Consider the following 43,679-nt stretch of genomic DNA (forward strand, 5'->3'; position numbering starts at 1 on the left):
CTCATTATATTCTGCAGCCTCAGCTTCATTCTGAAGAATGCCTCCCACTTTGTATCCATAAAAGTATGGGAAAACTTCACCGTTTTTACCTTTTACAAAGTCTCCAACTCCGGTAGCACCAGCACTCTGGTAGATTTGCTCACCCGACTCATTACCCATATCAATGAGTTCGTTTTGCAGATATGAGGCGTTTCCGCTGACAGTATATTTAAAATCACCAACACGTCCGTTGTATGTCAACTCAAATTCGAGACCACTGTTTTCCATTTCTCCGGCATTGGCAATGGGTGCACCTTTCCCCACATAAGCAGGAATAGGCTGATCCATCAACATTCCGTCGGTGGTCTTTTTGAAATAATCGAACCCAAAAATCAGAGCACTATCGAAAAAACGTGAATCAAATCCAATGTCAATTTGTTCGGACTCTTCCCACTTAAGATCCGGATTGGCAATACGGGCAGGGCTGGCACCATATTGCATGGCTGAATAATCACCTGAACCGAAATAGTAGTTTTGGTTTCCGTTCATCAAAGAGGTATAGGCAAAGTTACCAATCCTCTCATTCCCGTTTTTACCCCAGCTAGCACGTAATTTCAGGTAGGTAAACCAACCGGGACGGCCATCCAAGAACGACTCGTTGGTAACATTCCAGCCAACAGAAAATGAAGGAAAAACAGCCCACTTATTGTCAGAACCAAAATGAGAGGAACCATCACGACGAACCGTTGCCTGGAACATATATTTCTCATTGAAGTTATAATCGACACGACCAAAATAGGATGCCAGTGTTTCAGAAGAGAAACCGCCAGTTCCACCTGCTACACGCTCATCATCGCGATCGGCTATGGCGTAATCGATAACTGCCTTATCAGGGTTGTTCTCCAACAGGTCATAATCGTCACCATACAATTCCCTGAGTTTATATTCTTGTGCCGACTGGCCAAGCAATACGGTAAGGTTATGAATTCCGTTAAAGCTTTTCGAATAGGTAAGTGTATTTTCTAACTGCCATTTGAAGCCACGGTGCATATTGGAATATACATGACTTCGGGTAAAGTCTTTTCCCTGGGTAGCCAGAAAATGTTCAAAAGTGTACCCGTCATTGCCCCAGAAAGCAAGATCAACGCCATAACTTGATTTAAACTTCAGGCCTTCAACAACGTCGAGTTCGCCCCAAAAAGATGAAACAAACTTGTCGGAATTGCCCTGGCTTCCCGTAGGCGCGTCAAGCATGGCCACCGGGTTGGCAATCTCTTGAAATCCTGAAGGAGGGATGGAATATACCCTTCCCTGATCATCTGTGACGGCAGTAGGATGGTCTGCCAATACCTGTTCCGGATTCGTTGAATAAACAGGAATTGTCGGGTTAAATGCCAATGCACTTCCCAACACAGAACCATATTCCGAGTTGGTCTCGATACCCGATGACTTTATCCTTGAGTAACCGGCATTTACACCCACTTTCAGATTGTTCAGGAACCAGCGATCGGCTTCAAAAACATTATACGTGTTATTGGTCCGTATACTATAACGCTTATAATTAGAGCGATCGTAGTTACCCCCAACAATACCTTCCTGATTAAAATACCCGAAAGAAACAAAATAAGTTGCCCTGTCGTTACCACCACTCACACTAATTTGATGATTCTGAACAGGTGCATCGTAATTGAAGGTTTCATCCTGCCAGTCGGTTCCTTCTCCGACATTGGCTATTTCCTCCTGTGTATAACGAGGTGCATTGCCATCATTCAGCAATGACTCATTCATTATCACCATATATTCACGGGCATTCAGGACAGAACGCTTTTTCCATGGATTCTGCCAGCCATAAGAAAAGTCATAATTAATACGGGCGTCTCCGCTTTTCCCCGACTTTGTAGTAATCAGGATAACACCATTAGCTGCACGTGTTCCGTATACTGCAGCTGAAGCAGCATCTTTCAGGACTTCTACCGATTCAATATCGGTCGGATTCAGAAAATCGATACCACCATCAACGGCCATCCCGTCAACAATATAAAGAGGTTCGCTGTTATTAATTGTGCCAACACCTCTGATGCGCACTTTAGAATCAGAACCGGGTTGTCCCGAACTCTGAGTGATCTGAACTCCCGAAACTTTTCCTTTCAGGACATCTTCAATCCGCGATGGAGTTGTCTTCTCAAGGTCTTCAGAAGAAACACTACTAATAGCAGCGGTTACAACACTCTTCTTCTGAACACCGTAACCTACTACCACAACTTCATCCAGACCGGTTACTTCTTCTTCCATCCGTACATTGATGGTCGATTGGTCTGCGACAACTTCAACGGTCCTCATACCTATAAAAGAGAAAACCATCGTTGCTCCTTCCTGAAGCGTCAACGAATAGTTCCCGTCTACATTGGTAATCGTACCGTTGGTTGTACCTTTCTCTACGACGCTCACTCCCGGAATGGGGGAGCCGTCTGATGCGGAGGTTACCTTTCCTGTAACGGTAATCTCCTGTGCGAACAATACTGTTGTCCACATCAATAAAAACAAAATTCCTAATGTTTTTCTCATAACAAAACTGATTTGGAAATTTTAGTAAAACATGTTGCAAACTTATACCCGAATGTTAACTACTCATAAATTTTTACCTCATAAAAAACTCATCGTTATACATTTTTTAACTCATAAAAAACTCACCTATTTTATTTCTTTTAATTGTATATCAACTTTTTATATTTTACACTTAGTATTCACTTATTTTGTGAATAAAACTCACATTTCTTTTATCAATAATAATTAGATGAATAATGTTTGTTAACATTTCGAAGGAAATTACCAATTATAAATGCACAATAACAGGAAGAGATTAATGCTCAAAGCAAGTTAAGGTTGAGGTTAAGGTTGAGGTTAAGGTTAAGGTTAAGGTTGAGGTTGAGGTTGAGGTTGAGGTTAAGAATTCATCACAGAGGACACAGATAACACAGATTTGATTTGGATCATTGTTGAATTATCAATTACCTGCATATCAAACGACAGACAAGCCATTGCATCTGTAGCCTTACAAAAGAAATAAGTATGCATCGAGGTTTAACGAAATATTGCATTTGATTTGACAGACAGAATTGCTATTTTCAGCCCAAAAAAGAATATGGCTTTAAGATTAATGGAGGTCGTTGTTCCGAACCAAAGAAAGCAGGAACTATATGGTTTAATCAGGGGAGAATCACTGATTGAAAGCTGGTACCAGATAATAGATGAAAAACGATATAAGTTATCTTTGTTATTACCGGTTGAAGAGAGCGAAAAACTGATTACCAAACTTGAACGACATTTCTCGGATACCGGAACATTCAGGATTGTTCTTTATCCGGTAGAAGCAACCATTCCCCGACCAAAAGAACCGGAGCCGGCAGAAGGCCGCGGCTCAACCTCCACGAAGGCAGAAAAGACAAAACAGGGACGGATCAGCAGAGAAGAGCTGTATCACGATCTGGTAGATTCCACCAGACTTACCTGGGTATTTGTTGTTTTGATGCTCGCGTCAACCATTGTTGCTGCAACCGGAATACTTCGTAATAGCGAAGCCATCATAATTGGCTCCATGGTAATTGCACCATTCCTGGGACCCAATGTAGCATTATCGCTTGCCACCACCCTGGCCGATTTTCGGTTGGCAAAAAACGCATTGCGTGTTACGGCAACCGGCATTGTTATCTCTTTGATATTTTCTGTTTTTTTGGGCATGATCATTAAAATAGATCCTGGCATTCAGCAGATTGCCTCCAGAACCCAACCCAATCTTGGAGATATAGGCCTTTCTCTGGCTTCGGGCGTTGCAGGAGCACTGGCATTTACGACAGGCGTTGCTACTGCCTTGGTAGGTGTAATGGTCGCAGTAGCCATATTGCCTCCCCTTGTTGTATTTGGATTGCTTATCGGAGCCGGCCTCTGGGGAAATGCTACAGGCGCTCTCCTGCTTCTTCTTATCAATATTATTTGTATCAATCTGGCAGGTGTAATAACATTTGTTGTACAAGGCATTAAGCCGGCAAACTGGCATGAAGAGGGAAAAGCCAGAAACACTTCAAAAATTGCTATAACAATATGGGCTGTTTTATTGCTGCTTCTTACCTTCTTTTTGTATTACAGCCACATAAATTTCGACTTTTTGTAAATGATTTACTATTGAGTGCGGTATAAAAAGCATATTTTTGTCAAAATCAAGGCGTTTTAAATTTTTGTACCGGAGTTAACTTGTTGTTAATGAGGATGCAAAAATTTAAAACAACAACGAGTTTGGCAACAAAGATGCTTTTTAGACCGGCCTCAATATTGAGTGCTTTATGAATAGCATATTTTGTCAAAATCAAGACATTTTAAATGCTTGTAACGAGTTTAAAATGTTGTTAATGAGGATTTAATAATTTAAAAACAACAATAAATTCAGCAACAAAGATGCTTTTTAGACCAGACTCACTATTAAAAATAAAAACTCAAAGAAATGGAAAATGTTAAGAACTGGTTCAGTAATCCTGAACTGATTATGACATTTGTCATAAAATATGGAGGACAACTTTTGTTTGCCATCATAACACTTATTATCGGACTGTGGATAATAAGTCTGCTAATGAAAGGAATGAAAAAAATGTTTATTGCCAGAGACGTTGAACCCGGCCTTCAATCATTCCTATTAAGTGTTAGTAGGATCGCACTTAAAATAATGCTGTTCATCAGCGTTATATCCATGCTGGGCATCCGGATGACTTCGTTTATCGCCGTTTTAGGTGCTGCCGGCCTGGCCATTGGTATGGCTCTGAGCGGTTCACTTCAAAACTTTGCGGGTGGCGTTATGATTCTTATTTTCAAACCCTTTAAAGTGGGTGATTACATCACCGCACAGGGAGAGTCGGGAACTGTCAAAGAAATTCAGATTTTTCACACCATTTTAAATTCGCCTGACAAAAAGACCATTATCTTGCCCAACGGAGCACTCTCGACCGGTTCTCTTACCAATTATTCCACCGAACCCCGGCGACGGGTTGACTTTACTTTCAGTATCGGTTACGGCGATGATATCGACAAAGCTAAAGAGGTAATAATGGGGATTATTAACCGGGATGAACGGATACTTAAAGAACCAGAACCATTTATCGGCGTAATCAATCTTGGCAACAGTTCGGTTGACCTTGTCGTAAGGGTATGGGCTAATGCCACCGATTACTGGGGAATATTTTTCGATATGCAGGAAACTGTGAAAAAAGAATTTGACAAACAAGGCATTTCAATTCCATTCCCCCAACAGGATGTGCATCTTTATCAGACCAGGCAGTAAGCCTACAATTGTTTGACAGGCAGACACGAATTAATTTCAAATTCTGATATCATAAATTTTTGCCATTTTTGAAGCCAGGATACATAAAACCGGATTTTTTTATGGACAGACAAAACCGGAAAAACAGAATTTTACCCGCTGAATGGGAATCTCAGGATGCCGTATTACTGGCCTGGCCGCATGAGGAAACCGACTGGGAACCGATGCTGCAGGAAACCCGCGATTGCTTCCGGAAAATCATTGATACAATAACCCGGTTTGAAGATGTTGTATTATTAGTTGATGATAACGACCAAAATCCATCATCCCGGTTCAGATTCCCGGAGCGGTTGCAAATTGTCAAAGTTCCGGTAAATGATACCTGGGCAAGGGATTTCGGTCCTCTTTTGGTTAAAGAAAACAGAAAATACATCGCCGTTGATTTTAAATTCAACGGATGGGGACTTAAATTCGCAGCCGATAAGGACAATCTCATCACACAGCGTCTTTTTGAAAATCGCATCTTTTCGCAAGATGTTGTCAGAGAAAACCGGTTGAATTTCGTGCTGGAAGGCGGCAGCATAGAATCAGACGGGAAAGGAACGGTACTTACAACCAGCCGGTGCCTTTTGTCACCCAACCGCAACGGCAGATACTCAAAAAATGAAATTGAAGACAGGCTCAAACAATTCCTTGGCGCAAATAACATTTTATGGCTTGAGAACGGGTATCTGGCAGGCGACGATACCGACAGCCACATAGATACCCTTGCCCGGTTTTGTGATCCCGGAACAATTGTTTATATTAAAACGGACAACCCGGAGGATGAACATTTCGAAGCACTGAACAAAATGGAAAATCAACTCCGAAAATTCAAAACCACCGAAGGAAAATCTTACAACCTTATCCCGCTGCCAATGGCCGACCCGGTTTATCACAACAACCAGTGTCTGCCGGCTACCTATGCAAATTTCCTCATCATTAACCATGCTGTCCTGGTCCCATTTTACAACAGCCCTAAAGACATAGAGGCCAAAAAAATATTTGAAAAAATTTTCCCAAATCGTGAAGTAATCGGAATTGATTGCCGTCCGTTAATAAAACAGAACGGATCGTTGCACTGCGTGACCATGCAATTGCCACAGGGGAGTTTAAGAAAGCAGGTCTGAAGGTTGATTCGTTAATTGACAGGTTGTCAAACAGTTTAGTAAATTAGTAAATCGACAGATTGTCAGGTCATTCGTTGAATAGAATAAAAATACCATTCATGCTTAGAACAGGAATCATACAACAAAGCAATACAGCCAATATTCAGGACAACATAGAACGTCTGGAAAAGAGCATCCGGCAGCTTGCCAAAAAGGGTGCTCAGTTGGTTGTGTTACAGGAGTTACACAACAGTCTCTATTTTTGTCAGACTGAAGAGACCGGTTTATTTGATTTGGCTGAACCTATTCCCGGGCCTTCAACCGACCGATTCGGGCAGCTGGCCGATGAATTGAATATAGTCATTGTCACCTCTCTTTTCGAAAAACGGGCGCCCGGCATTTATCATAACACCGCCGTTGTACTGGAAAAAAATGGGAGCATAGCCGGCAAATACAGGAAAATGCACATTCCTGATGACCCGGCCTATTACGAAAAGTTTTATTTTACGCCCGGCGACACAGGGTTTGAGCCGGTGAATACCAGTGTCGGGCGACTGGGCGTGCTGGTCTGCTGGGACCAGTGGTATCCCGAGGCAGCCAGACTGATGGCCCTGAAAGGTGCTGAATTACTCATCTATCCCACTGCTATCGGTTGGGAATCGTCCGACAGCAATGAAGAAAAAAGACGACAAAAAGAGGCTTGGACAATTTCTCAACGCGGACATGCAGTTGCCAACGGACTATCCGTTGTTTCGGTAAACCGTGTGGGATACGAACCCGATCCGTCCAATGTAACCGGAGGAATACAGTTCTGGGGCAACAGTTTTGCTGCGGGGCCACAGGGAGAAATTCTGATTGAAGCTCCGACAGATGCCGAAAGTAATCTCATTATTGACATCGATTTAAAACGTTCGGAAGAAGTAAGAAGAATATGGCCGTTTTTCCGCGACCGCCGCATCGATGCTTATCAGGGAATAACGAAACGGTTTCTGGACGAAGTTTGAGCGTATGGGCTTCTTATTGCGGAAAATCCTACCATGCTCGTCTCATATCAACAAAAAACAAATTAACAACTATGGCTATGAAACAAAATTTATTACAATTCATCACCAGGAGTCATCATGCTCTGACTCGCTCATTACCGGCTTTAATAATCTGGAGTGTCCTCTTTTCATTCATCAACCATGGGTGTAAGACGGCCGATGCCGGAACTTCAGAAAAATGGGTAGGTACCTGGAGCACAGCGCCACAACTTGTAGAACCGCACAACATGCCTCCCGAACCCGGTCTGACAAATAACACGCTAAGACAGAAGGTTCGGGTATCGATCGGTGGCGATAGCCTGAGGCTCAGATTCTCGAATAAGTTCAGTAACAGTCCTGTTACCATGAAAAAAGTGCAAATTGCTGCCGCAAATGACAGCAGTGCCATCGATGTTAACACCATTAAGAATTTATCGTTCAGTGGTGCCTCCCAAATAACCATGCAACCGGGTTCAACCGTCACATCTGATGCCCTTGCCTTTAACTTAAAACCCAGGATGGACCTTGCCATCACAATCTATTTTGGACAAACTTCCCCCGATGTCACGGGACACCCGGGCTCACGAACTACCTCCTACCTCATGGAAGGTGACCACGTTTCGGATGCTGTTTTTAATGGCACACAAACCGACCATTGGTACGTCATCAACGGGATAGATGTAAAAGCTCCGGAATCAGCTGCTGCGGTTGTAACACTGGGTAATTCAATAACAGATGGCCGCGGCTCAGGCACAAACAAACAAAACAGATGGCCCGACATTCTCTCTGAACGATTACTGGAAAACCCCAAAACTCAAAACATTGGAGTCCTGAACCAGGGAATCGGGGGAAACTGTGTATTGAGAACATGTCTGGGCCCATCGGCACTCGATCGCTTCGAACGTGATGTTCTGAATCAGCACGGGGTCAAATGGCTGATTATTCTTGAAGGCGTCAATGATATTGGTCAGACCACCGACAGTGCTGCTGCAGGTCAAGTTGCTCAAAACCTGATATCAGCCTATAAAAAAATGATCGATAAAGCCCACAAGAACAACATTAAAGTCTATGGAGGAACCATCACACCCATCAAAAAATCATTCTACTACAAAGATTTCCGTGAAACAGCAAGAAAAACTGTAAACGAATGGATTCGAAACAGCGGCGAATTCGATGCCGTCATAGATTTCGATAAAGCAATGCGAAATCCGGATCAACCGGAGGTTATGAAAGAAACAGTGCACGACGGAGATTATCTTCACCCCAACGAAAAAGGACATCGGGTGATGGGAGAAACTGTTAATCCTGAATTGTTCTATTAAAAACAAATCATTATGGAATGCAGAACCGGTTGTGGAGCTTGTTGTATTGCGCCATCCATATCATCTCCCATTCCAGGAATGCCTGATGGCAAGCCGGCAGGAGTACCATGCATACATCTGACCGATGATTACAGATGTGCCATTTTTGATTCTCCTGATCGTCCGGCTGTATGTGCCGGTTTTAAACCCGAAAAAATGATTTGCGGAAACACCCGCCAGGAAGCATTGAAAATTCTTTCGGAATTGGAAGAAACCACTCGATAATACCTAAGTTGAGCGATACGGATTTTGCGAAGTATCGCTTTACTTAAAGTTAGCCCCGATATAAAAAGTGTAGGCTTTCACTCAAAATATTGGTGAAAACCTTACACTTTCTATATCGTTGAGCGGAATCGTTTCGCCCGGTTCTACCGCTTGCCTGCAAAAATATGGGTAATATGTCTTTCCACAGAGCACCTTTTCCAAGGCAAGCGTAACGCAGCAAAGTGATACTTTATGGACAGACACGAAAAGGGCCGTTTTCAAACTACATTTTAACAACCGACCCTCCAAATGATTCTTTTACTTCAATTTTTTTCGGTTCACCTAAATACTCGACCGTTCCTCCGGTAGCCGCCTTTGCATCCAGTAATTCCGAAACATTGACCGTCACTATTCCGCCGGTATTGGACGTAACATAGGCTTTTTTACACTCCAGACTTTGTCCCTGAAACTTACCTCCGGTTGAAGCTTTAACCTCCACCGTTTCGGCATATCCCTCAAGTGTGATCCGGGCAGCGGATACTGTAGCTTCCAGTGCATCCACATCCAATTTAAGTTGGATTACTCCGTCAAGACCGGCATCCAGTTGCAATACCTTTCCCGTCAGTACATCATTACCCTCAATGTTTCCGCCGGAACCAACTGAAATAGCACGAAGATCGGTATATGTCAGGTAAACCTGTACGGACATGTCCTGATATATACGTGTTCGCATTTTAACAGTCAACTCATTCTGATCATTTTCAATGATCACATCAGAGGTAGGTGCATTGACGATGTTAATTTCAGCCTTTGGTTTTTTCCCCTTTATAAGGGTAACATTAATACCCTTGGAAACTTTTAATTTATTGAATTCTTTTAAATTCCTGATCTCTTTATTCATTTTCTCCTGCTCTTCCTGTGCAGCAAGAGAAAAACCGAACGAAATGGCCAATAAAAAAACAAGTACTCTTTTCATGTTCAAAAATATTTAGTTAGTGCCTGTCCGGAAAGTACCATTTGATGCGTTACGCTTGCCACCAAACTACTCATTTACTAAGGTAAACTCCGTTTTTGGCGGCTTCGCAAGCCTAGCAACCGGCACTTTCTGTGCAGACATATAATTTGTTACAACTTTTTCCGACTTTATAGACGGACATTAGTTAAAGCGTTGAAGCCAATTATTGAGCCCGGCATAAAAAGCATCTTCGTTGCCAAACTCATTGTTGCTATCAAAAATAATACCCAAATAACATTTTAGCTGAATAATTCCCTGATTTCATCGGCACTCATCCGGCTCAACGGGTTGGTTGTGTTAACGAAAGCATCAGCCAGTTTATTTTTCTTCTCCTGCAAACGTGCAATTTTTTCTTCAATGGTTTCGGCTGAAATGAAACGATACACAAAAACATTTCGTGTCTGCCCGATACGGTGTGCCCTGTTTATGGCCTGAGCCTCAGCCTTGGGATTCCACCACGGATTGAGCATGAAAACATAATCAGCCTTGGTCAGATTGAGCCCAACACCTCCGGCTTTCAGCGATATCAGAAAAATTTTTATTTTATCATCATTATTGAATTTTTCAATCACTTTTTGCCGGTTTGTAGTAGCACCAATTAACTTGGCATAATCAATTTTCCGTTGATTAAGCGCTACCTCTATTAACTCCAGGTCTTTAACAAATGAGCTGAATATAAGCACATGGTGATTCTCAGAAATAATGCTTTCGAGGGATTCCATCATCTGATCGAATTTGCCGGAATTTCCACGATAGCCTGGATAAAGCATAGCCGGGTGATTAGCCACCTGTCGCAGTCGTGTCAACGCCTGAAGTGCAATAATGCCCTGCTCACTATGCGGACGGTTTTGCATCGATTCCAGCACCTGATTGCGAACACCCGATTTCTCCCGTTCGTAGATATTTTTTTGTTCGGGCGACATATCACAAAACACCATCTGTTCCATTACAGGCGGAAGATCTTTGGCAACCTTTTCTTTAGTCCTGCGCAAAAGAAAGGGATTGATCATCTTTTGAAGGTGCTCTGATTTGGCCTCATCTTCCTTTTTGGAAATGGGCGTTTCGTAATATCGTTTGAAAAAGTTCAGCGATTTCAACAACCCTTCATTCACAATATTCATCTGAGCCCAAAGATCGGTCAACGAATTTTCGATGGGTGTCCCTGTCAGGGCAAGATGATGACGGGCATTGATACGACTTACCGCATGGTATCCTTTTGATGAAGGATTTTTAATATTCTGACTCTCATCAAGTATCAGATATTCCCAGCTTGTATTCCGCAGAATGTCCACATCGTTACGCAAAATGCCGTAAGTCGTGATCACCACATGATAGTGCCGCAGTATTTTCCATAATTCTTTCGACCGTATTCTGTTTGTGCCTGTAAAAATATACGTTTTCAAGCCCGGTGCAAACCGCTTAATTTCATAATCCCAGTTGTGTACCAACGAAGTTGGCATCACTATCAACGAGGGTGCAAGGCCAGACTTATTGAACCCATCCAGTTGGGAAGAAAACAAAGACAACTGCCCTTCGGCATTTTCAGGTTCCAGTTCTCCGTTTGGCGAATATATTTTCAATAACAAAGCGATGGCCTGTAAAGTTTTTCCCAGGCCCATGTCGTCGGCCAGAATACCTCCAAACTTGTTTTGCCGCAAAAAAAGTAGCCATTGGTATCCTTCAACCTGATAAGGCCGGAGAGTAGCATTCAGACCTTGGGGCAAAGGAGCTGTTGAAAAATCTTTGAGTTTTGGCAGTTCGGGGGTAGCAATACCTTCGGAATCGTCGTTCTCCTCATTCTGAAGTTCATCCAGCAAATGGTAATAATTCTTTGGTAAAAGAATGCTTTCATTTTCGATTTTACCGAAATTAAACAAGTCATAAAATCTGGTAAACCATACCCTTGGAATGATAAAAATGCTTCCATCCGGCAGCTCAAAACGCCGGTTATGATTCAAAATATTTCGACGAAACCGGATAAAGGGAATCTGGTGTGGCGGAATTTCCACAATACATTTTATATCAAACCAATCGATAGTATCCGTCGTTGTTTCGAAGTGGGTACAAACAGACACGGAGCTATACTCTTCGCCATTGAACTCCAGTCGCGTTTCGATGTTATGATCATCGAGCAACTTTTTATGCTCCCGTACCCATTCAACAAGGTTAGCCGGTCCGGGAGAAAACTGAGCCCCGTCATTTGCAGGAGACAAGTCGTCGGGGTGAATAAAAGAAACGTCATCAATCAGTCGAAGGCCGTTGTCGCGTAGCAAAGAGAAGGCTCGCTGCTCGGCCTCATAATCACGGGGGAACCGTCGAAAAAGATATCTCCCGTTGTTTTTGGAAAAATCGACGAACACATCTGTTTTCCTGTTTGGTGAAATCAGACGATTGCCATACCGGAAATAGAATCTGAGAACCGGCCGGAGTGAAAGGTCTTTCTCCAGAACCAACCTGATTTCCGGAGAGTCGTCAACATCAATAATATCAAACCCCGAACCCTGAACATCATAGCTTTCAACAATATTGACAATGAATTTTGCCATATATGTGTCGATCACTTTCTCTCCCTTCAGGTGGATATAATCTTTATCTTTAAAGGGTTTCAGTTTTCCGCTGTCAAATTTGTCGAAATAATAAAGCGTCTGTTCCAACTTAAGGACTGCCGGATCAGAACAAATCACTTCCGGATACTTTTGCGAAAAGGAAAAGGTGGTCTCATCCTGCCGGAATTTTAACGAATAGGTCATCCCGTCTTCCTCCAAATCTACACGAAACACGGGTTGACATGGGGTTGCCGGAATTCTTAGCCGGTCGGTTTTGTAAAGATTGCTGTATCCGCTCTGCCGATAATAGGCCGGAACGTTGGAGCCTGCAAGCATTCTTACCAGCCTGTACATCTTCTTTTCTATGTCGGGACGAATTCGCTCCTCAAAAATATCGGGCGGAATATTGTTCTTAAAGTCACGTAAACTGCTTTCGCGACTGAATTTCTTAAAAAGTTCCTTGTCGGAAATGGTATGCAGCAATCGCACCATTTGCTTTTCTTCGTCGGTGTAATCATCGGGCCGCTCTTCAATATGGGCAGGCGTAACATGCTCCAACAGCTCTATGGGCCTATCAGGATGAAGTTCAGCATGATACGGAATAGCTGTCAGACCTATATTTAAACGATGTGTAAAAACAATTATGAATGAATCCATTTTCAACAAACCATTTTAGAGGTTAGAGGCTTAGGTGTTAGATCATTAGATTTTAGATTATTAGATTTTAGATGGTTTTGTACATGTTAAAGCCCTGCGCTTTTCCAGCTAAAAGATTCAACAGCAAATACCAGGCATGCATTTTAGTAATAAAAGTTTACAGCGTATTGCATTTTCAATACTCCGTTAAATTTTTGCAATATACTGCAAACCGGCTATTCGTGTTTAATAATGTTTGTTTGTTAAAATACATGAGTGCCGTATAAAAAGCATATTTTTGTCAAAATCAAGGCGTTTTAAATTTTTGTACCGGAGTTAACTTACTGTTAATGAGGATGCAAAAATTTAAAACAACAACGAGTTTGGCAACAAAGATGCTTTTTAGACCGGGCTCATACATTATTTCTAAATTATACGAATCACCTTACATCTTATATCTAAAAACCTAACGATCTACTGATTTTTAATTCCCAAAATCAACAAAAATAAAAAAAGAAGTAACAGGTTGATGTAGGAACCGGAAATTTTCGGAGACATTGACATTTAATGGCTAAATAGTGGCCGTCTTTAAAGTAAAGCCCCCTTTGCTTCTCAAACAGCCAAATTAAACCAAATTTGAGAAATTTTATTATTTAGAATTATTCTAATTAAAAACAAACATTTATTTTTGCAGGGTGTTTTAATAGTAAAATAGGAGGATAAATTCATGCAACATTTGATAATAAGCGCCCATCCCAACGAAAACAGTTTCAGCAACGCATTGGCAGAGGCACTCGCCAAAAGAAGCCGCCACAATGATATAGATGCCGTCATCCGCAACCTTTATGAAGTTGACTTTAATCCAATTCTTACAAAAAAGGACCTTTCCAAAATAAAAGAAGGCACCGTCCCGGAAGATATAGCCAGGGAACAGGAAATACTCAATGATTCCGAAGTCATTTCACTCATCTACCCTTTGTGGTGGGGAAGCTTTCCTGCCATACTTAAAGGTTATTTCGACCGGGTTTTGACCAACGGTTTTGCATTTAAAATTACCACGGATGGTCCGGAAGGACTGCTGAAGGGGAAAAAAGCCTTTCTGCACACCACCATGGGTAATTCGATCGAAGAGTATGAAAACAAAGGTATTCTGAAAGCTTTTCGTCAGATACACGGGCAGGAGGTGTTTGGTTTCTGTGGCATCGAGGTAGCGGGGCATTTGTTCTATCCCCACATTTCCGACTCATCGACCGACATGAAAAATAAATATATTGAAGAAGCACTGGGGTTTTACAAAACAGTTTTGCCCGATGAAGAAGTGGTAAATTCAGTAAAGCGATAACAGTACCGTATTCTTTGCCGGGCAAAGCATCAGAGTTAAAGGAAAAATCCATTAAATAGCTCGCCATTCGCAGTATTTTCAAGTCGGAAAAGAACAAAATAACTTCGTTAAATCTTTCAATTTATTTCATTACAAACCCTAAGTGCTGATCGGCCGAAAAAATGGTAAACCGGTTTTAGTTCTGACGCTTTGTTACAAAGAATACTCCACGCCAGATTTTGTACATATTTTTGCTATTTTTGAAAGTTCACAGTATAATTCAGGAGAGACTTCAAAACACATGCAAAAAGACTTCTATACAACCATCAAACAGCAGGTAGAAGGTATCTATAAAGAAAAAGGCAGCAAATTTCTTTCATTCGCGTTTCCTGTTGAATCGGAAGACGACATCAAGGTATATATTGATGACTTAAAAAAGAAATATTACGATGCCCGTCATCATTGTTATGCATGGGAGCTTGGCCCCGATGGTAATAACTTCAGGATGAACGACGACGGCGAACCTTCCGGTACTGCAGGGAAACCCATCCTTGGTCAAATCCATTCATTCGGACTCACTAATATTCTGGTTGTGGTAGTTCGCTATTTTGGCGGGGTAAAACTTGGTACCGGAGGATTGATACAGGCCTACAAAGCTGCCACAGCTGATGCCCTTGAAAAGGCCGAGCAAACAGAATGCACCATCGATAAATCTTTCTCCATCCGCTTTCCCTACGACCTGATGAACCCGGTGATGCGGGTTATCGACGAAGAAGGTCTTGCTATAAATGCACAAAAATTTGAAGAAAAATGCAGAATGACACTTGCCGTCAGGGAATCAAAATTCGAATCAATCATTGATCGCTTCAGGAAAAGTTACGGCATCGAGGTAATTGACAATAGTCAGTTTAGAAAAGCCTAAACGCAGAGACGCAATGACGCAAAGTTTTTATTATGAGAGGCAGACACGCCCAAATTGGGCGTGTCTGCCTTACTATACATCTGTAAAAATTTAACGGAGTATTGAATAAAAATTAGTAAAAACAATAATCAGACATGGCAAAGTTAACTTCATTACTGACAACCTTTATCCTATCAGCTGTATATACAGGAACCATGGCTCAGACGCCCCTGTACAAAAGCTTTGATGTAACCCCCGATTCAGTCTTCACGAAATTGGCCGAAGGACCTGCAGTATCGCCCGACGGCACGTTATATGCCGTGAATTATGGTCACAAAGGTACCATCGGTTATGTCAGACCGGACGGCTCACACGGATTATTTGTTGATTTACCCGAAGGCAGCACAGGTAACGGAATTCGATTGTGGAACAATGAAAAGCTTCTGGTTGCCGATTATACGGGACACAACATCTTGGAAATTGACATTAATTCCAAAGCCATTTCAGTACTGGCTCACAACGAACAAATGAGTCAACCCAACGATATAGCAATCAGTTCCGAAGGTACCGTTTACGCCAGTGACCCGGACTGGGAGAATAATTCCGGAAGAATATGGATGACCGACCAAAAAGGTAATATGAAACTTTTAGAAGAAGGCATGGGAACTGTAAACGGCATTGAATTATCACCCGACGAAAAATTGCTTTACGTCAACGAATCAAATCAGAGAAATATTTGGGTTTTCGATGTCCTCGAAGACGGAACTCCTGACAACAAGCGACTCCTGATCAAATTTGAAGACTACGGGTTAGATGGCATGCGATGCGACGAAAAAGGAAATCTGTATGTCACCCGCATACAGAAAGGAACCGTTGCTATAGTAGCTCCCGAAGGGAAGATAATAAGAGAGATTGTACTGAAAGGAGACCTGCCAACCAACGTTGCTTTTGGCGGAGAAGATGGCAAAACGGTTTATGTAACCGTGGCCGACCGTGGAGCAATTGAGGCCTTCAGAACCGAATTCAGGGGTAGATCATTTGTTTTGACAGAATTGTGGAAAAACTAAAAAACGCCATCCGTTTTGCGGATGACGTTTTTTAATTCAGATATTTCCTCTTTCCCGAAAAAGTCGGGACTATGAAGAAATTAAACTCTTTTTTCCTTGATGCGGGCCTTTTTCCCGGTAAGTTGACGCAGATAGTAAATTCTCTTACGACGAACTTTACCTTTGCGGTTAACTTCAATTTTGTCAATAAACGGGGAGTTCATCGGGAAAATCCGTTCAATCCCCACGTTGTTGGAAATTTTCCGAACGGTAAAACGTTTATTATTCCCGCTGCCCTTAATCTGGATCACTGTTCCACGGAAAACCTGAACACGTTCTTTGTTTCCCTCTCTGATTTTGTAGTGAACCGAGATTGTGTCTCCTGCGCCGAATTCGGGTATTTCAACCCCGGTCTTAAAGGACTCTTCAGCAACTTTCATCAAATCCATTGTATGTGCTTTTGAAGATTTAACTTAGCGTGCAATATTACATGACCCCTATGTTCAGTAAGAGATTGCACGAATCGGCTGCAAAAGTAATGTTTTAGTTTTAATTATGGAATTTTTTCAGGCATTTTTCATCAGTATATAATTAGTCTATATTGGCCTGATGGAACTCGTCCCGACTAACCGGGACTCGTTGGCCCAATGTTATTTTGAGGTGCTGGTAAAATTTTCCACGCAAAAGCCGCAAATGATGAGCACGCAAAGGGGCAAACATAATTTGTCGGATTAGCTAATTGCTACGCAATTATTTTTTGTCGTCAATGACACGACTGGAAGGAGTTCGAGAACACTTTAAAAAAATCAATTATGATGCGAAATGACTGATCGCATCAAAGATGCGACTAAATTCGTGTTAATTCGTGCAAATTCGGTGATCCAAACAACAAATGGCGCAGCCGGTCTATAAATATTTTGCCAAAAATACAACAAAATTAGAGATAAGGTATTAAAATAATATTTAGCCGACTCATCTCATCCGTTTTGTTTTCCTTAACGTTTTTTTATCTGTACTGTGATTTATGTTATTTTTGTAGTTTTAGTCGGCATTATACAAGTCTTCTTCAGGAAGAATTAATCTATTAGAACAGACACATTAATAAGTAAAAACATTCCCGACTATATAGACGGGCACTAATAAAGATACAATGTCTGAAAAAACAACCGTTCCCTGGTGGTACTGGCCATATCAGTTATATAAATGGCCGGTTTATATTCCACTCATGCTGATCAACTCGATTTTCTGCGCCACTCTTGCGGCTCTTTTTTCCATTTTAATATCACCAAGGGCAGGCGATTTCTGGGGAAAAGCCTGGGCGAAAATCACCTGTTGGATCACACCCGTCATTGTCAAAGTACACGGACGGGAAAATGTCATGCCCGGTCAATCCTATGTAGTTGTGGCGAATCATCAAACCGGATTTGATATTTTCATGCTATATGGTTACCTGGGCATAAACTTTAAATGGATTATGAAAAAAGAATTGCGTAAACTTCCTTTTATCGGATATGCCAGTGAAAAAGTCGGACATATATTTATAGACCGTTCCTCTGCCCGTGCTTCTGTCAAATCTCTTGAAGAGGCGCGCCAGAAGCTGACAAAAGGTACGTCGGTAGTGATCTTTCCCGAAGGGACACGGAGCAAGTCATCCACAATAAGACCGTTTAAGCGGGGAGCCTTCAAACTGGCCCTCGATTTGGAACTCCCTGTCTTGCCTGTAACCATTGTTAACTCGTGGCGTATCAAAAGACATGGTTTTATGAATATTATTCCGGGCCGTGCAGCGCTTGTCATTCATCCACCCATTAAAACCGGCGACTTCACAGATAATCCCGAGGCATTAATGAAGACGACCCGCGAAGCAATAGAGCATGGTAATAAACCGGAATTTGCAAGAAATTGAAATATGAAGAGAATCCTTTTCCTTTTTGTCATGGTGGCGCTGGTAATGGCCGAAGATGCCAATGCCCAGGAAAGATACAGCATCAGTAACAAACGTGCTATAAAAATTTATGAACAGGGGCGTGATGAATATGCTGCCGGGAATTACGATGAAGCTAAAGTACTGTTGGAAAAAGCCCTGAAACGCGAACCCGAATTCATAGAACCACTGCTTCTTTTGGGAGATTTATTTCATTCGCAGGGAAAATGGGAAAAAGAAATTGAAATCCTGGAAGCGGCACTCCGTATAGATTCCACTTTTTTTCCGCCAACCTATCTGAACATTGCAACCGCTGCCTTTAACGCCGGTAATTACAATCAGTCATTGGATTACCTGGTTCGGTATAAAAGGATGACCGACAATGAAAATGCACAGAAAAGAGCCGATAACATGATTCGTCATGTTACTTTTGTGAAAAATACAATGAATGCTCCCTACAACATAGACCTGAAAAATGAAGGGCCCAATGTTAATAGTGATTTTGATGAATACTGGCCCAGTCTCACTGCCGATGAACAAACTATGGTAATCACGGTGCTTGTCCCCCGCGATATGAAATTGTTTCATGAAAAGGGTGGCGATTTACCAAAATCATCCATGTTCTTCCAGGAAGATTTCTATGTTTCTCATACAGATAGTAGTGAAAAATGGCAACCCCGGACTCTTTTAAATGGAAAAATCAATACCGGCAGCAATGAAGGCGCCCAAACCTTATCGGCCGATGGCAACTGGATGTTCTTCACAGGCTGTGGGCGCTCCGACGCCAAAGGAAGCTGTGACATCTACTTCTCTCAAAAAACAGAAAACGGATGGAGCGCCCCGGTTAATGTTGGTGCCCCGGTTAATTCGCCTTTCTGGGAAAGTCAGCCCCATTTTTCAGCCGATGGCAGAACGCTCTATTTCATAAGCTCAAGGCCCGACGGAGTTGGAGGGAAAGATATATGGAAAGCAACGGTGACGGGAACAAAAGAAGACGGCACACCTTATTTCGGAAACCTGAAAAACCTGGGAAAACCGGTTAATACACCTCAGGATGAAAACTCTCCTTTTCTTCATCATGACGGCGAAACCCTCTATTTTTCATCCAACGGGCATCAAGGACTCGGGGGAATGGATGTTTTCATCAGCCAAAAGACAGACAGCGCTCAGTGGTCAGAGCCCAAAAATATGGGTTACCCGCTCAATTCCCAAAAAGATGAAACAGGACTGATCGTTACGGCTAAAGGCAATCGTGCCTACTTTGCCACAGACGGAAAAAATGCCGCCACCAAAGGAAAAGACATCTACAGTTTCGAACTGCCGGAAAATTTTCGACCAAATCCTGTTCTTTATGTAAAAGGAACAGTATTCGATGCAGAAACCGGGGAAATGCTACCGGCCGATTTTGAACTGATCAACCTGGAAAACGAAGAAATCATTGTTACCTCAAAGGGTAACAGATTTTCAGGACAATTTCTTGTCTGCCTCCCCACCGGTGGAGAATATGCATTCAAAGCCGGGCATCCCGGCTATTTGTTCTATTCCGGTAATTTCAACCTGAAAGGAGAACATCCGGCAGATAAGCCCTATCATCTCGACATTGGTCTGCAACCCATAAAGAAGGGAGCATCGGTCAGACTCGAAAATGTTTTCTTCGAAACCGATTCTTATGCTTTGAAGCCACAATCAAAGATAGAACTGAACGAAGTAGTTGCTTTTCTTAAAAACAACCCGGAAGTTCGTATCATGATTGAAGGCCATACCGACAATACAGGAACGGAAGAATATAACATTGAACTATCGAGAAACAGGGCCCGTTCGGTATACGATTACCTCATCGGTCAAGGCATCAGCGAAAAACGACTCGAATACAGAGGATATGGATTCAGCCGTCCGCTCGACACCAACGAAACGGAGGCAGGCAGAGCAAAAAACCGAAGAACCGAGATAAGGATACTTTAAGTTGTCAAAAATCAGCAACGAAAAGACTTATATGAAAAATTAACGAGTACCATCAAGCTTTAAGAAAATGGCCAAAAAGCCAAAAGAATGAAACGAGCATGACAAGGCTTGTCACAAAAGAACATGTATAAAACTCTTACATGCGAGTTCCATCAGACCAATGACTTAGACTAATTTTATACGGATGAGAAAAAAACTGCTGTTTTTCTTTTTTTTCCTGTTGAATCTGTTTCATGCACCAGCCAATCCGGTTGAATACGGAATTTTCGACATTCAGTATTTTAACCGAAGAGAATACCACGGTGCCACCCAAAACTGGAACATCGCTCAGGCTTCTAACGGATTGCTATATTTTGCCAACAATGATGGCATTTTAGAGTACGATGGTACCCATTGGCGAATGTTCCCGGGGCATCCCAACCTTACTAACAACCTGCCACGTTCGGTTTTTGTTGATGACGAAAAAGTGTATATCGGAGCTACCGACGAATTTGGAGCTTACGAAAAAGATTCAACCGGAAACTTTCACTACCAATCTCTTACCGACCGGTTTAATGTACCAGACATGGGAGATTTCTGGAATATTTTCAAAAAAGATGACCAGCTGATTTTTCAGTCGCACAATGGATTGTGTATCTATACACCGGAAAAATCGGTGGATGTCATTCCGGCAATATCACGCATTTCAGAGGCCTTCATGGTGAATGGAATGATCCTGGCACATGATGACAGTGAAGGGTTGATGGAATTAAGAAACAACACGCTTTTTAAAATCCCCGGAGGAGAAACGTTTGTCGAAAAGACCGTAAGCAGCATATTAGCCCTTTCCAATAACCGGATTGTGATAGGTACCATGGACAACGGATTATATCTGTGGGACATGAATGGCATCCAAAAATGGAATGTTCCGGCAAGTAACTTCTTAAAGGAGGCCAACATTTTTTGCGGAACCAAAGCCGGTGAAGACTTTGCCTTTGGAACCATTCAATCGGGAGTTGTCATTGTCGATTCCGGCGGAAATATCAGGATGATCGCCACCAAAGATAAAGGTCTGAACAATAATACCGTTCTTGACATCTTTACAGACAGGCAAAAAAACATCTGGACAGCGCTCGACAACGGGATTGCACGCATCAACTATAATTCAGCGGTCAGTTTCATTCAGGGATACTTCGATATCGGAACGGGATATTGCATGGAGAAAAAAGGAAAAAATTTTTATCTCGGTACCAACCAGGCGCTTTACACCATTACCAGTGAAAAATTCCGCAACCCCATGAAAGACCGCACCGATTTTCACATGGTTGAAGCCTCGAACGGCCAGGTCTGGAGCCTCTTCGTCGACGAAGTGACCGACAAATTATTAATAGGGCACAACCTGGGCATCTTTCATATTAAGAACGAAAAGGCAGAGCCCATCTCTCCTCCATCACTCAACGGAGCCTGGACATTCAGGTATCTTCCCGGGAACAAAGACATGTTGATAGTAGGAACTTATACCGGTCTTGTGCTTCTGAAAAGAAATAAACAAAACAGCTGGGACTATTACAGGAGCATAGAAGGATTTTGGGAATCTTCCCGATTTATAGAATGGGGATCAGATGGAACTCTCTGGGTAGCACACGGACTCAAAGGACTCTTCAGACTCAGTTTCAACGAGGATTATTCACGGGTCACAAAAGTGGAAACCAATGATGACTTTAACGGAATAAGCAATTTCCAGGGATTTTCCTTATCCCGTATAGACGACCAGATTGTTTTTACTTCCCCTGATGGAATTTACTCTTTATCGGACGAAAATTCTTTTGTCAGAAGTGAGTTGGAAGCCTACTTCCGGGAAAGCGGAACTTTTCCGGTTCAGTTACGTCAGGACAGGTATCATAACATCTGGTTCTTTGTAAACAATGGTGTTGGAGTTCTTCGACTACAGGAAGACGGAACGTATAAAAAAATCGATAATCCGCTCATTCCTCTTAAAAATAAACTTGTGGAAGGCTTTGAATCGGTTTTTGTTCTGGACGAAGAGACGGCCTTTTTTGGTATTGAGGACGGATTTGGACAATATTCGGCAACCAATGATGTCAACTATTACCAACCTTTCCAGGCACATATTCGCGGTTTCAGAAGTCAGAAAAAGCCCGATCAGCTCTTTTTCTCGAGTAGTGACTCTCACAGTCAGAAGTATGTCCCGACTTTTAAATTCAAAGAAAATGCCTTCGACATAACTTTTTCAGCTACCTGGTTTGGCGGGGGTGAGCTTGAATATTCGACAATTCTGGAGGGCTTTGAAGCTGACTGGTCGGCATGGTCGAACATACAAAATCGCCAGTTCACCCGATTACCCGAAGGTGAATATACATTTAAAGTCAAGGCCCGAAATGTTCACGGCGTCCAGACCAGGCCCGCCTCTTTTAAATTCGTGGTACTGCCGCCCTGGTACCGCACTGCATGGGCCAAAACAGCATATATTGTGCTTGCTGTTATGCTGTTATTCACTATCATGTGGATCACTAACAGAATTGTTGAGAAAAGTCGTCAGCGGGAAAAGCTGCATCAGCAACAGAAATATCGCGAACGTGAAGAACAATTAAAACGTGAAGCTCTGGAAAATGAAAAAGAAATGATAAGGCTGCGGAATGAAAAGCTCCGCGACGATATGAAGCACAAAGAAAAAGAGCTGGCCAATTCTACCATGCACATCATCCACAAAAATGAGTTCCTGATAAAAATCAAAGAGGAGCTTCAGAAAGCCAGGAAAGCAGGCGACAAAGATGTTATTGAAAAGAAAATTGCCTCGGTGGTACGTCAAATTGATCACGACATAGACAATGAAGAACACTGGGAAATATTTGAAACCCACCTTGAGCAAGTACATGAAGATTTTCTGAAACGGCTGACGGAAAAACATCCAAATCTGACAGCCAGAGAAATGCGACTAACTGCCTATTTGCGCATGAATATGACATCGAAAGAAATTGCTTCACTGATGAATATTACCGCCCGGGCCGTAGAAAACAATCGTTACAAATTGCGAAAAAAGCTCGATCTGGAACAGGGAGATAATTTGGTGGATTATATTATGAAAATTTAATTCGGCGGACCGGCGGATCAGTTCCGCTACTTTCCGAAGGAAGAATATGCTGCTCCTGTTCGGCGGATCGTCGCTCAGCTTTGCCGCTTTGCTTTCCATAGAATCCGCTACGCCGGTTTGGCTATTTGGAATTCGACGCTCGTGCTGCTTTAAGCGTATTGATGAGCAATGATGCGCGGGTCATTGGCCCTACCCCACCCGGAACCGGAGTAATATAGCTACATTTGGGAGCAACTTCATCAAACACCACATCACCGGTCAGCTTAAAGCCCGATTTTGTTTTATCGGATGGCACGCGGGTAGTTCCTACATCAATAACAACAGCGCCTTCTTTAACCATATCAGCCGTAACAAAACCCGGATGCCCCAGGGCGGCAATCAGAATGTCGGCCTGTCTGCAAATTTCTTTCAAATTTTGGGTACGGCTGTGACAAACAGTTACCGTGGCATTACCGGGATCTCCTTTCAAAGAGAGCAGTATACTCATCGGCCGTCCTACAATGTTGCTGCGTCCCAAAACCACAGCATGTTTACCGGATGTTTCGATATGGTAACGCTTAATAAGCTCCATTATGCCCTGTGGGGTTGCCGAAACAAAAGCCGGCAGGCCCATAGTCATCTGTCCTACATTTTGCGGATGAAACCCGTCAACATCCTTCTTTGGGTCAATGGCAAGCGTGATCTTCTCTTCGGAAATATGCTCAGGAAGTGGCAACTGCACAATAAAGCCATCCACATTATCATCTTTGTTAAGATCATGAACGCACTTGAGCAATTCATCTTCAGTGACATCGTCTTCATAACGTATCAGCGACGACTTGAACCCGACTTCTTCACAATCTTTTATTTTGTAGGCCACGTAACTTTCGCTTCCCCCATCGTGACCAACCAGTACGGCGACCAAATGAGGTTCACGTGCACCGTCGGCTTTCATTTTCTTTACTTCTTCAGCGATTTCCTGTTTGATGCTTCGCGCTGTTGCTTTTCCGTCGAGTAATTGCATAACTTCTGAATTTGAAACAAAAAAGGGAGAAGTCGCTGTGTTGCGTCCTTCTCCCTTTCCAATATTTTATTTTCCCATCGGCAGGTTACTCATCATCTTAGATAGGTTCTTGCCTTGGGTCATCATCCGCATGGCTTTTCGTGTGTCTTCAAACTGCTTCATCAACCGGTTAACTTCCTGTATTGAAGTTCCGCTGCCGGCAGCAATCCGCTTACGCCGGCTGCCGTTTATGATAGACGGTTGTTGCCGTTCTTCCGGCGTCATCGAAGAAATAATTGCTTCGACACCCTTAAAGGCATCATCATCGATATCCACGTTCTTTAACATCTTACCCATGCCGGGAATCATTCCTGCCAGGTCTTTCAGGTTACCCATTTTTTTAATCTGACGTATCTGTCCGATAAAATCGTCAAAATTAAACTGGTTTTTGGCAATCTTTTTCTGGAGCTTTTTAGCCTCTTCAGCATCATATTGTTCCTGAGCTTTCTCAACCAATGAAACAATATCACCCATACCCAGGATACGGTCGGCCATACGTGAAGGATGGAATACATCAAGTGCATCCATCTTTTCACCCATTCCCACAAACTTAATGGGTTTATCGACAACGCTGCGTATAGAGATGGCTGCTCCACCACGGGTATCACCGTCGAGTTTGGTAAGAACAACACCGTCAAAATCAAGGCGGTCGTTAAATTCTTTAGCTGTGTTCACCGCATCCTGACCGGTCATGGCATCCACCACAAACAAGGTCTCATGAGGTTTTACTGCATCCTTAATGGCAGCTATTTCGTCCATCATCTGCTCATCAATGGCCAGACGACCGGCGGTATCGATAATTACAACATCATGCCCTTTGGCCTTAGCTTCTTTAATGCCTGCTTTTGCAATTTTTACAGGATCGGTATTGCCCTCTTCGGTGTAAACAGGAACGCTGATTTGCCCGCCAAGCACCTGAAGCTGATTGATAGCTGCCGGCCGGTAAACATCACCGGCAATAAGCATAGGGTGCTTACCACGCTTGTTCTTGATCAGATAAGCCAGTTTCCCGGAAAAAGTCGTTTTCCCCGACCCCTGAAGTCCTGCCACCAGAATCACGGCGGGATTGCCTTTCAGGTTGATATCGGTGGAAGAGCTTCCCATTAGTTCAGCTAACTCATCATGGACAATCTTCACCATCATCTGTTGAGGCTTTACAGCTGTCAGCACGTTTTGCCCCAGAGCCTTTTCTTTAACCGTTTCGGTGAAATTTTTGGCCGTCTTAAAATTGACGTCGGCATCCAGTAAGGCACGACGAATATCTTTAAGGGTCTCGGCCACATTGATTTCTGTGATCGTACCCTGACCTTTAAGTATCTTAAACGATCGTTCCAGTCTTTCCGATAGATTCTCAAACATCCTTCTTCAGGTTTTTATTTTGCTGCAAAAATAGAAAATATCCCGGAAATGAAGAAATCAGGAATGAGAGATTCAAGACATCGTTCCTGATAACAATGCTTCTCTAACTTGCTGTCAAACAACTAATAACCAACTGCTTATAAAATCGGAGAAACAAACTGCAACCTCTCTCATTAAAGCTTTGCGTTATTGCGTCGGCACTTAGGCTTTTTTTAACGGACTATTCTAAACAATAGAATGTTAGATATTTAGATATAAGATATTAAGATGATTCGTACAATCTTGATTTATGAGTGCAGTCTAAAAAGCCTTTTGACCACTAAATCCCCTAAAGGAGACTATTTCAAACTGCTGATTTTTAGCAGTTCCCCTTTAGGGGTCAGGGGTAAAAATGGTAAAAATCAGCAGTTTGAAGGCTTTTTATACTGCACTCATTTATTATATCTTACCACTCAAACATTTTTAGATGCAAACAATTGGTTTGCAGCGTATTGCAAAAGTTTAACGGAGTATTATTTATTGCTAATAAACAATCTTTTCCATTACAAAATTCGTTCGTGCTGCTGTTTCACCGGTGCTGACACATTCAGCTTCACCCCTGATAGCATCTACAACATTACTAATCAGGTTGTACTGGATATTTTCGGGATTGATGTAAGGAAATTCGAGAAAATCGTGCTCTTTAAACAGTAAAACAGGCTCATGTCCGAAAGTGGTAAACTCGATACGGCCTTTTGTTCCAATTATTTCCATAACATCGCGGGTAGAAGAATCATCGCTGACAAAACTCCATGTCCCACTTCCCAATACACCATTTTCAAATTCCATTTGTGCCACCACAGTATCTTCGGCCTCATAATATCCTCCGAAATTTGCTGAACTGCCGGAGACCTTTTTAACCGGACCAAATAAAAAATCAAGAAAATCAAGCTGATGTGAGGCCAGGTCATAAAATATTCCCCCTCCGGCAATGTCGGGCTGAACCCGCCAGGATGGATTTTTTCTGTCTGTTTCGGCCGGCAGGGGTGGTCGGATGAGCATGATGTTTACCACCAGGGGTTTTCCAATAGAGCCATCCTCAATGAGTGTCTTCACTTTCCTGAATCCGGGAAGCGTACGCCGGTAATAGGCCACATAAAGGGGCACACCGGTCTCTTTACTTACGGCATTCATCTCCACACACTGCTGAAAAGTGGCTGCCATGGGGTTTTCAACATAAACCGGTTTTCCCGCTTTCATGGCTTTGATGGCATACAAAGCATGGCTCGATGGCGGAGTGGCCACATATACAGCATTTACTTCCTTATCATTGATTAAATCATCGGCATCATCATACCACTTCGGAACTTTGTGGCGGCGTGCATAATCGCGCGCCAAATCAGCATTTCGCCGCATGACAGCTATCAGATTTGAGCCTTCCACTTTATTAAAGGCCGGTCCACTCTTATGTTCGGTAACATTACCGCAACCTATAATTCCCCAGTTAATTGTTTTTTTCATATCATGGATTTGCGTTCCAAATCAAAAGGAATAAAGTCTGCTATTTGTTCAAAACAAAAATGAGGCCGGTCTAAAAAGCACCTTTGTTGCCAAACTCATTGTTGTTTTAAATTTTTGAAACGAACATTAATTTTGAAGGGCCAAATTTTCAAAAAGGCATGAACAAAATTGGCTGACGCCGATCTTACGATTCATCGTGAGTTCCATCAGGCCAATAATTGACAAATTTTGTGCTGATAAGTTCTCATTAACAACAAGTTAACTCCTGTACAAAAATTTAAAACGCCTGCATTTTGACAAAAATATGTTTTTTATAGCGCACTCAAAAATAATGAAGATTTGGTTGTATCCAGCGATTTGTTCCATTCAAACAAAATGAAGAAGCTCCTGAATCTTGCGCCGGGCCACTAAGATCAGAAATTATGGTTTCAATAAATTTGAATTAATAGAATTATTACCGAAACATCAGAACTTTTTATCTTTGGCTCCAATTTTAAAAGAGCCGGGTCTAAAAATAAAGAAATCTTTCACCGCATTCATCTAAATACAACCATTATCATGGGATATGATATTATCGGAGATGTTCACGGCCATGCACAAGAGCTTGAAATGCTTTTAAAACAAATGGGTTATGAAGAAATCAACGGTGTGTGGTTACATGAGAACAGGAAAGCTGTTTTTGTAGGCGATTTCACCTGTCGTGGCCCGGAAACCCGCCATACCATCAATCTTGTCAGGCGAATGCTGGAAAACGGAACAGGAATGGCCATTTTGGGCAATCACGAAATGAATGTCATCGGTCACTTCACAAAAAACAAGGAAGGAAAACCCTTTAAGCAAGCCACCGGCTCGAACAAAAAAATAATGGACAACATAAAAGCCGAGTACATTTATGAGAAAGATCGCTTGAAAGCCGATATCAAATGGCTGCGCACACTTCCCTTTTCTGTCAGTTTGGGCGCCATCCGCATTGTTCATGCATACTGGAATCAGTCTCATCTCGAACTGATTGAAAAAAATCGTAAAAACGGCAAACTAACCAAAAAAACACTTTATGAAGTTTTTTCTTCACAATCGGAGCTTGGAAAGGCCATACGTCAAACTACACGGGGCATAGAGATAAATCTTCCGAACGATTTGATAATCAAAGACCAAAAAAATATACGCCGCACCAATTTCAGGATAAAATGGTGGGAAGCCCCATTCGGTAAAACTTTCAGGCAGACGGGCTACGGCAACAAGTTTATTCTTCCCGACTACACAATACCTCCGGAATTAATCGAACCGTTTGATGTTTATCCGCCCAAAGCTCCTATTGTTTTTGTCGGTCATTACTGTGTCGATGCACCGAACATGATCGCTTCCAACAATGTATGTTGCGTGGATAATTGTCTGGCTAATGGCGGACAGCTGGCGGCTTATCGCTGGAATGGGGAAAAACAACTGAAGCCGACCAATTTTGTATTTCAGAGGAAAAGGGTTGTTGAGTAGGGAATGGGCTGAGGCTGAGACTGAGACTGAGGTTAAGGCTAAGGTTGAGGTTAGATTCTTCACTTCGTTCAGAATGACAGGCAACTGAATGCCATTCTGAGAATGTACGACGAAGAATCTCATCCGATAAGGTTGAGGCTGAGGGTAAGGTTGAGGCTAAGCTTTAGGGTGAGGGTGAGGAATGAGGATTGCAATTTTTATTCTGTAGGCAATAGTCAGCAGGCAGTATGGTTAGTAGTGACAATAGCAGGATAAAGCTGAAGTGTTCAGACACAAAGGGCAAATGAGAGCTTCAATATTTCGGCTGCCTGTCTTAGCAATACAAATTATTTGCGCACCTGACACAGTTAAGATGGCAGCCGCCGTTACAAACCACGAGCCGGGGCTGCCCGATACCCGGCGAAAAGGTGCATGCGTGATCTGTTTGTCGGCTCTGAAAAGAAAGCGGGAAAATTGATTTTATTGTCTTTATGACTCTTCCTCCAGGACAACGCGAAACTGATCATCCCAAAAAAGACGCCCCTTTTTTTCTGTGCCGTTGTCGTCTTTAAAACCTTTCAGGATGCTGGTTTTTCCATTAAGGACCAGATCGCCGGCCTGTTTTTCGGTAAGTTTTTTCTCCATAAAGACAAAAGGAATAATAACGCGGCACCCTTCGTTGTAACGGTTACAACCCCAGGCATTTTTGCCTTTAACAATGATGCCGTGACCGCATTTCGGACATTTCCATACGGGCGTTTCGTCTTTTTCAAGACGCAGTTCGTAATTTTCGTCAAGCGAAAGTTTACCATCCACCTTTTCACCGTTCAACTCAAACCCTTTAATAACAGGTGTTTTACCTTTTTTGAGAAGCGTTTCGACCTGCTTATCGGTCAGTTTTTTATTCAAGAATTCAAAAGGGATCAGGGTTTTACATCCATCTTTAAATCGTGAGCATCCCCAGTTTTGTTTTCCCTTGAGCATTGTACCTTCGCCGCACCTCGGGCAGGGAATTGAGTCTGAACCTGAACCATTCCCTGATACCTGTCTGTTCTGACTTTTTTCTCTGGCAGCAGCTTCTTTCTTCTGTTCCCCGGTTACTTCAATTTTCTGAATCGTATGGTCGTTTTTTACAATCCTTACCACATCATTCACCATCTCTTTCATTTCGTTCATGAAAGTCTGCACATCATAGTTACCGTGTTCAATGTCACGGAGTTTCTTCTCCCACATACCGGTAAGTTCCACCGACTTAAGAAGGTCGTTTCTGACACTTTCGATAAGTTGAATCCCGGTAATGGTTGGAACCAGACTCTTTCTGTTCCTGGTGATATACCGTCTTTTGAAAAGTGTTTCTATGATGGCTGCGCGGGTTGAGGGACGACCAATCCCGTTCTCTTTCATCAGGTCGCGTAATTCATCATCATCGACCTGCTTTCCGGCAGTTTCCATAGCCCGCAACAAGGTAGCTTCGGTATATGGTTTGGGGGGCTGGGTTTCTTTTTCCTGAAGGTCGGGCTTGTGGGGCCCGCTTTCCCCTTTTTCGAAATCGGGCAAAACATTGTCATCACCGGGTTTTTTCCCGGCAGAATCCTTCTTGTAAACTTCACGCCAACCCGGATCAACAATCTGTTTGCCGGATGTTTTGAATTTCACGGTATCCACTTTCCCTTCAACAGTGGTTGTGGAAATGGTGCTATCGGGCCAGAATACCGCAATAAAACGACGGGCAACCGTATCGAAAACCAGTTTTTCGTTGCGACTTAAGTTGGAAGGAATTTGTCCGGTGGGAATAATGGCATGGTGATCGGTTACTTTTTTATCGTCGAAAACTTTTTTCGACTTCCTTATTTTCTTCTCAAGTACCGGTGCCGTAAGCGATTCATAAGGTTTGAGACCTTTGAGGATGGCTGGAATCCCGGGATAAATATCGTTGCTCAAAAAAGTGGTATCGACGCGCGGATAAGTGGTAGCCTTTTTTTCGTAAAGCGATTGGATCAGCTTCAGGGTCTCGTCGGCCGAAAAGCCAAAACGTCTGTTGCATTCAACCTGCAGGGCTGTAAGATCGAACAGGCGCGGTGATGCTTCCTTTCCCTTCTTGCGGCTGAAGCTGGTTATCTCGAAGGGTTTATCCTTAATGATTTCCAACGCTTCAAGCGCTTCTTCTTTTTTGAAGAACCGACCACTGGTGGCCGAAAAAACCACATCCTTGTAAGTCGTTTTCAGTTCCCAGAATGGTTGCGGAACAAAATGATCGATCTCTTTCTGCCGTTCGACAATCAGGGCAAGAGTCGGCGTCTGTACCCGACCAATTGACAAAACCTGCCCGTGCTGGCCGTATTTAAGCGTATACAATCGCGTGGCATTGATGCCCAAAAGCCAGTCGCCAATGGCACGCATACTGCCGGCAGCATACAGGCGATCAAATTCTTTGGCATCATAAAGTTTTGCAAACCCTTTCTTCAAGGCATCTTCAGTGAGTGATGACACCCACAAACGTTTCACCGGGCACTGACACCCGGCCTTTTGCAACACCCAGCGCTGAATCACTTCACCTTCCTGACCGGCATCACCGCAATTGATGACCTCCTCGGCCTCTCCTACCAGTTTGCTGATGATTCGAAACTGCTTAATTACTCCCTGATTGCTCAGAAGTTTAATCCCGAATTTAGCAGGCACCATGGGGAGGGTGTTCATTCGCCATCGTTTCCAGTCTGGCGTATAATCGTGCGGTTCTTTGAGCGTGCACAAATGACCGAACGTCCATGTAACACGATAATTATTGCCCTCGTAGTATCCGTCGCGCTGATTGTTCGCGCCCAATACACGTGCAATTTCTCTGGCTACACTGGGTTTTTCGGCAATACAGACCTTCATATAAAGCGGATGATTGTTGTGGCAACCTTTGCCATATTCGTTTCACTTTTTATCCACTGAGTACGGTCTAAAAAGCATCTTTGTTGCCAAACTCGTTGTTGTTTTAAATTTTTGCATCCTCATTAACAACAAGGTTAACTCCGGTACGAAAATTTAAAACGCCTTGATTTTGACCTCAATATGCTTTTTATACTGCACTCATCCACTACAAATTTACAATACTCCGTTAAACTTTTTCAATACACTCCAAATCAATTGTTTGTGTTTAAAGAGGTTATTTGGTGAAATATATTATATAAAGGTTGTAAGAATCATCTTACATCTTACATCTAATAATCTAATAATCTAATAATCTAACGATCTGTTGTATTTTCTGTCTCTCAATTAAATCACTATCTACAACAACCCCCTATGTTTCAACATAGGTGTGATGTCCGGTTCACTGCCGCGAAATTTCACAAACATTTCATTCAAATCTTCAGAATTACCTTTCGACAGAATCAAATCCCGGAAGCGCTGACCATTCTCGCGCGTGAGGCCGCCATTTTCCTGAAACCAGGCGAAGGCATCATTGTCGAGCATTTCGGCCCACAAGTAAGCATAATAGCTGGCTGCATAACCGTGGCCCCAAAGGTGAAGGAAATAGCTGGAACGGTATCTGGGCGGAATCTGTTCCAGATCAAGATTGATGTTTTTCAAAGCCTGTTTTTCAAAAGCATCCACATCCTCTATTTTCTGATCGGGTGTAATGGTGTGCCATTGCATGTCCAATCCGGCAGCGGCCAAAACCTCTGCTAAAGCATATCCCTGATTAAATTTGGATGCGTTAACTACTTTATCGACCAAAGTCTGAGGCATAGGCTCGCCGGTTTTGTAGTGTTTTGCATAATTATTAAACACCTCCGGGTACAATGCCCAGTGCTCATTGATTTGCGAGGGCAACTCCACAAAATCGCGGGCTACATTGGTTCCGGCAAGACTGGGATAAGTCTGATCGGACAAAAAACCGTGCAAGGCATGACCAAATTCATGAAACATAGTTGTTACATCGTCATAGCTGATCAGTGCAGGCTGACCTTCAGCCGGCCTGGAAAAGTTGCAGACATTGTAAATCACCGGTTTATGATTCAGTAATTTCGACTGACCAACAATCTCACTCATCCAGGCACCACCCGACTTATTATCACGTTTAAAATAATCGGTATAAAACAGGCCAATGGCACTACCATCCTCATTGAAAAGTTCAAAAACGCGCATATCGTCGTCGTAAACCGGGATGTCGTGACGTTCTTTAAATGTGATTCCATATAGTTTGGAGGCCGCGTAAAAGACACCGTCTTCCAACACGCGATTCAATTCAAAATAGGGTTTGATTTCATTTTCGTCGAGGTCGTACCTGGCTTTACGAACCATTTCGGCATAGTAATTCCAGTCGTAAGGTTGCAGCTTAAAGTTTTCTCCCTGCCGGTAGATCATCTGCTGAATATCTTCAGCCTCCTTTTTAGCTTTGGCTACTGTGGCCGGCACCAGATCAGCCATAAACTGATTGGCGGCCCCTGGTGTTTTAGCCATCTGGTCTTTCAGGTTCCACTCAGCATAGTTTTTGAAACCGAGCAATTGAGCCTGCTCAGCACGAATCATGGCAATGCGCTTGATAATGTCGCGGGTATCGTTCTCATCACCATGCTGAGCACGCATCAGTGAATTTTCGAAAATCTGCCTGCGTGTTTCCCTGTTTTCGAGTGAAGCAAGTATTGGTTGCTGGGTGGTGTTTTGCAGCGGCAATACATAAACTGTCTTGCCATCCACTTCCTGCTTCAAAGATTCCAGTTCAGCATCTGACAAACCCTGCAGCCTGGCCTTGTCTTCCACCTTCAGTGCCGCTTTTTTTGCCGCAGCCAGTAATCGGTTGGCATACTGAGCACTTAACAAAGCTTCCTCCTCGTTCAGTTTACGCATTTTCTCCTTTGACTCCGGAGATAAACCGGCACCGGCCAATTCAAACTTTTCATAGTAGTATTCAACCAACCGGCGGGATTCGGCATCCAGATTCAGTTCATCCAACTGGTTATAAATTGTTTTTACACGCTCGAAAAGTTTATCATTTAAGTAAATGGCATTATTCAGTCCGGCCATTTTAGGAGCCATCTCTTCTTCTACCGCCTGCAGCTCCGGGTTGGTATTGGCACCGGTCAGCATACTGAAGACCCCGTAAACACGATTCAGCGTTTGCCCGCTTTTCTCCAACGCCACAAAGGTATTCTCAAAAGTGGGCGCCTCAGTGCTATTGGCAATGGCTTCAATTTCATTCAGTTTTTCTTCTATCCCTGCTTCAAGCGCCGGTTTAAAATGATGGTCTTCAATAGCCCCGAAATCGGGTGCTCCATAAGGTAACTTACTCTCTTTCATTAACGGATTGTTTGTCAGAGCCTCATCTTCCTGATGAGTGCTCTTTCCATTGCCACAGGCCGACATAATAGCAGCCAAAGCAATAGTTGTGATAAAATTATGGTTCATTTTTTTATTTATTAGAAATTTTATGCGCCTGGTCTAAAAAGCATCTTTGTTGACAAACTCATTGTTGTTTTAAATTTTTGACTACTCATTAACAACAAGTTAACTCCGGTACACAATTTAAAACGCCTTGATTTTGACAAAAAAAATGCTTTTTATGCCACACTCATTTTATTAAAATGCAAAAACACGATGACGTAAAAATTATTTTGAGCAATATAATCAAATGCATCAGCCAGCTAAATTAGAATTTTTTTTGGAGTTAGATAATGATAAGGAGCTGGAAATTGCAGGTGAACACTACTCGTTAAATCTATCTCCGGACGGCAACCCGGGTATGGTAAATTGAATAGCTAAATGCCTGAATAATAGGTCGTTAAAATATAGTCTAAAAGACGAAAAGTATAAACTAAAATATTGGAAAGGTTCGGGGTAATGAGCAATTAAAACTCGTATTCCCCTTCTCGTTCTTCTTTTATTATCTCAAAATAGCCGTCTTCGTTTAACTTGTAAGTCCTGAACGTTTCTAAACCATCTGCATTTTCATGCCACTTGATAAGCCCCTCTTCTGTTATTTTAGAATCGACTATTGTATAAGTCACTTCTTCACTTTTTGATCCATCATCTCTTAATCCCCAGAACAAACAAATAACCGAAAGCGCTTTCCCGTCTTTGTTGAAATTCCATAAATCGTAAAAGGTGGTTTCAAAGCCTACAACTTTTATTATTAATGAGATATAGTCTTCATTAAGGTCTAACTGGCCGATTGGCGATATTTTAGGATAAAAGTATAATCGCTTTTCTTCCCATTCCCCTTTATTGTTTTTCACATCCTTTTGTGACAGCCTTGTGAGCCTGCGAACAACCCGAAGGGCGGACGGTGCTTGTTTTTGCCTTAAAGAGGTTACACGTTTAAAAACAAGTGCCGGACGAGCTGGCGCTAAACTTGCTGACCGTTGAAGAGGAACATCGCTTGACCGGCTTGTGCGGAGTAACGACAAAAACTTATATTTCAATTAAATATCAATTCAAAAGGATAGAAGTTTTTGGCGGTGCGTGGGGTTTACTGGTTACCTACTCTTTAATTCATCCGGTGATTGTTGCGTGCCAACTACCCCCATGATGTAGATGGTATTCTTAGTTGCTTTGTATAGTACTTTGTAATAAGTCCTAACCACTATTCTTCGATATTTTGAGTTTATATCGTCAACCTGATATTGTTTCGCGTAATATATGGTTTTAGGGCTTTTCAGGATATCTGACCTTACATTTTTTGCCCCCTGGACTGATTTCTTTTTCCAGTATTCATAAATATCCTTTAAATCTTGCTTTGCCTGGGACGTCCAGATAATTGTATAACTGCTCATTTACCAGTTTTCTATTTCTTTTTCAAGGTCTTCTTGGGTGATATAATTTCCTGCTTCTATTTGTTTTTCAGCAACAACTAAACGTTCATTATATTGCTGTTTTGTTAGTGGTTTTCCATCAGCGGTGTATCCAACTATCATTTCTTCATCAAGGATACTGCTGATTTTATCCAGCAATGATGCTTCTGACACATTCATTATCTTTTGAATCACGTTTATTTTAACTGTTTGCAAATCCATAATCTCCATATTTTTATCTTCTACAAATTTAACGATTAATAATTACTTTCTGTTTCATTTCAGAGGATGATATTTTTCCAATTCCTTCTGCAAATTCTCTAAATTATCCGTCCTGTACCTTTCCGTGGAGCTTACATATTTATGCCCCGCCATGTATTGCACTTCCCGAAGGTTGTAATGTTTCAGCCAGTTTGTAATCACAGAAGCCCGTATTTGTGCCATGGCTAATCCGGAGTAAGCTGATTCCCTAATCCGGCAAAAAAATCCGCCATTTTTAAAGTAAAAAAGCATGTCATTCCGGCGGATGCTGATCCCCATCAAGTCAAAAACAGGGAAAAATCCGGAGCATGTTGACCCCTTTCCGTAGTTAATAATAGCCTCAGGTTTTTATTCTACTCCCATTCTTTGAACCATTACTGAGCAGGGGGTCAATATCACCGGAATATCCACTCGCAAGAAGAACTTGCCAAAATGGTAGGTACAATTAGCGTTACCATTGGCAGGTATGAGCGTGATGAGATAAAGCCTTCCATCGACATTGCAACCAAAATTGCGGATGCTTTGGGCGTTTCTCTGGACTATCTTACCGGGAAAACAAACGTCGAACTGGATAATTCCATTATTAAACGGGTAGTAGAGATTCAGAGCCTTCCGGATGAAGATAAGAAGCACATATTATACGCTCTTGACGGATTATTGCAAAACGTGAGAACTAAATTGGCTTTTGGAAAGTAGAAAATATAGAATGGCACGAATTACAAATTCGCGCTAACGGGAAGTATCTCTGAATTACCTGGCAGGCAAAACCGATATGGAAATCGACAAAACAGGCCTAAACCGGATTTTGAATATCAGCCGTTTCTTGAAAGAAGACCAGAAACATGTTTTCTCGGTTATTGATGCTTTTATTGTTAAAGGGAAGATTCAGTCGATCCTTTAAAATGTTTATTTTCTATTTTCTATTTTCATAATTAATTCTACCCGTTCCTTATCTTTTGGGCTAATAACAACATCTTCATTGGTAATTTCAAGAACTTTATAGCTTTTCAGTAGCTCATTATACCATTCAAATTGTCTGAAAAATTCTTGTAAATCATCACTCTTAAATTGATAACCCTGACGGGCAAAAAAGGCATTTCGTAACAATCGTAGTTCTTCTTTATCTAATTTGTTTAGTGTGGCTTCAGGCGCATTGTAAAGCAGTTCATTATTGATGAAGGTACCAGTAAAAGGCTTTTGGGAATTTGAAAGGTTAAAATATCGTTTCTTATTTGCTGGACATAATACCCTATCGTCTTTTTGCGGATATTCAGAGGGAAGATTTACCGGCCTATAACTAATAGGTTTATTATTGGGCTTTAATTCGTAATAATACTCACCTTTATATTTAATTACTCTGTCACCATAAATGGCATCAACAATTTTATAACTCCTTGTGTCGGCATTATATAGAACGCCTTTCCCTTGCTCTTCTAAAATATCGGCGTAAATCACGTTACTTTCGGGTATTAAAAACCAGTTACCAGGGTCTACATTTTCCAACACAAGTTCGGGATTGTTCCAGTCACCTATCTTTACCCTGTAAACATCTTCTGTATATACCGAATACCAGTCGCAAATGTGATGGGATGAAAAATATAGATAGTCTTTATTAAAACTGGGTCGCATCCCTATTAGTGGAATGTTTATTAATTTTTTAGTAGATAAATTAAATAATACTAAAAATGAAGCTACGCCCCCTTTTACTGGAAAAGTAACAATACTATCAAATTTTGAATAAGCAACCTCTCTTCTGATTCTTTCTCCTTTTAAAATTAAATGTGTTTGCCCATCATAACTAATTTCAATTACTTTTGAGGCATAGTATAACTTAATATCTTCATTAAGGTAAGTTATGGAACTATTTACTATAGTGTTCAAAATATCAAAATTATTAATTGTAAGATTCTCTTTCAAAACAGGATAATACAATTTATTTTTAAGCCCTCCCGATAAATTATCATCAGAAGGATAGAATTGATAGACTGGTTTATCCTCATAATACCCGATAAAACTATAATTCACACTATTATAATCTATACTTTTCTGAGGAAAGATATTGATATTTAACAATAAACACATACAACATATTAGTGTTATGTATTTCATGTTACATTTATTTAATATACCTATAGTATTTATATTCATTATTATCTCTTGTTATTTCCAATTCACTTCCTATAAATGGCTTAATTTCTTTAATATTACCTCCACCTTCCAATGCTATAGGGAATTTAACCTTTTTATCATCCTCAATATCAATCAATTTATCATCACCACGATAAAGACTTGCTGGCATAAAAGCAACAACATGCCCTACTCCGCTACTTCTTTTAACAACTCCAATAATTATTTCCCCGGAATTAGCCTTATTTTGTATATCATTAAAGAAATCATTCCATGTTTGTGTTAAACGTTTCATGATTTCCGAGAAATATTCCGTTAACTCACAGCAATTCAGCAACTATATTTTTTTCACTTTCTGGTAAAATTAGTTAAAGTTTGGGACAATACATTGGCTGTCCCGGTATAATTAAGTTACCCGTGGAAGAAGACTCCCGCAATGTGTGCTTTTTTATAGGCAAAAGTTTTAGCAAAAGTTTTTCCCTGATTCACGGAGCAGGGCATCCCCATTCGTTTTTCATTCCAATCTGATTTGGAATTTTCCGGATGTAAGGTTCATCAGCTCTGATTCAATAATGGCTACCTCTGATAAGAAACTTAAAAGCCTTTTCCATAGGTGCTTTTCAGTGCATTTGAGTGTTTTTTTAAGCAAGGTATTGATGGTTTTACTGGCCACCACTAACTGGTTTATGATATGGGCAATTTGTAAACATTGGTAGTAGTTCTGCATAGCCTGAAAGTCTACCCTCGAGTATTTATGCTCCAATGCATATCCATGGTTCTTTTGTGTGTTAAAACCTTCGTTTTCTATTTTTTGGCATAGCCGACCAGTGTCACTTATACCCACGCATAAATCAGAGTTAATGTCCATATTTGTCAAATGTACAAATCTTTGCCAGTGTTTCTCTCCTGTTTTTTTTGAGGTGTTCTCTTCAATACATTCAACCCAGTTTAATGCATGTCCCTTGTAATTCAGTCTTTTGAGCCATTGGCAGTTAAGGATGGCTACCGTGGATTTATCCATCCATCTGAGGAAGGAACAATCCAAAAACTTTGTTGTAGTTGTCCCTGAATTGCGGATATTTTCGCTCATTGTTGTAAGCATTCCGGCTACCTTCCTTAAACATAAACATGGTAATACCTGCCATGCATAATTCTTGCGTATGGTATTGTTTGCGTTGCCGGGAATCAGGTAAAGTGATCAAATTCTGTCTCAATTCCGGGCAAAAGTGTTTTAACGTCCTGTAAATCTGACTAATAGCTATTTTGCCAGGACTTTGAAAAGCATGTTTTTCCTAAAGCATGTAAATTGCATTAAAAAAATAGTCAAATAACATTGATTTTCACCAATTAAAATTTGGTATAAAAAATAATAATTCCTATCTTTACATAAACCATAATAAAACAAAAGCCTGCTATTCAGGCATTTGCCATAGCAGACTTTTAAATTATTAATAAATTAAATATCAGTGCTTTATGGAAAAACACGGGCCATGGTGAAAACCATGGCTTATGCCATAAAAATAGTGCGAAAAATATTTTTTGGCAAATTTTATTTTTGCTTGTTAATCAGCTATCTTGGAAGAGGAAAAATTTCTCCCTGAATTGCTGGATTTTTATGCTACAAGTTTTATGCGTATTATTGTAAAAACATGCGTTTTTATAGATTAAAACATACAAATATGACTTTCGGAGAACGTTTAATATTGGTCAGGAAAAAGAAGAACCTATCCCAAAGTGAGGTGGGAAAAAAATTAATATCAATGGCGATGCTGTTGGAAGGTATGAACGGAATGAAGTAAGGCCTACTATTGAAATGGCCACCAAGCTTGCCAAAGCTTTGGAAGTATCTTTAGATTATTTGGTCGGTAATACCGATATTGAACTGGATAAAGCAGCAATGAGTAGAATACAGGAAGTAACGCAATTTAATGAGGAAGAAAAGAACCATATTTATGTTACCCTGGATGCTATGATCAGGGATTTTAAAAACAAACATGCATACGCACGATAAATATTAAAACTATGCAAACATTATTGGTTGAAGTAAAGGATAACACAGGCCTTAAAATCCTGCAGGATTTGGAGCAGGCCAATATCATAAAACTGTTGCCATCGGCAAAAGTAAACAAGCCCGTGAAGCTCTCGCAAAAGCTGCGAGGTTCAATTTCAAAAGAAACGGCTAAACAAATGCAAATTGAGGTTGAACAAATGCGCAAGGAATGGCAACAAAGGGATATTTGATTGACACAAATGCAGGTATAGATTATTTGGCCGAAGCTATGCCCGAAAAAGGGCTGGCATTTTTGGACGGGATAATTGATAATGGGTACAGCATTTCTGTCATTAGCCGGATTGAACTATATGCTTACAGCAAGCTTACCGAACAGGACAAAGAAAGCCTGGATATAATGACCGAACAGGCTTCTGTGCTGAATATCAATGATGAGATAATTGAAAAAACCATTGAAATACGGAAAACGTACAAAACAAAACTCCCTGATGCCATTATTGCCGCTACTCCAATGGTTTACGGTTTCACCATGATAAGCCGGAACCTAAAGGACTTTAAGAATATTACCGGCCTTGAAGTGGTTAACCCGCATGATTTATGATAATTGGGCTTCGAGCCCGTGCAGCACTGCTGATTGGCGGTTGACTGCCTGCCCGGCCTTATGTGCCGGGCTTTATTTTTTATCCCAATAGGAACAATCAAAGCTTAACACAATCAAAGAATCCGGATTGCTGCTTTTGTATATATTGTATTTTGACTCGCCTTTAATTTTAATTATTGAATCACCTTTGCTAATATATTTTTTAGTATCTGGAGTTTTTATATGCAAATAGTGTTTTGATGTATCACCGTGATACAATATTTCAAAAACAAATGCCTGCTTATTAAAATAATCTACATAAGTACTAATTACCTTCCCTTGAAAATTTTCATTTATTTTTTTTTCACAATATTCCATTTGCCGTTTTTTTACACTGGGCTGATTAGAAAACCATTGATAGATTAGAATGGATATTATAATCAAAATTATCGCATAAATAACAAATCTAATTTTCGCAGCATTCATTATAACTTTTTTTACTTTGTTCAAAATCATCAGTTGACTTTAAGGGGAAAAGCAATAAAGTACATGTATTAAATTTTCCTAACGAGCCAGGAGGAGATGCTTTGCTATAACCTATGGTTATTCCTGAGGTTGTACCTTTAAACACAGGTGTTATACCATCTAACTTATAACTTTCCCATTCAGTTTTTGCCGCAATTCCCGCACTATATGATATTTCACCTCCTTGACCGGATAAATCATAAGGTGTTTGTTCACCCCTAGTTTCTAAGTATTTTCCAGAAATCACACCGGATGAATTTAATGTTATATTTATCCCGGGTCCTTTTTTAATGTTGTAATTATATTCACAGTAACCAAATCCTCTTAAATAGCCTACCATAAATCCACTACCTTTTCCAACACTGATCGTGTTACTAATGCCTAAAATTAATCCGGATTCACTATATTTTCCTACAAAATCATTATCCCCATAGTAAGTATTACCAGTTGGAACTTCCTTGTCTCCTTCATAAAGTTTAACATCAACCGGAAAATAAGCATCAAAATATTTGCCGTTCATTTTCATGTGTGGTGGGAAATAGAATGGATCTTCCTTTGCTCTGATACTTACAAACTTCCCATCAATGTATTTTTTATAAGTATAATACACTCTAACACCACCATATTTGGCATCTTCATGATGTCGCAAAGTAGCTACCGGATTGCCTATAGGCAGGTCAAACCCAAAGGTAACATCTTCGTTCCAATCACTATTAAAATTATTACGCAATGCCCAATAGGTTAATCTTCGCATTTCATAATAATCTTCATTCTCCTTGGCTGTTTTAAACTTTTTAGAAATCATTGGGCTATAGATTTCTAACACCCATTCTATTTTATGGTCTTCACTAATATACGCCCCTTCCTCCTCATCCTGCGTCCACGCGAACAGCACATTCTGCGGGTCATGGATTAAGTCCCATTGGTATTTCCATTAACACCGGAAAAACAAGTGTCAAAACCGATCAATACACGGAGTCGGAATATGTCAAAGAACGTCTTTACATCTTCTTTTCTGCAAGATAGAAAAATTCCTTCATATCCTTTTTTCTTCAATTGAAGATTTTCATTTGAAGGGTATTTCAATTGAAAAAAAAGATTGAAGAGATTTAAACGGAACCGGGCATTTTGACCTTGTAGGCAATCATTTAAGCCAGCGCCGGCAGGTCAAGGCTTTTGGGAAAAATACTACCCAGCGGCACGAAGGGTGGAGATTTTTTTCAAAACCTTACGGGCCCGGCCTTGCGCGGGTTGGCCCGTGGGCTTTATCTTGGCCGTAAAGGTTTAAATGGCGGTTTAATCAAAAGGGATTCCTGTTAAATGTGAGATTCTTTTTGCTTTTCTGCTTTGCTTAGAAGTTGCTAATAATATGGAACTGTGCGGGGTAAAACAGCCTTGAGCAAGCGTCGGCCAGTGGCTGCAAATAGCGTAGAGAGGAACGAACGGAGCGGTTTGCGGACACTCAGGGAACGAAGTGCGAGCCGTCTGCGAGTACGACCGAGGCCTGCCAGGTAAAAGCTGACGATAGGAAGCTGGCTGGCAGTGGCGTTTACGCTGAGGCTTTGGCGGGCTTTTTGTCTGTCAGGTTGGTAATGTGCGGTGGAACAAAAAGCATGACAAAGGCAAACCGAGGGAGTTAGCAGGCGAGCCTAACACGGCAGCAAAGGGATGCGTGGCGGCTGATACGTAGTGAATGAGGAACGAACAAACGAAGTGAAGCGGCCTAAGCAGACCGAGAGCTGCAGTGAGGAAGATCGAGGAGCGCGAGTTTTGTGACAGCCTGCACAGCGTAGCGGAGTACCCGAAGGGCGGACGGCTTTTGTTTTTACCTTACAAAGTCTTTCATCTAAAAACAAAGGCCGGACGGGCTGGCGCTAAACTTGCTGACCGGGGAAGAGGAACACCGCTTTACCGGGTCTGTGGGGAGCCACGCAAAACTTCTGTTTCAATTAAATATCAATTCTAAAGAATAGAAGTTTTTGGCGATATGTGGGGTTATCCTTTCATTTTATCAGGATCTTGCCTGGAATCAAAAATGTCAGTGATATAAATATATTCATCTATTACCCTGTAGATAATTTTGTAATGGCTTTCTATTATCCGGCGATAACCTAAATCCAGATGTTCCAAATAAGGTTCTTTCTGGCCTTGTAGTGGGTGTAAGAGCAAGGTATCTGCTTTGTCTAAAATGCGATCCCTGATTTCAAGCAATTTCTCTTGTGTTACTTTTGGCGCAATAAATTCTAAAGCTTCTTCAAGGCCAAAAAGTGCTTGTTCTGTGTAAATAAGTTTCATTAACGCCCCAAATTAGCAGTTCTTTTTTCGATTTCAGCCCTTGAACAAACCCTCCCTGATTGGATGTCTGCTTCGGATTTACGAGCCCTGCTTTCTAATTTTGTCTTTAACGCTTCTTCTTTGCGTAGCCTTTCATAAAACTCATCTAAAGTACTTTCGTTTGCAATATGCAAACGGCTGTGTATGAAGTCTCTTTTTTCTACTGCGTTCATGATTTCCATTGTTTTATCTTCTACAAATTTAACGATTAATAATTACTTTCTGTTTCATTT

General features: G+C 41.6%; 39 protein-coding genes. 18 read left to right on the forward strand and 21 right to left on the reverse strand.

Annotated elements, in window-relative coordinates:
• The coding region (locus ATH1_RS0114040) for a SusC/RagA family TonB-linked outer membrane protein (RefSeq protein ID WP_010422879.1) at positions 1-2,544 on the reverse strand (2,544 nt) is incomplete at its 3' end.
• A 577-nt stretch (positions 2,545-3,121) separates the two neighbouring features.
• Between ATH1_RS0114040 and ATH1_RS0114045 the strand changes: the two genes are divergently transcribed.
• The 6 genes from ATH1_RS0114045 (at position 3,122) to ATH1_RS0114075 (ending at position 9,040) form a co-directional block, all read left to right on the forward strand.
• Positions 3,122-4,147, forward strand: a complete 1,026-nt coding sequence (locus ATH1_RS0114045; protein WP_029163940.1) for a TIGR00341 family protein — start codon at positions 3,122-3,124, stop codon at positions 4,145-4,147.
• 327 nt (positions 4,148-4,474) lie between these two features.
• Positions 4,475-5,305 (forward strand): mechanosensitive ion channel family protein, encoded by an 831-nt coding sequence (locus ATH1_RS0114055; RefSeq protein WP_010417542.1) that lies wholly within the window; start codon positions 4,475-4,477, stop codon positions 5,303-5,305.
• A 101-nt stretch (positions 5,306-5,406) separates the two neighbouring features.
• Positions 5,407-6,453, forward strand: a complete 1,047-nt coding sequence (locus ATH1_RS0114060) for an agmatine deiminase family protein (RefSeq protein WP_010417545.1) — start codon at positions 5,407-5,409, stop codon at positions 6,451-6,453.
• Between the two features lie 98 nt (positions 6,454-6,551).
• On the forward strand, positions 6,552-7,436 hold the full coding sequence (locus ATH1_RS0114065) for a carbon-nitrogen hydrolase (RefSeq protein WP_010422882.1): 885 nt from the start codon (positions 6,552-6,554) through the stop codon (positions 7,434-7,436).
• A gap of 77 nt (positions 7,437-7,513) precedes the next feature.
• Positions 7,514-8,776: an SGNH/GDSL hydrolase family protein gene (locus ATH1_RS0114070; protein ID WP_245531806.1), complete on the forward strand. Its 1,263-nt coding sequence runs from the start codon at positions 7,514-7,516 to the stop codon at positions 8,774-8,776.
• A 12-nt stretch (positions 8,777-8,788) separates the two neighbouring features.
• Positions 8,789-9,040 carry a YkgJ family cysteine cluster protein gene (locus ATH1_RS0114075; protein WP_010422887.1) on the forward strand — a complete coding sequence of 84 codons (252 nt, stop codon included), beginning with the start codon at positions 8,789-8,791 and terminating at the stop codon, positions 9,038-9,040.
• 262 nt (positions 9,041-9,302) lie between these two features.
• Here ATH1_RS0114075 and ATH1_RS0114080 read toward each other — a convergent pair whose 3' ends face one another.
• Complete coding sequence (locus ATH1_RS0114080; protein WP_010422888.1) at positions 9,303-9,995, reverse strand: head GIN domain-containing protein; 693 nt, start codon at positions 9,993-9,995, stop codon at positions 9,303-9,305.
• Between the two features lie 278 nt (positions 9,996-10,273).
• Positions 10,274-13,237 carry a DEAD/DEAH box helicase gene (locus tag ATH1_RS0114085; protein WP_010422891.1) on the reverse strand — a complete coding sequence of 988 codons (2,964 nt, stop codon included), beginning with the start codon at positions 13,235-13,237 and terminating at the stop codon, positions 10,274-10,276.
• Between the two features lie 706 nt (positions 13,238-13,943).
• Between ATH1_RS0114085 and ATH1_RS0114090 the strand changes: the two genes are divergently transcribed.
• The 3 genes from ATH1_RS0114090 (at position 13,944) to ATH1_RS0114100 (ending at position 16,505) form a co-directional block, all read left to right on the forward strand.
• The gene (locus ATH1_RS0114090) at positions 13,944-14,558 is read left to right on the forward strand and encodes an NAD(P)H-dependent oxidoreductase (RefSeq protein ID WP_010422893.1); all 615 of its coding nucleotides are present in this window, start codon (positions 13,944-13,946) and stop codon (positions 14,556-14,558) included.
• 280 nt (positions 14,559-14,838) lie between these two features.
• Positions 14,839-15,459, forward strand: coding sequence for an IMPACT family protein (locus ATH1_RS0114095; RefSeq protein ID WP_029164138.1), 621 nt, complete (start codon positions 14,839-14,841; stop codon positions 15,457-15,459).
• Between the two features lie 134 nt (positions 15,460-15,593).
• A complete protein-coding gene (locus ATH1_RS0114100; RefSeq protein ID WP_010422897.1) occupies positions 15,594-16,505 on the forward strand; it encodes an SMP-30/gluconolactonase/LRE family protein in 912 nt (303 codons plus the stop codon).
• A gap of 80 nt (positions 16,506-16,585) precedes the next feature.
• Here ATH1_RS0114100 and rplS read toward each other — a convergent pair whose 3' ends face one another.
• Complete coding sequence (gene rplS, locus ATH1_RS0114105; RefSeq protein WP_010422899.1) at positions 16,586-16,933, reverse strand: 50S ribosomal protein L19; 348 nt, start codon at positions 16,931-16,933, stop codon at positions 16,586-16,588.
• Between the two features lie 701 nt (positions 16,934-17,634).
• Here rplS and ATH1_RS0114110 point away from each other — a divergent pair.
• The 3 genes from ATH1_RS0114110 (at position 17,635) to ATH1_RS0114120 (ending at position 23,461) form a co-directional block, all read left to right on the forward strand.
• Positions 17,635-18,390: a lysophospholipid acyltransferase family protein gene (locus ATH1_RS0114110; protein WP_010422901.1), complete on the forward strand. Its 756-nt coding sequence runs from the start codon at positions 17,635-17,637 to the stop codon at positions 18,388-18,390.
• A 3-nt stretch (positions 18,391-18,393) separates the two neighbouring features.
• Complete coding sequence (locus tag ATH1_RS0114115) at positions 18,394-20,370, forward strand: OmpA family protein (protein ID WP_010422904.1); 1,977 nt, start codon at positions 18,394-18,396, stop codon at positions 20,368-20,370.
• 184 nt (positions 20,371-20,554) lie between these two features.
• Positions 20,555-23,461 carry a ligand-binding sensor domain-containing protein gene (locus tag ATH1_RS0114120; protein WP_010422906.1) on the forward strand — a complete coding sequence of 969 codons (2,907 nt, stop codon included), beginning with the start codon at positions 20,555-20,557 and terminating at the stop codon, positions 23,459-23,461.
• A gap of 121 nt (positions 23,462-23,582) precedes the next feature.
• Here the strand turns inward: ATH1_RS0114120 and folD are convergent, their stop codons facing one another.
• From folD to ATH1_RS0114135, 3 genes are all read right to left on the reverse strand, one after another.
• Positions 23,583-24,464 carry a bifunctional methylenetetrahydrofolate dehydrogenase/methenyltetrahydrofolate cyclohydrolase FolD gene (gene folD, locus ATH1_RS0114125; protein ID WP_010422909.1) on the reverse strand — a complete coding sequence of 294 codons (882 nt, stop codon included), beginning with the start codon at positions 24,462-24,464 and terminating at the stop codon, positions 23,583-23,585.
• Positions 24,465-24,530: 66 nt separating this feature from the next.
• Positions 24,531-25,862 (reverse strand): signal recognition particle protein, encoded by a 1,332-nt coding sequence (ffh, locus tag ATH1_RS0114130; RefSeq protein ID WP_010422912.1) that lies wholly within the window; start codon positions 25,860-25,862, stop codon positions 24,531-24,533.
• Between the two features lie 522 nt (positions 25,863-26,384).
• Positions 26,385-27,362 carry a Gfo/Idh/MocA family protein gene (locus tag ATH1_RS0114135; protein WP_010422916.1) on the reverse strand — a complete coding sequence of 326 codons (978 nt, stop codon included), beginning with the start codon at positions 27,360-27,362 and terminating at the stop codon, positions 26,385-26,387.
• Positions 27,363-27,920: 558 nt separating this feature from the next.
• Between ATH1_RS0114135 and ATH1_RS0114140 the strand changes: the two genes are divergently transcribed.
• Complete coding sequence (locus tag ATH1_RS0114140) at positions 27,921-28,853, forward strand: metallophosphoesterase (RefSeq protein ID WP_010422918.1); 933 nt, start codon at positions 27,921-27,923, stop codon at positions 28,851-28,853.
• A 468-nt stretch (positions 28,854-29,321) separates the two neighbouring features.
• Here ATH1_RS0114140 and ATH1_RS0114150 read toward each other — a convergent pair whose 3' ends face one another.
• From ATH1_RS0114150 to ATH1_RS19560, 6 genes are all read right to left on the reverse strand, one after another.
• The gene (locus tag ATH1_RS0114150) at positions 29,322-31,709 is read right to left on the reverse strand and encodes a type IA DNA topoisomerase (RefSeq protein WP_010422921.1); all 2,388 of its coding nucleotides are present in this window, start codon (positions 31,707-31,709) and stop codon (positions 29,322-29,324) included.
• A 396-nt stretch (positions 31,710-32,105) separates the two neighbouring features.
• The gene (locus ATH1_RS0114155; RefSeq protein ID WP_010422924.1) at positions 32,106-34,226 is read right to left on the reverse strand and encodes a M3 family metallopeptidase; all 2,121 of its coding nucleotides are present in this window, start codon (positions 34,224-34,226) and stop codon (positions 32,106-32,108) included.
• 440 nt (positions 34,227-34,666) lie between these two features.
• Positions 34,667-35,053 carry a hypothetical protein gene (locus tag ATH1_RS0114165; protein WP_010422928.1) on the reverse strand — a complete coding sequence of 129 codons (387 nt, stop codon included), beginning with the start codon at positions 35,051-35,053 and terminating at the stop codon, positions 34,667-34,669.
• Positions 35,054-35,293: 240 nt separating this feature from the next.
• Entirely contained in the window at positions 35,294-35,590 is a 297-nt protein-coding gene (locus ATH1_RS0114170; protein WP_010422930.1) for a type II toxin-antitoxin system RelE/ParE family toxin, read from the reverse strand.
• Entirely contained in the window at positions 35,591-35,830 is a 240-nt protein-coding gene (locus tag ATH1_RS0114175) for a hypothetical protein (RefSeq protein ID WP_139035435.1), read from the reverse strand.
• A gap of 54 nt (positions 35,831-35,884) precedes the next feature.
• Positions 35,885-36,031 (reverse strand): integrase, encoded by a 147-nt coding sequence (locus ATH1_RS19560; RefSeq protein ID WP_245531807.1) that lies wholly within the window; start codon positions 36,029-36,031, stop codon positions 35,885-35,887.
• Between the two features lie 243 nt (positions 36,032-36,274).
• Here ATH1_RS19560 and ATH1_RS19565 point away from each other — a divergent pair, with 243 nt between their 5' ends.
• Both ATH1_RS19565 and ATH1_RS22485 read left to right on the forward strand, forming a co-directional pair.
• The gene (locus ATH1_RS19565) at positions 36,275-36,565 is read left to right on the forward strand and encodes a helix-turn-helix domain-containing protein (protein WP_044115340.1); all 291 of its coding nucleotides are present in this window, start codon (positions 36,275-36,277) and stop codon (positions 36,563-36,565) included.
• Positions 36,566-36,641: 76 nt separating this feature from the next.
• On the forward strand, positions 36,642-36,770 hold the full coding sequence (locus tag ATH1_RS22485; RefSeq protein WP_010422937.1) for a hypothetical protein: 129 nt from the start codon (positions 36,642-36,644) through the stop codon (positions 36,768-36,770).
• Positions 36,771-36,775: 5 nt separating this feature from the next.
• Here ATH1_RS22485 and ATH1_RS0114195 read toward each other — a convergent pair whose 3' ends face one another.
• From ATH1_RS0114195 to ATH1_RS21240, 4 genes are all read right to left on the reverse strand, one after another.
• Complete coding sequence (locus tag ATH1_RS0114195; RefSeq protein WP_085930714.1) at positions 36,776-37,978, reverse strand: YARHG domain-containing protein; 1,203 nt, start codon at positions 37,976-37,978, stop codon at positions 36,776-36,778.
• A 7-nt stretch (positions 37,979-37,985) separates the two neighbouring features.
• Positions 37,986-38,291, reverse strand: a complete 306-nt coding sequence (locus ATH1_RS0114200; RefSeq protein ID WP_029164141.1) for a hypothetical protein — start codon at positions 38,289-38,291, stop codon at positions 37,986-37,988.
• A gap of 219 nt (positions 38,292-38,510) precedes the next feature.
• Positions 38,511-39,017 (reverse strand): hypothetical protein, encoded by a 507-nt coding sequence (locus tag ATH1_RS0114205; protein WP_010422943.1) that lies wholly within the window; start codon positions 39,015-39,017, stop codon positions 38,511-38,513.
• On the reverse strand, positions 39,010-39,210 hold the full coding sequence (locus ATH1_RS21240; protein ID WP_139035437.1) for a hypothetical protein: 201 nt from the start codon (positions 39,208-39,210) through the stop codon (positions 39,010-39,012). The genes ATH1_RS0114205 and ATH1_RS21240 overlap by 8 nt, the downstream gene beginning before the upstream one ends.
• Positions 39,211-39,752: 542 nt before the next feature.
• Here ATH1_RS21240 and ATH1_RS19575 point away from each other — a divergent pair.
• Genes ATH1_RS19575 through ATH1_RS0114230 form a run of 3 tightly spaced genes read left to right on the forward strand, consistent with a single transcriptional unit; the run spans position 39,753 to position 40,608 of the window.
• Positions 39,753-40,007, forward strand: a complete 255-nt coding sequence (locus ATH1_RS19575; protein WP_342626190.1) for a helix-turn-helix domain-containing protein — start codon at positions 39,753-39,755, stop codon at positions 40,005-40,007.
• Positions 40,008-40,018: 11 nt separating this feature from the next.
• On the forward strand, positions 40,019-40,237 hold the full coding sequence (locus ATH1_RS0114225; RefSeq protein WP_010422958.1) for a hypothetical protein: 219 nt from the start codon (positions 40,019-40,021) through the stop codon (positions 40,235-40,237).
• Positions 40,216-40,608 carry a type II toxin-antitoxin system VapC family toxin gene (locus ATH1_RS0114230; protein ID WP_010422960.1) on the forward strand — a complete coding sequence of 131 codons (393 nt, stop codon included), beginning with the start codon at positions 40,216-40,218 and terminating at the stop codon, positions 40,606-40,608. Before ATH1_RS0114225 ends, ATH1_RS0114230 begins: the two co-directional genes overlap by 22 nt.
• Positions 40,609-40,680: 72 nt before the next feature.
• On the opposite strand, the gene ATH1_RS0114235 is transcribed toward ATH1_RS0114230, so the two are convergent.
• The 4 genes from ATH1_RS0114235 to ATH1_RS0114255 all read right to left on the reverse strand — a co-directional run bounded on the left by ATH1_RS0114235 (position 40,681) and on the right by ATH1_RS0114255 (position 43,619).
• The gene (locus tag ATH1_RS0114235; protein ID WP_139035439.1) at positions 40,681-40,965 is read right to left on the reverse strand and encodes a hypothetical protein; all 285 of its coding nucleotides are present in this window, start codon (positions 40,963-40,965) and stop codon (positions 40,681-40,683) included.
• 88 nt (positions 40,966-41,053) lie between these two features.
• On the reverse strand, positions 41,054-41,917 hold the full coding sequence (locus tag ATH1_RS0114240; RefSeq protein WP_010422965.1) for a hypothetical protein: 864 nt from the start codon (positions 41,915-41,917) through the stop codon (positions 41,054-41,056).
• A 1,190-nt stretch (positions 41,918-43,107) separates the two neighbouring features.
• Positions 43,108-43,407 carry a type II toxin-antitoxin system RelE/ParE family toxin gene (locus ATH1_RS19580; RefSeq protein ID WP_010422967.1) on the reverse strand — a complete coding sequence of 100 codons (300 nt, stop codon included), beginning with the start codon at positions 43,405-43,407 and terminating at the stop codon, positions 43,108-43,110.
• Positions 43,407-43,619: a hypothetical protein gene (locus ATH1_RS0114255; RefSeq protein ID WP_139035441.1), complete on the reverse strand. Its 213-nt coding sequence runs from the start codon at positions 43,617-43,619 to the stop codon at positions 43,407-43,409. The genes ATH1_RS19580 and ATH1_RS0114255 overlap by 1 nt, the downstream gene beginning before the upstream one ends.
• Positions 43,620-43,679 lie beyond the last annotated feature (60 nt).

It is taken from the genome of Anaerophaga thermohalophila DSM 12881, from assembly GCF_000191885.1.
Classification (GTDB): Bacteria; Bacteroidota; Bacteroidia; order Bacteroidales; family Marinilabiliaceae; genus Anaerophaga; species Anaerophaga thermohalophila.

Bases quoted from the DNA above. Each gene is read 5' to 3' on its own strand.
- ATH1_RS0114045 (WP_029163940.1), top strand. From the start codon at position 3,122: ATGGCTTTAAGATTAATGGAGGTCGTTGTTCCGAACCAAAGAAAGCAG.
- ATH1_RS0114055 (WP_010417542.1), top strand. From the start codon at position 4,475: ATGGAAAATGTTAAGAACTGGTTCAGTAATCCTGAACTGATTATGACA.
- ATH1_RS0114060 (WP_010417545.1), top strand. From the start codon at position 5,407: ATGGACAGACAAAACCGGAAAAACAGAATTTTACCCGCTGAATGGGAA.
- ATH1_RS0114065 (WP_010422882.1), top strand. From the start codon at position 6,552: ATGCTTAGAACAGGAATCATACAACAAAGCAATACAGCCAATATTCAG.
- ATH1_RS0114070 (WP_245531806.1), top strand. From the start codon at position 7,514: ATGAAACAAAATTTATTACAATTCATCACCAGGAGTCATCATGCTCTG.
- ATH1_RS0114075 (WP_010422887.1), top strand. From the start codon at position 8,789: ATGGAATGCAGAACCGGTTGTGGAGCTTGTTGTATTGCGCCATCCATA.
- ATH1_RS0114080 (WP_010422888.1), bottom strand. From the start codon at position 9,995: ATGAAAAGAGTACTTGTTTTTTTATTGGCCATTTCGTTCGGTTTTTCT.
- ATH1_RS0114085 (WP_010422891.1), bottom strand. From the start codon at position 13,237: ATGGATTCATTCATAATTGTTTTTACACATCGTTTAAATATAGGTCTG.
- ATH1_RS0114090 (WP_010422893.1), top strand. From the start codon at position 13,944: ATGCAACATTTGATAATAAGCGCCCATCCCAACGAAAACAGTTTCAGC.
- ATH1_RS0114095 (WP_029164138.1), top strand. From the start codon at position 14,839: ATGCAAAAAGACTTCTATACAACCATCAAACAGCAGGTAGAAGGTATC.
- ATH1_RS0114100 (WP_010422897.1), top strand. From the start codon at position 15,594: ATGGCAAAGTTAACTTCATTACTGACAACCTTTATCCTATCAGCTGTA.
- rplS (WP_010422899.1), bottom strand. From the start codon at position 16,933: ATGGATTTGATGAAAGTTGCTGAAGAGTCCTTTAAGACCGGGGTTGAA.
- ATH1_RS0114110 (WP_010422901.1), top strand. From the start codon at position 17,635: ATGTCTGAAAAAACAACCGTTCCCTGGTGGTACTGGCCATATCAGTTA.
- ATH1_RS0114115 (WP_010422904.1), top strand. From the start codon at position 18,394: ATGAAGAGAATCCTTTTCCTTTTTGTCATGGTGGCGCTGGTAATGGCC.
- ATH1_RS0114120 (WP_010422906.1), top strand. From the start codon at position 20,555: ATGAGAAAAAAACTGCTGTTTTTCTTTTTTTTCCTGTTGAATCTGTTT.
- folD (WP_010422909.1), bottom strand. From the start codon at position 24,464: ATGCAATTACTCGACGGAAAAGCAACAGCGCGAAGCATCAAACAGGAA.
- ffh (WP_010422912.1), bottom strand. From the start codon at position 25,862: ATGTTTGAGAATCTATCGGAAAGACTGGAACGATCGTTTAAGATACTT.
- ATH1_RS0114135 (WP_010422916.1), bottom strand. From the start codon at position 27,362: ATGAAAAAAACAATTAACTGGGGAATTATAGGTTGCGGTAATGTTACC.
- ATH1_RS0114140 (WP_010422918.1), top strand. From the start codon at position 27,921: ATGGGATATGATATTATCGGAGATGTTCACGGCCATGCACAAGAGCTT.
- ATH1_RS0114150 (WP_010422921.1), bottom strand. From the start codon at position 31,709: ATGAAGGTCTGTATTGCCGAAAAACCCAGTGTAGCCAGAGAAATTGCA.
- ATH1_RS0114155 (WP_010422924.1), bottom strand. From the start codon at position 34,226: ATGAACCATAATTTTATCACAACTATTGCTTTGGCTGCTATTATGTCG.
- ATH1_RS0114170 (WP_010422930.1), bottom strand. From the start codon at position 35,590: ATGAGCAGTTATACAATTATCTGGACGTCCCAGGCAAAGCAAGATTTA.
- ATH1_RS0114175 (WP_139035435.1), bottom strand. From the start codon at position 35,830: ATGGATTTGCAAACAGTTAAAATAAACGTGATTCAAAAGATAATGAAT.
- ATH1_RS22485 (WP_010422937.1), top strand. From the start codon at position 36,642: ATGGAAATCGACAAAACAGGCCTAAACCGGATTTTGAATATCAGCCGT.
- ATH1_RS0114195 (WP_085930714.1), bottom strand. From the start codon at position 37,978: ATGAAATACATAACACTAATATGTTGTATGTGTTTATTGTTAAATATC.
- ATH1_RS0114200 (WP_029164141.1), bottom strand. From the start codon at position 38,291: ATGAAACGTTTAACACAAACATGGAATGATTTCTTTAATGATATACAA.
- ATH1_RS0114205 (WP_010422943.1), bottom strand. From the start codon at position 39,017: ATGGATAAATCCACGGTAGCCATCCTTAACTGCCAATGGCTCAAAAGA.
- ATH1_RS0114225 (WP_010422958.1), top strand. From the start codon at position 40,019: ATGCAAACATTATTGGTTGAAGTAAAGGATAACACAGGCCTTAAAATC.
- ATH1_RS0114230 (WP_010422960.1), top strand. From the start codon at position 40,216: ATGGCAACAAAGGGATATTTGATTGACACAAATGCAGGTATAGATTAT.
- ATH1_RS0114235 (WP_139035439.1), bottom strand. From the start codon at position 40,965: ATGGAATATTGTGAAAAAAAAATAAATGAAAATTTTCAAGGGAAGGTA.
- ATH1_RS0114240 (WP_010422965.1), bottom strand. From the start codon at position 41,917: ATGATTTCTAAAAAGTTTAAAACAGCCAAGGAGAATGAAGATTATTAT.
- ATH1_RS19580 (WP_010422967.1), bottom strand. From the start codon at position 43,407: ATGAAACTTATTTACACAGAACAAGCACTTTTTGGCCTTGAAGAAGCT.
- ATH1_RS0114255 (WP_139035441.1), bottom strand. From the start codon at position 43,619: ATGAACGCAGTAGAAAAAAGAGACTTCATACACAGCCGTTTGCATATT.